The organism is Leifsonia sp. Leaf264, from assembly GCF_001422325.1.
In the GTDB taxonomy this organism is placed as follows: domain Bacteria; phylum Actinomycetota; class Actinomycetes; order Actinomycetales; family Microbacteriaceae; genus Orlajensenia.
In genome coordinates this window covers 169,528-224,110 of record NZ_LMMR01000008.1, presented here as the reverse complement: position 1 = coordinate 224,110, position 54,583 = coordinate 169,528, and the positions used below count along the sequence as shown (strand labels likewise).

The 54,583-nt window shown below is 68.9% G+C and carries 56 protein-coding genes and 1 tRNA gene (2 of these 57 running past the window's edge); 24 read left to right on the top strand and 33 right to left on the bottom strand.

All coding sequences use genetic code 11. From position 1 onward, the window contains the following. The 3 genes from ASF30_RS20115 to ASF30_RS20105 all read left to right on the top strand — a co-directional run. A protein-coding gene (locus tag ASF30_RS20115; protein WP_157497546.1) for a hypothetical protein crosses the window boundary here: on the top strand, positions 1 to 286 show its final stretch. Its footprint begins 329 nt before the window's first position; the window shows 286 of its 615 coding nt (coding positions 330-615); its start codon lies beyond the left edge, outside the window; the stop codon is at positions 284 to 286. Between the two features lie 31 nt (positions 287 to 317). Continuing rightward, positions 318 to 905, top strand: a complete 588-nt coding sequence (locus ASF30_RS20110; RefSeq protein WP_055910921.1) for a hypothetical protein — start codon at positions 318 to 320, stop codon at positions 903 to 905. Positions 906 to 1,112: 207 nt separating this feature from the next. Next, positions 1,113 to 2,060 carry a serine protein kinase RIO gene (locus tag ASF30_RS20105; RefSeq protein WP_235480418.1) on the top strand — a complete coding sequence of 316 codons (948 nt, stop codon included), beginning with the start codon at positions 1,113 to 1,115 and terminating at the stop codon, positions 2,058 to 2,060. 3 nt (positions 2,061 to 2,063) lie between these two features. Here ASF30_RS20105 and ASF30_RS22915 read toward each other — a convergent pair whose 3' ends face one another. Then, a complete protein-coding gene (locus ASF30_RS22915) occupies positions 2,064 to 3,620 on the bottom strand; it encodes a YncE family protein (RefSeq protein ID WP_157497545.1) in 1,557 nt (518 codons plus the stop codon). Positions 3,621 to 3,742: 122 nt separating this feature from the next. Here ASF30_RS22915 and ASF30_RS20095 point away from each other — a divergent pair, with 122 nt between their 5' ends. Then, complete coding sequence (locus ASF30_RS20095; RefSeq protein WP_055910917.1) at positions 3,743 to 5,044, top strand: MFS transporter; 1,302 nt, start codon at positions 3,743 to 3,745, stop codon at positions 5,042 to 5,044. A 92-nt stretch (positions 5,045 to 5,136) separates the two neighbouring features. Then, positions 5,137 to 6,579, top strand: a complete 1,443-nt coding sequence (locus ASF30_RS20090; protein ID WP_082468172.1) for a glutamate decarboxylase — start codon at positions 5,137 to 5,139, stop codon at positions 6,577 to 6,579. On the opposite strand, the gene ASF30_RS20085 is transcribed toward ASF30_RS20090, so the two are convergent. The 7 genes from ASF30_RS20085 to ASF30_RS20055 all read right to left on the bottom strand — a co-directional run bounded on the left by ASF30_RS20085 (position 6,569) and on the right by ASF30_RS20055 (position 15,347). Then, a complete protein-coding gene (locus tag ASF30_RS20085; RefSeq protein ID WP_055911111.1) occupies positions 6,569 to 7,237 on the bottom strand; it encodes a hypothetical protein in 669 nt (222 codons plus the stop codon). The genes ASF30_RS20090 and ASF30_RS20085 overlap by 11 nt on opposite strands. A gap of 199 nt (positions 7,238 to 7,436) precedes the next feature. Beyond that, complete coding sequence (locus ASF30_RS20080; protein ID WP_055910915.1) at positions 7,437 to 9,710, bottom strand: glycoside hydrolase family 3 N-terminal domain-containing protein; 2,274 nt, start codon at positions 9,708 to 9,710, stop codon at positions 7,437 to 7,439. After that, positions 9,707 to 10,792, bottom strand: coding sequence for an ABC transporter permease (locus ASF30_RS20075; RefSeq protein ID WP_082468171.1), 1,086 nt, complete (start codon positions 10,790 to 10,792; stop codon positions 9,707 to 9,709). Before ASF30_RS20075 ends, ASF30_RS20080 begins: the two co-directional genes overlap by 4 nt. 2 nt (positions 10,793 to 10,794) lie before the next feature. Beyond that, positions 10,795 to 11,952 (bottom strand): ABC transporter permease, encoded by a 1,158-nt coding sequence (locus tag ASF30_RS20070; RefSeq protein WP_082468170.1) that lies wholly within the window; start codon positions 11,950 to 11,952, stop codon positions 10,795 to 10,797. Further along, positions 11,949 to 12,761 carry an ABC transporter ATP-binding protein gene (locus ASF30_RS20065; protein ID WP_055910913.1) on the bottom strand — a complete coding sequence of 271 codons (813 nt, stop codon included), beginning with the start codon at positions 12,759 to 12,761 and terminating at the stop codon, positions 11,949 to 11,951. The genes ASF30_RS20070 and ASF30_RS20065 overlap by 4 nt, the downstream gene beginning before the upstream one ends. After that, entirely contained in the window at positions 12,758 to 13,582 is an 825-nt protein-coding gene (locus tag ASF30_RS20060; protein ID WP_055910911.1) for an ABC transporter ATP-binding protein, read from the bottom strand. The genes ASF30_RS20065 and ASF30_RS20060 overlap by 4 nt, the downstream gene beginning before the upstream one ends. An 88-nt stretch (positions 13,583 to 13,670) precedes the next feature. Next, positions 13,671 to 15,347, bottom strand: a complete 1,677-nt coding sequence (locus tag ASF30_RS20055) for an ABC transporter substrate-binding protein (protein WP_055910909.1) — start codon at positions 15,345 to 15,347, stop codon at positions 13,671 to 13,673. Positions 15,348 to 15,495: 148 nt separating this feature from the next. On the opposite strand from ASF30_RS20055, the gene ASF30_RS20050 reads away from it, so the two are divergent. After that, positions 15,496 to 16,131: a TetR/AcrR family transcriptional regulator gene (locus ASF30_RS20050; RefSeq protein ID WP_055910907.1), complete on the top strand. Its 636-nt coding sequence runs from the start codon at positions 15,496 to 15,498 to the stop codon at positions 16,129 to 16,131. Between the two features lie 42 nt (positions 16,132 to 16,173). Here ASF30_RS20050 and ASF30_RS20045 read toward each other — a convergent pair whose 3' ends face one another. Beyond that, the gene (locus tag ASF30_RS20045) at positions 16,174 to 16,698 is read right to left on the bottom strand and encodes a hypothetical protein (RefSeq protein ID WP_055910905.1); all 525 of its coding nucleotides are present in this window, start codon (positions 16,696 to 16,698) and stop codon (positions 16,174 to 16,176) included. A 251-nt stretch (positions 16,699 to 16,949) separates the two neighbouring features. Here ASF30_RS20045 and ASF30_RS20040 point away from each other — a divergent pair, with 251 nt between their 5' ends. Next, positions 16,950 to 17,786 (top strand): class II glutamine amidotransferase, encoded by an 837-nt coding sequence (locus tag ASF30_RS20040; RefSeq protein WP_055910902.1) that lies wholly within the window; start codon positions 16,950 to 16,952, stop codon positions 17,784 to 17,786. A 43-nt stretch (positions 17,787 to 17,829) separates the two neighbouring features. On the opposite strand, the gene ASF30_RS23245 is transcribed toward ASF30_RS20040, so the two are convergent. From ASF30_RS23245 to dcd, 3 genes are all read right to left on the bottom strand, one after another. Next, positions 17,830 to 19,098: a hypothetical protein gene (locus tag ASF30_RS23245; RefSeq protein ID WP_055910899.1), complete on the bottom strand. Its 1,269-nt coding sequence runs from the start codon at positions 19,096 to 19,098 to the stop codon at positions 17,830 to 17,832. Continuing rightward, positions 19,088 to 19,636: a sigma-70 family RNA polymerase sigma factor gene (locus tag ASF30_RS20030; protein ID WP_055910898.1), complete on the bottom strand. Its 549-nt coding sequence runs from the start codon at positions 19,634 to 19,636 to the stop codon at positions 19,088 to 19,090. Before ASF30_RS20030 ends, ASF30_RS23245 begins: the two co-directional genes overlap by 11 nt. Before the next feature lie 90 nt (positions 19,637 to 19,726). Continuing rightward, entirely contained in the window at positions 19,727 to 20,332 is a 606-nt protein-coding gene (gene dcd, locus ASF30_RS20025; RefSeq protein ID WP_055910896.1) for a dCTP deaminase, read from the bottom strand. 57 nt (positions 20,333 to 20,389) lie between these two features. Between dcd and ASF30_RS20020 the strand changes: the two genes are divergently transcribed. Together ASF30_RS20020 and ASF30_RS20015 are read left to right on the top strand one after the other, a co-directional pair. Then, positions 20,390 to 20,463 (top strand) — tRNA-Gly (locus tag ASF30_RS20020). 266 nt (positions 20,464 to 20,729) lie between these two features. Continuing rightward, the gene (locus ASF30_RS20015) at positions 20,730 to 21,728 is read left to right on the top strand and encodes a TIGR00341 family protein (RefSeq protein WP_055910894.1); all 999 of its coding nucleotides are present in this window, start codon (positions 20,730 to 20,732) and stop codon (positions 21,726 to 21,728) included. A 79-nt stretch (positions 21,729 to 21,807) separates the two neighbouring features. Here the strand turns inward: ASF30_RS20015 and ASF30_RS20010 are convergent, their stop codons facing one another. Genes ASF30_RS20010 through paaA form a run of 6 tightly spaced genes read right to left on the bottom strand, consistent with a single transcriptional unit; the run spans position 21,808 to position 26,321 of the window. Next, entirely contained in the window at positions 21,808 to 22,581 is a 774-nt protein-coding gene (locus ASF30_RS20010; RefSeq protein WP_055910892.1) for an enoyl-CoA hydratase/isomerase family protein, read from the bottom strand. A 9-nt stretch (positions 22,582 to 22,590) separates the two neighbouring features. Continuing rightward, entirely contained in the window at positions 22,591 to 23,721 is a 1,131-nt protein-coding gene (gene paaE / locus ASF30_RS20005) for a 1,2-phenylacetyl-CoA epoxidase subunit PaaE (RefSeq protein ID WP_055910890.1), read from the bottom strand. Then, a complete protein-coding gene (paaD, locus tag ASF30_RS20000; RefSeq protein WP_055910888.1) occupies positions 23,721 to 24,203 on the bottom strand; it encodes a 1,2-phenylacetyl-CoA epoxidase subunit PaaD in 483 nt (160 codons plus the stop codon). The genes paaE and paaD overlap by 1 nt, the downstream gene beginning before the upstream one ends. Next, a complete protein-coding gene (gene paaC, locus ASF30_RS19995; protein ID WP_055910886.1) occupies positions 24,197 to 25,057 on the bottom strand; it encodes a 1,2-phenylacetyl-CoA epoxidase subunit PaaC in 861 nt (286 codons plus the stop codon). Before paaC ends, paaD begins: the two co-directional genes overlap by 7 nt. Then, complete coding sequence (gene paaB, locus ASF30_RS19990; RefSeq protein ID WP_055910885.1) at positions 25,054 to 25,359, bottom strand: 1,2-phenylacetyl-CoA epoxidase subunit PaaB; 306 nt, start codon at positions 25,357 to 25,359, stop codon at positions 25,054 to 25,056. The genes paaC and paaB overlap by 4 nt, the downstream gene beginning before the upstream one ends. After that, a complete protein-coding gene (gene paaA / locus ASF30_RS19985) occupies positions 25,359 to 26,321 on the bottom strand; it encodes a 1,2-phenylacetyl-CoA epoxidase subunit PaaA (protein ID WP_235480429.1) in 963 nt (320 codons plus the stop codon). The genes paaB and paaA overlap by 1 nt, the downstream gene beginning before the upstream one ends. Before the next feature lie 130 nt (positions 26,322 to 26,451). On the opposite strand from paaA, the gene paaI reads away from it, so the two are divergent. Genes paaI through ASF30_RS19970 form a run of 3 tightly spaced genes read left to right on the top strand, consistent with a single transcriptional unit; the run spans position 26,452 to position 28,916 of the window. Beyond that, the gene (paaI, locus tag ASF30_RS19980; RefSeq protein WP_082468169.1) at positions 26,452 to 26,868 is read left to right on the top strand and encodes a hydroxyphenylacetyl-CoA thioesterase PaaI; all 417 of its coding nucleotides are present in this window, start codon (positions 26,452 to 26,454) and stop codon (positions 26,866 to 26,868) included. A gap of 26 nt (positions 26,869 to 26,894) precedes the next feature. Then, positions 26,895 to 28,217, top strand: a complete 1,323-nt coding sequence (gene paaK, locus ASF30_RS19975; protein WP_055910883.1) for a phenylacetate--CoA ligase PaaK — start codon at positions 26,895 to 26,897, stop codon at positions 28,215 to 28,217. 54 nt (positions 28,218 to 28,271) lie between these two features. Further along, positions 28,272 to 28,916, top strand: a complete 645-nt coding sequence (locus ASF30_RS19970) for a TetR/AcrR family transcriptional regulator (RefSeq protein ID WP_055910881.1) — start codon at positions 28,272 to 28,274, stop codon at positions 28,914 to 28,916. On the opposite strand, the gene paaZ is transcribed toward ASF30_RS19970, so the two are convergent. From paaZ to ASF30_RS19945, 5 genes are all read right to left on the bottom strand, one after another. Continuing rightward, complete coding sequence (gene paaZ / locus ASF30_RS19965; RefSeq protein ID WP_082468168.1) at positions 28,913 to 30,964, bottom strand: phenylacetic acid degradation bifunctional protein PaaZ; 2,052 nt, start codon at positions 30,962 to 30,964, stop codon at positions 28,913 to 28,915. The genes ASF30_RS19970 and paaZ overlap by 4 nt on opposite strands. Then, complete coding sequence (locus ASF30_RS19960; RefSeq protein ID WP_235480417.1) at positions 30,961 to 31,851, bottom strand: 3-hydroxyacyl-CoA dehydrogenase family protein; 891 nt, start codon at positions 31,849 to 31,851, stop codon at positions 30,961 to 30,963. The genes paaZ and ASF30_RS19960 overlap by 4 nt, the downstream gene beginning before the upstream one ends. Further along, positions 31,848 to 32,579 (bottom strand): enoyl-CoA hydratase/isomerase family protein, encoded by a 732-nt coding sequence (locus tag ASF30_RS19955; protein ID WP_055910879.1) that lies wholly within the window; start codon positions 32,577 to 32,579, stop codon positions 31,848 to 31,850. Before ASF30_RS19955 ends, ASF30_RS19960 begins: the two co-directional genes overlap by 4 nt. Next, positions 32,576 to 33,763, bottom strand: coding sequence for a thiolase family protein (locus ASF30_RS19950; RefSeq protein WP_055910877.1), 1,188 nt, complete (start codon positions 33,761 to 33,763; stop codon positions 32,576 to 32,578). The genes ASF30_RS19955 and ASF30_RS19950 overlap by 4 nt, the downstream gene beginning before the upstream one ends. Positions 33,764 to 33,844: 81 nt before the next feature. Beyond that, positions 33,845 to 34,285 carry an Lrp/AsnC family transcriptional regulator gene (locus ASF30_RS19945; protein WP_200918499.1) on the bottom strand — a complete coding sequence of 147 codons (441 nt, stop codon included), beginning with the start codon at positions 34,283 to 34,285 and terminating at the stop codon, positions 33,845 to 33,847. A 154-nt stretch (positions 34,286 to 34,439) separates the two neighbouring features. Here ASF30_RS19945 and ASF30_RS19940 point away from each other — a divergent pair, with 154 nt between their 5' ends. The 4 genes from ASF30_RS19940 to ASF30_RS19925 all read left to right on the top strand — a co-directional run bounded on the left by ASF30_RS19940 (position 34,440) and on the right by ASF30_RS19925 (position 38,613). After that, the gene (locus ASF30_RS19940; RefSeq protein ID WP_055910876.1) at positions 34,440 to 35,528 is read left to right on the top strand and encodes a thiamine pyrophosphate-dependent enzyme; all 1,089 of its coding nucleotides are present in this window, start codon (positions 34,440 to 34,442) and stop codon (positions 35,526 to 35,528) included. After that, a complete protein-coding gene (locus ASF30_RS19935; RefSeq protein ID WP_055910872.1) occupies positions 35,525 to 36,541 on the top strand; it encodes an alpha-ketoacid dehydrogenase subunit beta in 1,017 nt (338 codons plus the stop codon). The genes ASF30_RS19940 and ASF30_RS19935 overlap by 4 nt, the downstream gene beginning before the upstream one ends. Continuing rightward, a complete protein-coding gene (locus ASF30_RS19930) occupies positions 36,541 to 37,869 on the top strand; it encodes a dihydrolipoamide acetyltransferase family protein (protein WP_055910870.1) in 1,329 nt (442 codons plus the stop codon). Before ASF30_RS19935 ends, ASF30_RS19930 begins: the two co-directional genes overlap by 1 nt. A gap of 96 nt (positions 37,870 to 37,965) precedes the next feature. After that, on the top strand, positions 37,966 to 38,613 hold the full coding sequence (locus ASF30_RS19925; protein WP_055910866.1) for a class I SAM-dependent methyltransferase: 648 nt from the start codon (positions 37,966 to 37,968) through the stop codon (positions 38,611 to 38,613). 165 nt (positions 38,614 to 38,778) lie between these two features. Here ASF30_RS19925 and ASF30_RS19920 read toward each other — a convergent pair whose 3' ends face one another. Next, positions 38,779 to 41,265, bottom strand: a complete 2,487-nt coding sequence (locus tag ASF30_RS19920; protein ID WP_055910861.1) for an MMPL family transporter — start codon at positions 41,263 to 41,265, stop codon at positions 38,779 to 38,781. Positions 41,266 to 41,344: 79 nt separating this feature from the next. On the opposite strand from ASF30_RS19920, the gene ASF30_RS19915 reads away from it, so the two are divergent. After that, positions 41,345 to 41,941: a TetR/AcrR family transcriptional regulator gene (locus ASF30_RS19915; RefSeq protein ID WP_082468166.1), complete on the top strand. Its 597-nt coding sequence runs from the start codon at positions 41,345 to 41,347 to the stop codon at positions 41,939 to 41,941. On the opposite strand, the gene ASF30_RS19910 is transcribed toward ASF30_RS19915, so the two are convergent. After that, positions 41,913 to 42,650, bottom strand: coding sequence for a ThuA domain-containing protein (locus ASF30_RS19910; RefSeq protein ID WP_235480416.1), 738 nt, complete (start codon positions 42,648 to 42,650; stop codon positions 41,913 to 41,915). The genes ASF30_RS19915 and ASF30_RS19910 overlap by 29 nt on opposite strands. Positions 42,651 to 42,875: 225 nt before the next feature. Here ASF30_RS19910 and ASF30_RS19905 point away from each other — a divergent pair, with 225 nt between their 5' ends. After that, positions 42,876 to 43,397, top strand: coding sequence for an FBP domain-containing protein (locus ASF30_RS19905; protein WP_055910857.1), 522 nt, complete (start codon positions 42,876 to 42,878; stop codon positions 43,395 to 43,397). Between the two features lie 44 nt (positions 43,398 to 43,441). On the opposite strand, the gene ASF30_RS19900 is transcribed toward ASF30_RS19905, so the two are convergent. Then, on the bottom strand, positions 43,442 to 44,413 hold the full coding sequence (locus ASF30_RS19900) for an EamA family transporter (RefSeq protein WP_082468212.1): 972 nt from the start codon (positions 44,411 to 44,413) through the stop codon (positions 43,442 to 43,444). 99 nt (positions 44,414 to 44,512) lie between these two features. Between ASF30_RS19900 and ASF30_RS19895 the strand changes: the two genes are divergently transcribed. Continuing rightward, a complete protein-coding gene (locus ASF30_RS19895; RefSeq protein WP_082468162.1) occupies positions 44,513 to 45,070 on the top strand; it encodes a CGNR zinc finger domain-containing protein in 558 nt (185 codons plus the stop codon). Between the two features lie 70 nt (positions 45,071 to 45,140). Then, positions 45,141 to 45,566: a hypothetical protein gene (locus ASF30_RS19890; protein ID WP_055910855.1), complete on the top strand. Its 426-nt coding sequence runs from the start codon at positions 45,141 to 45,143 to the stop codon at positions 45,564 to 45,566. A gap of 3 nt (positions 45,567 to 45,569) precedes the next feature. Here ASF30_RS19890 and ASF30_RS19885 read toward each other — a convergent pair whose 3' ends face one another. After that, a complete protein-coding gene (locus ASF30_RS19885; protein WP_055910854.1) occupies positions 45,570 to 46,640 on the bottom strand; it encodes an SDR family NAD(P)-dependent oxidoreductase in 1,071 nt (356 codons plus the stop codon). Continuing rightward, positions 46,637 to 48,382, bottom strand: coding sequence for an FAD-binding protein (locus ASF30_RS19880; RefSeq protein WP_082468160.1), 1,746 nt, complete (start codon positions 48,380 to 48,382; stop codon positions 46,637 to 46,639). The genes ASF30_RS19885 and ASF30_RS19880 overlap by 4 nt, the downstream gene beginning before the upstream one ends. Before the next feature lie 48 nt (positions 48,383 to 48,430). Between ASF30_RS19880 and ASF30_RS19875 the strand changes: the two genes are divergently transcribed. Next, on the top strand, positions 48,431 to 48,988 hold the full coding sequence (locus tag ASF30_RS19875; protein WP_055910852.1) for a TetR/AcrR family transcriptional regulator: 558 nt from the start codon (positions 48,431 to 48,433) through the stop codon (positions 48,986 to 48,988). Here the strand turns inward: ASF30_RS19875 and ASF30_RS19870 are convergent. Next, positions 48,985 to 49,443: an anthrone oxygenase family protein gene (locus ASF30_RS19870; RefSeq protein WP_055910850.1), complete on the bottom strand. Its 459-nt coding sequence runs from the start codon at positions 49,441 to 49,443 to the stop codon at positions 48,985 to 48,987. The genes ASF30_RS19875 and ASF30_RS19870 overlap by 4 nt on opposite strands. Positions 49,444 to 49,497: 54 nt before the next feature. Here ASF30_RS19870 and ASF30_RS19865 point away from each other — a divergent pair, with 54 nt between their 5' ends. After that, positions 49,498 to 50,466 carry an LLM class flavin-dependent oxidoreductase gene (locus tag ASF30_RS19865; RefSeq protein WP_235480415.1) on the top strand — a complete coding sequence of 323 codons (969 nt, stop codon included), beginning with the start codon at positions 49,498 to 49,500 and terminating at the stop codon, positions 50,464 to 50,466. A 27-nt stretch (positions 50,467 to 50,493) separates the two neighbouring features. Here the strand turns inward: ASF30_RS19865 and ASF30_RS19860 are convergent, their stop codons facing one another. Genes ASF30_RS19860 through ASF30_RS19850 form a run of 3 tightly spaced genes read right to left on the bottom strand, consistent with a single transcriptional unit; the run spans position 50,494 to position 52,276 of the window. After that, a complete protein-coding gene (locus ASF30_RS19860) occupies positions 50,494 to 50,835 on the bottom strand; it encodes a YciI family protein (RefSeq protein WP_055910847.1) in 342 nt (113 codons plus the stop codon). 31 nt (positions 50,836 to 50,866) lie between these two features. Next, positions 50,867 to 51,280, bottom strand: coding sequence for a TIGR03618 family F420-dependent PPOX class oxidoreductase (locus tag ASF30_RS19855; RefSeq protein WP_082468208.1), 414 nt, complete (start codon positions 51,278 to 51,280; stop codon positions 50,867 to 50,869). Between the two features lie 57 nt (positions 51,281 to 51,337). Further along, positions 51,338 to 52,276 (bottom strand): alpha/beta hydrolase, encoded by a 939-nt coding sequence (locus tag ASF30_RS19850; protein WP_055910845.1) that lies wholly within the window; start codon positions 52,274 to 52,276, stop codon positions 51,338 to 51,340. Between the two features lie 235 nt (positions 52,277 to 52,511). On the opposite strand from ASF30_RS19850, the gene ASF30_RS19845 reads away from it, so the two are divergent. Next, entirely contained in the window at positions 52,512 to 52,778 is a 267-nt protein-coding gene (locus tag ASF30_RS19845) for a DUF7218 family protein (RefSeq protein WP_055910843.1), read from the top strand. Between the two features lie 47 nt (positions 52,779 to 52,825). Continuing rightward, on the top strand, positions 52,826 to 53,671 hold the full coding sequence (locus ASF30_RS19840) for a hypothetical protein (protein ID WP_055910841.1): 846 nt from the start codon (positions 52,826 to 52,828) through the stop codon (positions 53,669 to 53,671). Positions 53,672 to 53,760: 89 nt separating this feature from the next. On the opposite strand, the gene ASF30_RS19835 is transcribed toward ASF30_RS19840, so the two are convergent. Then, on the bottom strand, positions 53,761 to 54,583 hold the 3' portion of the coding sequence (locus tag ASF30_RS19835; protein ID WP_055910840.1) for an aldo/keto reductase. Its footprint extends 131 nt past the window's final position; the window shows 823 of its 954 coding nt (coding positions 132-954); the start codon falls outside the window, past its right edge; its stop codon occupies positions 53,761 to 53,763.

Genomic DNA, 54,583 nt, shown 5'->3' with positions numbered 1-54,583 from the left:
GGCCGAGGCCGCTGCCAACGGTGGTACGTGGTGTGCCTGGAAGAGCGCTGACGGCAGCCCCGGCTTCCACGCCGGACAGGTCGCCATTCCGGATGCCGTCTGGCAGAAGAAGCGCGCGGACCTGGTCGCCCAGGGCGCGCTCGAGGACGATGCGAGCTACCCCGGATTCCTGGCACTGCCCGATGCGGGCGCCCCCGATATCGACGGGGGATTCGTCTACGCGAACGGCTGCCTCGTCTATGTGAGTTACCCGAAGCTGGCGGCATCCGTCACCGTCCTGCAATGAGGTCTGCATGCTGTTGACGAGAAGACATCGGATGGTCCGAGGCGCGCTGATCGCCGGAGGGGTCGCGCTCGCAACGCTGCTCGCCGGGTGCGCAGGGGCGGGGAGCCCGGCGCCGACCACCTCTCAGTCGTCCGGAACCGATGCCGACACCGACACCAGCCCCGACGCGAGCCCCGGCCCGACCTCGACAGCCGTTGCGCCCCGTGACGAGGCGACGCACACGCCGGAGACCCCCATCGTCGGATGCGAGTCGGTCTTCACCGAGGAGGAGAACGCCTCGCTCGCGGCCGATGGGCTCACCCTCGACGACACCTCGGCCCTCGGGCAGACCATGGCCGACATGCTGGAAGCCGGTGCCGCCGGATGCCGGTGGACGAAACCCTCGAGCGACATCGCCGTCTGGTATGCGAGGTTGCCCGTCGACGCCGCGGCGCAGGCCGCGTGGGAGTCCAAGCTCACGGCCGCAGGATTCACGGTGAGCAACGACCCCGTGGACGGCGCCATGCTCGCCCCGGCCGACTACGACGGCAACTACCGGCCCACCGTCGTCATCCACGACGGCGTGCTGCACTTCGCGAGCTACGCCGACATCCTCGCCTCGGTCGTGGAGTTGCAATAGCGTTGCCCCCTGCCCGCGCGCGGGCATAGGCTGGGCGCGCGCGCTCGCGCATCCGTTCCACCGGAGATCGAAGGGAGTGATACCGCATGGCCGTCTTCTCAGTGACACCTGCTCACTCCTCCTTCCTCGAGGTCATCCGCTAACACCCGCCCGCCCACACGCGGCGCAGGCATCCGATGGCCTCCCTCTCATCCGGAGAACATCACCTTGTCTTTCGACACCAGTTTCGGCACCACTTTCGACATCCCTCTCAACCCTCGGCTCGACGCTCCCGTCGAGGCGCCTCTCGACGAACCCGGCGCCGACGGCTCCGGCTCCGTCTCCATCGGCTCGGTCGATTCCGTCGGCACCTTCTCCCTGGCCGAACCGGGGGAGGACCAGCGCTGGTCGACCTGGCCCGCGGTCACCCCGACCGAGCGCGGCCCGCTCCCGCACCCGGCCTGGCTCGTCACCAGCGCCGCCGCCTTCGACACCGAACTCGGCATAGTGAAGACGGGCAAGGAGGGCGACGTCTTCCTCATCGAGCGCGGCATCCCCGACGACGGCAGCGGCCGACCCGGGCCGAGCTGCCTGCTGGCCGCCAAGCGCTACCGCGGCCTCGAGGTCAGCGACTTCCACCGCTCGGCCCAGTACCAGGAGGGCCGACGGATGCGGAACACCCGCGACACCCGCGCCATCGCCCGGGGATCGTCCTACGGCCGGGGCGTGGCGTCAGGGCGCTGGGCCTTCGCCGAGTTCGAGGCGCTCTGCCGGGCGTTCGATGCCGGCGTGCCGGTTCCGTATCCCGTGCAGGTGAACTCCACCGAGGTGCTCATGGAGTTCATCGGCGACGGGCGCACGGCCGCACCCCGGCTCGCGCAACTGCGGGCACCTCGCGCCCAGCTCGAGCCGTTGTTCGACCAGACCTTCGAGATCATGCGCTCGTTCGCCCGTGCGGGAGTCGCGCACGGCGACCTCTCGGCTTACAACCTGCTCGTGCACGACGAGCGGGTCGTGGTCATTGACCTGCCGCAGCTCGTGGACCTCGCCGCGAATCCCGGAGGGCTCGACTTCCTGCACCGCGACGTCGTCAACGTGTGCACCTGGTTCACCAGGCGCGGCCTCGAGCGCGACGCCGAGTCGTTCTTCGCCGCTCTCGTGGCCGAACTCTGGTGACGTTCAGCGGGAACGACGGTTCCGGGCGACGATCAGGACCACGGCTCCGGCGAGGAGGATCGCGAGCCCGCCGATGACCACCCAACCGATCTCGACGCCGGTCGCCGCCAACGCGGGATCAGAGGGGGGTGTCTGCGCACCGGTCGGCGCGGGGCTCGCGGTCGCGGTGGGCGAGGCCGTCGGCGTCGGAGTAGGCGTGGGTGTGATCGTCGGAGTGGGAGTCGGCGTCGGCGTCGGCGTCGGCGGGACCGTCACGGTCAGCGTCGTCGGAGCACCGACGACGTCATCGAAGAGATCGCTGATCGCGACGATCCGGTAGAGGGTTCCCGATGCGGACTCCACACCGTCGACTGTGAGGGACTCACTCGTGGCACCGTCGACGTCAGACCAGGTAGCGCCGCCGTCGCTGCTCTGCTGCCACTGCAGCGTCTGCCAGAAGTCGTTGATCGTCGCCGTGAAGGTCGCGGCCGTGCCGACGACCACGCTCTGGGCGGGGATCGGATCGATCGTGGGCTTGGTGAAGACCAGCACCTCGTCGGAACCGCCACTCGTCGCGTACACCTTGTCAGCGTCACCTCCGGGCTGGCCGTAGGTCTTCACGGACTCCACGTTGTCGCCGGCCTGCACCTGCGCGAGCGCGCCGGTCTGGTAGTCGTAGGTGACGATCCCGCCGGTCAGGCACGCCACGTACACGCGGTTGCCGGCCGGTGAGGTGTCGACGAGCCGGGGCCCGCATGGCACCTCCGCCGTGACGACGGATGCCGGATCGCCCGGGGTGAATCCGCTCACCGAGGTGGGTGTCCCGGAGTTGCTGCTCACCACCCGGTCCTGTGCCGCACTGTAGGAGAGGCCCCACGGAAGGTCGCCGGTCGGGATGACCGCCGCATCCGGGGCGAGGCTCCCATCCGACGCGACGGCGACACCGAACACTCCACCGGCCGGGGCTGGAGCGTTCGCGGTGAAGTACACCTGTGACCCGTCGCTCCGGGTTGCAACGCCCCGCGATCCCGATGACGGCAGGTTGACGGTGCGCGGTGATGCCGCGAGGTTCGCGGTGTCGAACTGGTACTGGGGATTGAACAGGGTCGCCGCGTAGACGAATCGACCTGTCGGATCAGCGGCGAGTCCGACGAAGCCGCCGCCGCCGGAGAGCACGGTCGGTGCCGTCGGCACCGCCCCAGTGAGCGCGGCGGTCGGATAGACCCACACCTCGCCCGGGCTGTAGAAGGACACCCACACCTGCGAGCCGTCACCGCTGACGGTGATGGCGGTGGGATTGAACGCGGAGGCATCTCCGAAGGGGATGACGTTGGTCTCTGCCATCGTCGCTGTGTCGTACACGCGCAGGTCGGCGATCCCGCCGTCGCCCCGCGAGATGACGAACAGGTCCTGTCCGTCTGCGCTGAGGGCGAGGTCGATGGGATAGCGGCCGGATGACACCGTCTGATAGGTGAAGGCCGGATCCGCCTGGGCAGCCGTCTGGCCGAGCACGCCGACGCCGGCGACGAGGAGGAGGGATCCGGCGACCGCAGCGATGCGACGCCACAGTCGTGCCTTCATGAGCATCCTTCGGGTGTTCGGTGTGGACAGTCTCACACGTCCCCCGATCGGGTGCCAAATCCCGCGGATGCCGCCGGGTGCCGCGCACCCGGATGTTCACGAGACGGCACTAGCCTGAGCGCATGACCAGCACCGTTGCCGATCCGACGACCACTCGAGGGCAGATCCTCGCCTGGGGCCTGTGGGACTGGGGATCGGCCGCGTTCAACGCCGTCGCCACCACCTTCGTCTTCACCGTGTACCTCACCGGGAAGTCGTTCGGCGAGGAGGCGGCGGTGTCGGCCCAATTGGGCTGGGCTCTCGGCCTGGCCGGTATCGTCGTGTTGCTCATCGCCCCGGTGACGGGTCAGCGATCCGACACCTCCGGCCGGCGCAAGCTCTGGCTGGCGGTGAACACGGCCGTCGTCGTCGCATGCCTCGCTCTCATGTTCCTCGTGCAGCCGAGCCCCGACTACCTCCTCCTCGGGCTCATCCTGCTGGCCGTCGGCACGGTGTTCTTCGAGATCGCCGGCGTCAACTACAACGCGATGCTCGCCCAGATCTCCACTCCGAAGACCGTCGGCCGGGTGAGCGGATTCGGTTGGGGCATGGGCTACATCGGCGGGATCGTGCTGCTGCTCATCGTCTACTTCGGCTTCATCAAGCCTGAGGTCGGGCTGTTCGGCGTGACGGGCGACGACGGCCTGGCCGTCCGCGTCTCGATGGTCATCGCAGCGCTCTGGTTCGCCGTCTTCGCCCTACCCGTGCTGTTCGCGGTTCCCGAGCTTCCGGTGACGGATGCCGCCAAGCATGAGCGCATCGGCTTCCTGAAGTCGTACGCCGTGCTCGGCAGGGACATCGCGCGGCTGTGGAAGACCAGCCGCCCGACAGTGCACTTCCTGCTCGCGAGCGCCGTCTTCCGTGATGGGCTCACCGGCGTCTTCACCTTCGGCGGCGTGCTCGCGGCCGGCACCTTCGGCTTCTCCCCCGGCGACGTCATCATCTTCGCGATCGCCGCGAACGTGGTCGCCGGCGTGTCGACCATCAGTGTCGGCTACCTCGACGACCGCCTCGGAGCGAAGCCCGTCATCGTCACGGCGCTCATCGGCCTGGTGATCTCAGGCTCGCTGGTGTTCCTGCTCCACGACGGCGGAACAGTCGTGTTCTGGGTCTTCGGCCTCATGCTGTGCCTGTTCGTCGGGCCGGCCCAGTCGGCCAGCCGCACGTTCCTCTCCCGCCTCATCCCCGCGGGCAGGGAAGGCGAGGTGTTCGGCCTCTACGCGACGACAGGACGTGCGGCGACGTTCCTCGCCCCCACCGCTTTCGCCCTGTTCGTGACGATCGGCGGTGCGCAGTACTGGGGCATCCTGGGAATCGTGCTGGTGCTCCTGGTCGGCCTGCTCCTGCTCATCCCGGTGAAGGCCAGGCAGGACCAGATCGGGTGATCCTCGCGCCGCGACCTTGACGGCGGCTCCGACGCGCGACCACACTGAAACCGACGTCGGTCGGGCATCGGCGCGATCGAAGGGCACTGCACATGACTAGAGCCGGAACGAAGACGTCGAAGGCCGCCAAGGTCACCACAGCCGAACCGCCCCATGCCTTCGTCGGCACCTCGGGCCAGAACCAGCTCAACCCGCTGTTCGCCCGTGTCGGCGAGGCGACGGACTTCCTGCTCGACGCCATCCCACCCGGTGAGTCACTCCCCGAGACCGCGTACCAGGTGGTGCACGACGAGGCCATGCTCGACGGCAACTCGCGCCTCAACCTCGCGACCTTCGTGGGCACGTGGATGGACCCCTACGCACAGAAGATCTACGCCGAGTCCGCCGACAAGAACATGGTCGACAAGGACGAGTATCCGCAGACCGCGGCGATCGAGACGCGCTGCTGGAAGATGATCGCCCGTCTGTGGAACGCGCCCGACGTCGACGGAGCCATCGGCACCTCGACCATCGGATCGTCGGAGGCCTGCATGCTCGGCGGCCTGGCACTCAAGCGCCGCTGGCAGATCGCTCGCCGCGCGGCCGGGAAGTCGACCGAGAAGCCCAACCTCATCCTCTCCAGCGCCGTGCAGGTGTGCTGGGAGAAGTTCTGCAACTACTGGGACGTCGAGGCACGCTACGTGCCCATCAGCGACGAGCACAAGGTTCTGGACGGCCACGACCTCGACAAGTACGTCGACGAGAACACCATCGGTGTCGTCGCGATCATGGGCGTCACCTACACCGGCATGTACGAGCCCGTGGCCGAGATCGCCGCCGCGCTCGACCGCATCCAGGAGGAGACCGGCCTCGACGTCCCGATCCACGTCGACGGGGCATCCGGCGGCATGATCGCGCCGTTCCTGCAGCCTGACCTGGTGTGGGACTTCCGCCTCGAGCGAGTGGCCTCCATCAGCACCTCGGCCCACAAGTACGGCCTGGTCTACCCCGGGCTCGGCTGGGTGGTGTGGCGCACGGTCGACGACCTGCCGAAGGAGCTCGTCTTCGACGTGACCTACCTCGGCGGCCACATGCCGAGCTTCGCCCTCAATTTCTCCCGGCCGGGTTCACAGGTGCTGCTGCAGTACTACCTGTTCCTGCGGCTCGGATGGGACGGCTACTACAAGGTGCAGAAGGCATCGCAGGACGTCGCCGTCTACCTGGCGCAGGCCATCGCCGAGATGCCCGCCTTCGTCCTCTGGAACGACGGAACCGACATCCCCGTCTTCGCGTGGCAGCTTCGAGCCGGCTACACCGACAAGTGGAACCTCTATCACCTGTCCGAGCGACTCAGGCTGAAGGGCTGGCTGATTCCCGCCTATCCGATGCCCGACGACCTCACCGACATGGTCGTTCAGCGCATCGTCGTGCGCAACGGCCTGAGCCGCAATCTCGCGGAGAGCCTGATGGTCGACATCCGCGAGGCTGTCGCCTACCTCGACGCGTTGGAGGCACCCATGCCGACGGAGGGTCTGGTCTCGAGCTTCACGCACTGAGCGGCTGAGCACGCACCGGGCGAGCGGATGCGGCTTCCCGACGACTCAGCAGCGCCGCCGCCAGGAAGCAGGCCGCGCCGAGGAAGGTGCCGACGTTCGCCCAGAACAGGCTGACCAAGGTGTCGGTCGTCGGGATCACGTAGGCCCCGATGGCCGAGAGTCCGAACAGCACCGACCCGGCCATGCCGAGCCAGGTGCAGCGCCAGGTGCGGGCATGCGGGTCCCAGAGCCTGTCGCGACCCGTCGTGGCCATCACGGCGAGCACGCTGGAGACCAGGAACAGGATCGAGCCGTAGGCGTCGGGCCGCCAGCCGCTCGAGACGCGGGTCTCGCTGTTGATCGCCGTGATGAGCGCCTCGGCCGTGCTGACGTTGAAGAACAGCGTGCCGAGGAACTGCACGGCTGCCGCCCACCAGTCGAACAGGTCGGGCGCAGCGGTCGTGCGCCGCGGCGGGCGCCGACCGCTCAGGCTCAGCTGGATGAAGCCGCCCGCTGTGAAGAACAGCGACCCCACGAAGAAGGTGAGCCCGTCGGCGACGGACCCGACGGCCTCGGCGTAGAACGGGACCGCCCCGACCATGAAGAAGAGCGAGCCGATGGCGAAGGCCCACGCCTCACGACGGAGACGCACGCTCGTGGGCACCCGCACCTCGCTCATGATCACGCCTCCAGGGCCGCGGCGCGCCGGTCACGTGGGTACGTGCCATCCGTCCTCCGGGCTCGGCCACAGTCTGGCCGCGCCCGGAGCATTCGGCAAGGCACGGCGACGCTCGGGGAACACGGGGCGGGAGGAGCCTGTGCCGCGAAGCTCCAGCCGAATCGCGAGTCGGTTCTCCTGGAGTTCCGACCCTCCTGCGTCAGTCCCCGGCTCGCACGGTGAACCGTGCAGCCAGCAGCGCCTCCTCGACGGAGGATGCGCCGACCAGCAGCTCGAAATCACCTGGCTCCACGAGGCGGCATCCGGCGGAGTCCACGATCGTGCACTCCGCAACCGGCAGCTCGATGCGCACCCGTGTCGAGGCACCCGGAGCGAGGTCCACCTGGCTGTAGCCCTTCAGCTCCTTGTCGGTCCAGCTGGCGCTCGTGACGCAGTCGCGCACGTACACCTGCACCGTCTCCAGGACCGGACGTTCGCCGGTGTTGGTCACCGTCACCTCCGCGACGATGGTGTCGCCCGTGCTGAGCTCCACGTCTGCCAGGAGCAGGTCGGTGTACTCCACCGTGGTGTACGAGAGGCCCTCACCGAACGCCCACGCGGGCGCCATGGTGAGATCAGCGTAGCGGTCGCCGTGCTGACCACGGATCTGGTTGTAGTACGTCGGCTGCTGACCGGCATGCCGTGCGAAGGAGATCGGCAACCGCCCTGACGGCTCGACCCGACCGGCGATGATCTCGGCGATCGCCTGACCGCCGAGCATGCCCGGATTCGCCGCCCAGATCACGGCCGCGGCCCTCGCCACCGAGGGCGGCAGCACGAGCGGCTTCGACGCGAGCAGCACCACGATGACGGGCCTGCCGGTCGCGATCATGGCGTCGAGGAGCGCGATCTGCGCGCCGATCAGCTCGAGCGTCGCCGTCGACCGACCCTCGCCCACGAGCTCGATGCGGTCGCCGACGACGGCGACCACGACATCCGAGTTCTCGGCGGCCGCGATGGCCTCGTCGATGAGCTCCTGATCGGGGGCACAGGGCACGACGATCTGCGGCCGCGGCTGCCCGTCCGGGAACACTGTGCCCTGCGGGTCGTTCTCGAGCGTGAGGATGTCGGCTCCGCGTGCGTGACGGATCTCCCAGCCGTCGATCTGACGGAATCCATCGAGCACGGTCGTGATCATCTCGCGAGGCTGGCCGTCCAGCCAGCCGGCCTGGCCGGATCCGCCGGCCCAGTCGCCGAGCTGGGTCTGCGCATCGTCGGCGAGCGGGCCGACCACGGCCACGCGCACGGGACCCTCGGCCGGGAGCGGCAGGGTTCCGTCGTTCTCGAGCAGGACGATCGAGCGACGTGCGACCTCGAGGTTCAGCTCCGCATGCTCGGTGCTGCCGACCACGTCGTCGAGGCCATCGACCGGAAGGCGCGGATCCTCGAAGAGTCCGAGGTCGAACTTGAGGGTCAGGATTCGTGCCGCGGCTTCGTCGAAGGCGTCCTCGGCGAGCAGGCCAAGCGCGACCGCTTCCAATGCGCCTTCGAAGAACTTCGGCGTGGCCATGACCATGTCGTTGCCCGCCCTGACGGCAGCGGCGGCGGCGTGGGCATAGTCCGCGTGGAGCTTCTGCTCCCAGACCATGCGGCCGACGTTGTCCCAGTCGGTGACCAGGGTTCCGGTGTATCCCCACTCGCCACGCAGCACGTCGTTCAACAGCCAATCGTTGACGGTGATCGGCACGCCGTCCATGCTCTGGTAGCCGAGCATGAAGCTGCGGCATCCCTCGCGTGCGACCCGCTCGAACGCCGGGAGGAACCAGCTGCGCAGCTTGCGCCGCGAGATGTCGGCTTCGCTCGCGTCGCGCCCGCCCTGCGTCTCCGAGTATCCGGCGAAGTGCTTGGCCGTCGCGAGGATCGCGGTCGGGTCCTGCAGTCCATCGCCCTGGTAGCCGCGCACCATGGCGCTCGCGAGTTCGCCGATGAGGAACGGATCCTCACCGAACGTCTCGTTGACGCGACCCCAGCGCAGGTCCCGGGCGATGCACAGCACCGGCGAGAACGTCCAGTGCACGCCGGTCGCAGCGACCTCCTCCGCGGTCGCTCTCGCGACCCGCTCCATGAGGTCCGCGTCCCACGCTGCGGCCATGCCGAGCTGCGTCGGATAGATCGTCGCGCCGGGCCAGAACGAGTGCCCGTGGATGCAGTCCTCGGCGACGAGCAGGGGGATGCGCAGGCGGGTTCCGGCGGAGAGCCGGTTCGCCTCGAGGATCCGCTCCGGAGAGGTGTGCAGGATCGAACCGGCGCGGCGACGCAGGACGATGTCATCCAGGTCGTCGCGCGCGTCGAGCTGGAGCATCTGCCCGACCTTCTCCTCGACGGTCATGCGCCCGAGGAGGTCGGAGACCCGCTCCGCGGTGGTGAGCGATGGGTCGAGGTAGGGGAGGACCTTCTGCGTGTGCTCGATGCTCACGGTCTGCGTCGAGGTCATGCGCTCGATCCCTTCACCGCGGATCGGCCGGAGTCCGTACCCGGAACGACGATGTCCGTGCGTACCTCGGTGACGGCGGCGTTCACGTCCATGCCCTTCTTCTTCATGGCGCGAGCGCGCTCGCCGGCCGAGCGGAGACGGGGGTTGACGTACTCATCGATGCCGAAGTTGATCAGCGAGAGGGCCACACCGAGAAGTGCGATGCACAGTCCGGCCGGCACGTACCACCACCAGTAGTCCGGGAACGCGTTGTTCTGCTGCGCCCAGAACAGGATGGTTCCCCAGTTCAGGTTCGACACCGGGATGACGCCGATGAACGCGAGGGTGGTGAGGCCGAGAACCGCGGCCGTCATCGTACCGACGAAGCTCGATGCGATGATCGCCAGCAGGTTCGGCAGCATCTCGACCAGGATGATGCGGTGGAGCGGTTCGCCGTTGGCGCGCGCGGCCTGGATGAAGTCGCGGTTGCGCAGCGACATCGTCTGTGCGCGCAGGACTCGTGCACCCCAGGCCCATCCGGTGAGTCCCAGCACGGCCGCGATGAGCACGAGGGGCGGGTCCTGGAACTGCGACGCGATGATGATCATCAGCGGCAGCGCGGGCAGGACGAGGAACACGTTCGACAGCGCCGAGAGGGATTCGCTCTTCCATCCGCGCAGGTAGCCAGCGGTCACGCCCACCACGATCGCCATGACCGTCGCCATGATCGTCGCGAGGAACCCGACGACGAGCACGCCCTGGGTTCCGTACACGAGCTGGCTGAAGATGTCCTCGCCGATGTGAGTCGTTCCGAGGAGATGATCGAGCGACGGCGGCTGGAGGGTCTCGTCCAGGTTCTGCGTCGTCGGGTCGTACGGCGCGATCCACGGCGCGAAGATCGCCACGAGCACGAAGACTCCGAGGATGATCAGTCCGGCGGTCGACTTCGGATTGCGGAACATCGCCAGGGATGTCTTCAGCTCACTTCGGAACGTCTTCTTCTTGACGGTCGACAGGTTGGCCGTGAGAACGCTCGCGGTTTCCGGTGCGCCGGCGCCGGCTGGGCGAACCAGCGTCGACGACTTCTCTTCAGGAGCATTCATGTTCAGGCCTCCGTCTCGCGTACGCGGGGATCGAGGATGGCGTACGCGATGTCCGCCAGGATGTTGGCGGCCAGTACAGCCAGGACCAGCACGAGGAAGATCCCCTGCATCAGGGCATAGTCCTTCGCGTTGGTCGCATTGAGCAGCAGCAGTCCGACGCCGGGGTAGGAGAACACCATCTCCATCACGAGCGTGCCGCCGACGATGAAGCCGAGGGCGAGGGCGAAGCTCTGGATCTGCGGCAGAACCGCGTTGCGCGCCGCGTAACGCCAGAGCACCCGCTTGTCCGGCATCCCCTTGGCCTGGGCCACTGTGACGTAGTCCTCATCGAGGACGGTGAGCATCATGTTGCGCATGCCGAGCACCCAACCGCCGACCGAGGCGATCACGATGGTCAGCGCCGGCAGTGCGGCGTGGGAGATCACGTCGCCGATGAATTCGATGTTCCACCCCGGTGTCACTCCGAGCTCATACGCGTGTCCGGCCGGGAACCAACCGAGCAGGGACGCGAAGACCGCGATGAAGATCAGCCCGAGCCAGAAGTAGGGCACCGTGCCCAGAAAGGTCGTGACCGGGACGAGCAGGTCGAGTCGCCCGCCGCGCCGCCAGCCGACGATGGCCCCGAGGATGGTGCCGACGACGAACGAGATGACGGTCGCGAACCCCACGAGACAGAGCGTCCAGGGCAGGGCCGCGGCGATGACGTCGGCCACCGGCGCCATGCCGCTCGAGATCGAGACGCCGAGGTCGCCGTGCAACAGCATGTTCCAGTAGTGCAGGTACTGGTCCCACAGCGACGTCGAGTTGTCGAGGCCGAACTGGATCCGCAGTGCCTTCTCAGCCTCAGGCTGCAGCAGACCTCGGCTCTGCGCCATATAGGCCTGCACCGCATCGCCCTTCATCATCCGCGGGATGAAGAAGTTGATGGTGATGGCCGCCCACGCGGTGAACGCATAGAACAGCACGCGGCCGCCGAGGAATCGCCACGGCAGGCGATGTCCGGTGCGCTCCGCCTTCGTGGCGGTCGTCCCGACGAGCGTGGGATCGACCGGCAGCGTTTCCGCTGGTGGCTGGTCGACTGGCAACGTGACGAGCGATTGGCCGTCCGTGGATGCGACCGTCTCGGGATCGTGGTGGCCGGTTGACAGGTCGGCGCTCATCGCGCACCTCCGAGAGTCGGTACCGACCGGTTGCGGAAGAAGTCCTCCGGGTCGGGTGAAGCCGCGCGCAGCTCCTGAGTGTAGGGGTCTTGCGGGCGAAGGATGACGTCGTCGGCCGTTCCGCGCTCGACGACCTTGCCCTGATTGAGCACCATGATCTCGTCGCTGAAGTGGCGGGCCGTGGCGAGGTCGTGGGTGATGTAGAGCACCCCGAGCCCCTCCTCGCGCTGGAGGTCGGCGAGCAGGTTCAGAACTCCGAGTCGAATCGACACGTCGAGCATCGATACAGGTTCGTCGGCCACCAGCAGTGCGGGACGGGATGCCAGTGCACGCGCGATCGCCACTCGCTGTCGCTGTCCGCCGGACAGTTCGTGCGGACGGCGCTCCATCACGGAATCCGGATCCAGACGGACGCGCAGCAGCAGGCGGCGCACTTCGTCGTCGAGCTCCTGACGGGGAACCACCTTGTCGAGCCGCAGCGGCCGCTCGATGTGATGGCGGATGGAGTGAGAGGGATTCAGGGACGCGAACGGGTCCTGGAACACCATCCGGAGCTGCTGGCGGTACGTGCGCAAGCCGGCGCCGCTCCGGGGAATGGGGGCGCCGTCGAGCAGCACCTCGCCGCGAGTGGGAGTCTCCAGCTGCGTGAGGATCTTCGCGATCGTGGACTTGCCGCTGCCCGACTGGCCGACGAGGCCGATCGTCTGGTGCGAGCGCAGAGTGAAGCTCACGTCGTCGAGAGCCTTGAGCTGGCCGGAACCGCGGACGTTGTAGATCTTCGTGACGTTCTTGAACTCGAGAGTGGTCATCGGACCACCACTCCCTTCTCGCCGGTGAGGCGTGGGAACGAGCGGAGCAGGCTCCGGGTGTACTCGTGCTCGGGGTCGGACCAGATCTGCTCGGAGGTGGCGATCTCGACGATCTCGCCCTCGCGCATGATCGCGATGCGATCGCTGATCTCGAGCAGCAGCGGCAGGTCGTGGGTGATGAAGATCACCGAGAACCCGAATTCATGGCGGAGCTGAGAGATCTGCTTGAGGATCTCGCGCTGCACGAGCACGTCGAGCGCGGTCGTCGGCTCGTCCATGACCATCAGCTGAGGGCGCAGCGCGAGAGCCATGGCGATCATCACGCGCTGGCGCATGCCACCGGAGAGCTCGTGAGGATAGGAGCGGATGCGCTGTCCGCCGACCTTGACGATCTCGAGCAGCTCGATGACGGCCGCACGCCGCTCCGAGCGATTCATCTCAGGGCGGTGCACGAGGAACACGTCGGCCAGCTGCGAGCCGATCGTCATGACCGGATTGAGGGCGTTCATCGCCCCTTGGAAGACCATCGAGATCTTGTCCCAGCGGAACCGACGCATCGCCTCGGCGTCGAGGGTGTTGATGTCGATGTCGTCTCCGTCGGCGTCGTGGAAGACGACGCTGCCGCTCGTGATCACCGCCGGCGGCTTGAGCAGGCGCTGCACGCCGTACGCGAGTGTGGTCTTCCCACTCCCGCTCTCTCCGGCGAGTCCGACGATCTCGCCGCGCTTGATGTCGATGGTGACGTTCTTGACCGCCGCGACCGGCGGATCCACGTCATACACGACTGAGAAGTCGCGTATGGAAAGGAGGGATTCTGTCATGGGAGGAACACTTTCTTCACTCACAGCACGCGCGGTCTGGGGTGGGAGGGGGAAGGTATCCCCCACCCACCCCAGATGCGCTGGATGGTTACTTGACGGGCTTCAGGCTCATCAGAACCTGGACGGCCGACGGCTGCGTCGGGTCGGCTGTCGCGTACTGGTCGTCCTCGCTGGGCCAACCGGTGAACGAGCGGGTGTTGTACTCGCCCAACGTCGGGTGGGTACCGATCGGGATGGCGGGCACGTCGTCGACGAAGATCTTCTGGATCTTGTTGAGCGCATCCGTGCGAGTCGCATCATCCGATGCACTGGCGTACTGCTGGAGCAGCTTCGTCGCCTCCGGGTTGTCGTAACGCCCGAAGTTGTCGGCGACCTGGCCACCCGATTCCTGATCGAGGTAAGCACCGTTCATCGTGTCGTCGTAGATGTGCCACGGGTTCGAGCCCGAGCCAGTCCAGTGCAGCGCGGCGTCGAAGTTGCCGGAGGCGATGTTTCCGAACCACGTGTTGGCGTCCGGAGTCGCGACCTTGGCGTCGGCACCGAGAGCGGTCTTGATCTGCGACGCGACCAGCTGGATGCCGGTGACGTAGTCGTTCCAGCCCTGCGGATCCTGCAGCGTGAAGGACACCTTCGCGCCGGACGGATCGACCAGTGCGTCGCCGTCCCACGTGTAGCCGGCGTCGGTGAGGATCTTCTTCGCACCGTCGACGTCGATCGAGAAGGTCTCGTCCTGGTATTCGGGAGCGATGTACTGGTCACCCGTCGGCTGGGGGATGCCCGTGACGCTCGTCAGTTCGGGGCCGGCGTTGCTGCGGGCCTTCTCGGCGTGGGCCTTGCGGTCGATGACCATGTTCACGGCCTTGCGGAATGCCACGTCGTCGAACGGAGCCTTCGTCGTGTTGACCAGGATCATGTCCGGGCTGAGGATGTTGGCGCCCCAGAAGACGTTGTGCTCGGGGTCCTTGTCGACGTAGTTCGTCTGGTAGTCCGTGATGAAGATCTGTGCCCAGTCGGTCTCGCCGCTCTGCAGCGCGCGAAGCAGGCCGGTGTTGTCGTTGTACTCGAGGTACTTGAGCGTTGCGACAGGAACGGCGCCGCCCCAGTAGTCGGTGCGAGCCTTGAGCACGACGCCCTGCGACGAGAAGCTGTCGACCGTGTACGGGCCTGTACCAACGGCGTCCTTGACCGGGTCCTTGGCGGGGTCCTTGATGTCCTTCCACAGGTGCTCGGGCACGATGGTGGTCTGCAGGACATCGCCCTGCTTGACGAACTTCGACTCGCTGAAGGTCATGACGACGTTGTCGCCGTCCTTCTTGATGTCGGCGAGCTTCAGACCGGCGAGGTCCAGAGCGGGGGTGTTCTTGATCATGGTGAAGGTGAACACGATGTCGTCAGCGGTGAACGGCTTTCCGTCGTTCCACTTGACGTCCTCACGCGGAGTGACGGTCAGCTGGGTGTAGTCGCTGTTCCACTCCACCTTCGATGCCAACCAGGGGGTCGTCTCGTTCTTGCCGACGGGGTTCACCATGGCGAGCGGTTCGTAGATCATCCGGTCGTAGCCGAGGGACATGCCCGAGCCGGTGGTGATGAACGGGTTGTTGATCTGCGTGGCGAGGACGGCAGAGCCGTCCGGCTTCGCGATCGTGAGCGAGCCGGAGGCGGCCGCCGTGTTGCTGCTGGATGACGGTGCGGAGCATCCGGTCAGTGCGAGCGCGCTGAGCGCGATGACCGCGCCCCCCACGATCAGGTGATTCTTGAGCCTCATTGCTTCTCCTTCGTAGGACACATCAGTGTGCCCCTCTGTGCGGGATGGACCGGCTGACCCGGTCAGACTACTTACTTGCTAGTAAGTAAGTGGAACAGAGATTACTGGATAGTATTTCATTTCCACAAGCAGAGCCCGACGGAGAGTCATGAGCACCAGCAACGCGCGCCCTGAGACGGAGCGCAGACGCACCGAGATCCTCCGCGCCGCGCTCGACATCTTCGGCGCCAAGGGATCGACGAACGGAACCCTCGGTGACATCGCCGACGAGGTCGGGATGACTCACGCAGGCGTGCTGCACCACTTCGGATCCAAGCAGCGCCTACTGCTTGAGGTGCTCGAATTCCGCGATCGGGACGACGTCGCCGCTCTGGCAGAGCGCCACATCCCGGGGGGCCCAGCGCTGTTCCTCCACCTCGTCGGGACGGCATTGCGGAACTCGCTGCGACCCGGCATCGTCCAGGCCTACACGGTCCTCTCAGCCGAGTCCGTCACCGACGGCCACGCCGCCCGCGAGTACTTCGAGAAGCGCTATCGCGTGCTCCGCGACGACGTCGACGGGGCATTCCGCGAGTTGTGCGCACAGGAGAACGTGCGCGACTCCGTCAGGATCGATCAGGCGTCGGCATCGATCCTCGCCGTGATGGACGGGCTGCAGCTGCAGTGGCTCCTCGATCCCACCGCCGTCGATCTCGCCGACGTGAGCGAGTTCGCCATCGAGGCGATCGTCAACGCCGTCGTGCATCCGGGTCCGCGACTGTCCTCGTACGTCCACGACGCCTGATCGAGCTGGCGCGCGGACCGCACTCGCCCTCGCGAGCGGCGTCTAGCTCAGGCGCACGGCCTCGTTGTGCTCCGTGAGCTCCCAGGTGCGTCCGTCGTCGTTCGACACCCACGCGTCCCAGACGTAGCTGGTCTCGGTGATGGCGCTGAAGTTCCAGCGGATCGGCCGCTCATCGGTCTGTGATCCGTCCTGGCGGATGCCGTCGCGATGCGTGCTCGCGACCAGGTGGCAGAAGTCGCCGGTCTGCGGCGCGAAGAAGCTCACCCGCCACACTCCGGCATCCGGATCGTAGACACGCACTCCCGTGGCGAGGGTCTCCATCACCTCGGGATCGGCGTCGCTGGGCACGACCTCGACGTCCTGGATGGCGTGGCCACCGAGGATGAACGAGACGATCCAGGTGAACTCGCGTTGCGTCCACTCGCCGGATGCCTCATCGAGGCGTCGCCCCGTCACGGCCCACGAGCCCACCAGCGAACCGAACCCGCGCGCGTACACGCTGCTCTCGGGCGCCGGACCATCGGCGACGAGTGCCGCCGTGAACGCTGACGTGGTGGCGAAATTCATACTCCGACGATACCGGGGCCCGGTTACAGACAGGTGTCCGTTGCGCACGGCGTCAGCGCCGGTTTCGGGCGCCTCGGTCGCCACCTGTAGCCGCCCGCCGGGCGCCGGGCGACCACATGTGGTGAGCGAGCGCTCCGGACCCGACCACAACTGGCGAGCCGACGACGAACTGTCTCGTTCTGTCGGGTGACGCACTGGCGCTGCGCGAGTAGCATCACGAGCATCGATGACGATGCTACGGAGGTGGCTCAATGTGCCGTTGGCTGGCCTATTCTGGCGAACCGATCCAACCGTCCACCTTGATCCTCGACGCGCAGCACTCGCTGGTGGCGCAGTCGCTCAACTCCCCACTCGGAGCCGAGACAGTGAACGGAGACGGCTTCGGATTCGGCTGGTATCCGAGAGACGACCGCACGCGCGGCATCCCGGCCCTGTTCCACAGCATCGAACCGGCGTGGCACGACGAGAACCTGCGCGAGATCACCCAGGCCGTCGAGAGCCCCCTGTTCTTCGCGCACGTGCGGGCCGCGGGCGGGCCGCCCATCCAGCAGACCAACTGCCATCCGTTCCGTCACGAGAACTGGATGTTCATGCACAACGGTTTCCTCTCCGACTTCATCAAGTACAAGCGCGACCTGACGTTCGCCGTCGATCCGTCGCTCTACCCGGCCATCCACGGGACGACCGACTCGGAGGTGCTCTTCCACCTCGCGCTGACCCTGGGGCTCCAGGACGACCCGATCGGTGCGATGGCGAAGGCCGTGCGCATGGTGGAGTCGGTGGGCCGCGAGAAGGGTGTCACGTTCCCGATGCAGGGCACGCTCGCCGTGTCGGACGGGAGGACGCTCTGGACCTTCCGATACTCGAGCCAGGGGCAGACCCGCTCGCTGTTCCACTCCGCCGAGATCTCGGCCCTGCGCGAGTTGTACCCGGATGCGGAGCGCCTGAACCTGTTCGGAGACCGCGCGCGCGTGGTCGTCTCAGAGCCGCTCAACAACCTTCCCGGGGCGTTCATAGAAGTGCCGGAGGCCACGGTGGCGATCCTCGACGAGTCGGGCTACGAGTACCAGCCGTTCATGGCGGCGTGAGGGCGGGCGTCGATTCGCGTCACCTCGCCGATGGGTCAGACGCTCACTCGCCGAAGAGCGCCTTCTCGATGTCGGCGGTGTAGCCGTCGGGGGAGATGCTGTACCACGCGGTCGCGGACCAGATTCCGTCGCGGAGGAAATGCGACTCCCCGTACGGTCCCTCGGTACTCTGCTGCTCCATCACGCAACGCGTGCCGAGATGCTCGGCGTAACACGAGAAACCGAGTTCGTTCATGCGCGCGAGGACGTCGGCAGACTGTTCCTCCGTGAGCGCAGCGATGTCGGTCGTCACATGTCCGTTGTCACTCGGTCCCCGCGCATTCACCCAGTAGCAGGACAGCACGGTGGTATCCGTGAGCACGGCCATGAGCTCGTCGTCGTTCGAACCAGAGATGCCCGGGCCGTCCGGGCCGTCCACCCACGCGGGATTGAGGGCGTGGCCGCGCATCTCGGGCGTCCAGTCCTTGGTGTAGATGCCCGAGCAATCACTCGGGATGGTCACGTCGGATGCCGGCGGCCCGGTCTCGCTCGACGCGCCGAAGAGAGCCGCCACGATGTCTTCCGTGTAGCCATCCGGCAGCTGAACGCCCCAGCTCGTGGCGATCCAGACCCCATCTCGGATGAACTGCGATTCCCCGTAGGCACCCTCGGTGGTCTCCTGCTGAATGACACAGCTCGTTCCACCCAGCTCTGCAGAACAGGAGTAGCCCGCCTCCGCCATGCGCGCGAGCGCGGCGTCCGATTGCTGTGCTGAGACTGAAGCGACATTGGTGTGGACCTCGCCCAGGTCACCGTGCTGGATCTCGGGCGGAACCATCCAGTAGCACGCGAGTTTCACCGAGTCGGAGAGAATCGGCCGCAGTTCCTCGTCAGTCGTGCCCAGCACGTCGTTCGGGCCCACGTTCGTGCCGTCCGGATTGAGCACGAGGTTCTTCATCTCCGGCGTCCAGTCCTTCGTGTAGATGGCCGAGCAATCGGCCGGGATCGCGACGGTGAACGTGGTCGGCGACGGCGTGGCGGTCGGCTCAGGTGTCGGCTCGGGCGTCGGGTCGGGCGTCGGCGTGGCCGTCTCCGCGTAGGGCGGGGGCGTCGTGTACACATCGGCGAGCGCGGGCAGTCCGAAGACGGCGGTCACGGCGAGTCCGAGCACGGCGAGGGTCGCGCCTCCGCCGGCGAGCAGCATCCGGGGCCTGCGGCGTCCTCGTGATCGGCTGATCACCTGGGCGACGTCGATGGAGTGCGCGGCGTCGGTGTAGGTCGACCGGGCCGCATCGTCGTGCAGTCGGGCGCGCAGTTCGTCTTCACTCGACATGATCGGATCCCTTCAGGGCGAGCGCCGCCTCGAGCGCAACGTCATCGTCGGCGAGCGCGATCGCCATCTTGGCCAGGCCGTCGCTGAGGTAGCGCTTGACGGTTCCGGATGCGATTCCGAGGGCCTTCGCGACACCCTCGATCGTGAGGTCGTCGTAGTAGCGCAGAACGATGCACGCTCGCTCGCGAGGCGTGAGCTTCGCGAGCTCGGCGTGCAGGTCGAGGCGGGCATCCGTCGCCCCGGACGACGACTCGCGTCCCTCCGGAGTGACATGCAGGTGCGCGGTCGACAGCCAGCGCGACCGGCGCCGTCCGGTGTCGAGGTAGGAGTTGAGGATGGCGCGGCGCACGTAGGCCTCGGCGCTCTCGACGGTGAAGCCGTTGCGCAGGCGCCCGAAGGTGCGCACCAGGGCGTCCTGCACGAGATCGGCGGCGTCGTCACGGCTGCCTGACAGCAGGTAGGCATAGCGGGTGAGGCTGACGCCGCGTTCAGCAACCAGGTCGGTGACGACCTGCTCCCAACCAGACCTCTCGGCCATGCCTCCCCCTCACGACAAGTTCCCTCTACCTGTCTAGACGACGACCTCGCCGAAAAGGTTGGGGCGGGCGGGACAGTTCAGGAGCGAGGGCTAGGCGCCGGGGCGACCGGCATCCGTCGTCGAGACATCGGTCCGGTGGAAGTTCTGGAACGAGCGGGATGCCGTCGGGCCGCGCTGACCCTGGTAGCGCGACGAGTACTCGGCCGAGCCGTAGGGCTTCTCGGCCGGCGAGGTGAGCCGGAAGAAGCACATCTGGCCGATCTTCATGCCCGGCCAGAGCTTGATGGGCAGCGTCGCCACATTCGAGAGCTCGAGGGTGACGTGACCCGAGAATCCGGGGTCGATGAAGCCGGCTGTCGAGTGGGTGAGCAGGCCGAGCCGGCCGAGCGACGACTTGCCCTCGAGCCTGGCGGCGATGTCGTCGGGCAGGGTGACGGCCTCGTAGGTGCTCCCGAGCACGAACTCGCCGGGGTGCAGGATGAACGGCTCGTCGGGGGCGACCTCGATGAGGTGGGTGAGCTCGGGCTGGTCCTCCGCCGGATCGATGAAGGGGTACTTGTGGTTGTCGAACAGCCTGAAGAAGCGATCGAGCCGCACGTCGATCGACGAGGGCTGCACCATCGCCTCGTCGTAGGGCTCGAGACTGATGCGTTCGGCGGCGAGATCGGCCTTGATGTCACGGTCGGAGAGAAGCACGTCGTCAGCCTAACGGCGCGCTTGCTAGTATTTCTCGCACGGCTTCACGGCCGTTGCGCGGATGTAGTTCAATGGCAGAACTTCAGCTTCCCAAGCTGATAGCGCGGGTTCGATTCCCGTCATCCGCTCCATTGCGGTCGAGGTCCTCACTCTTCCTTCGCCGAGTCGCCCACGTTCGTCGCATCCGCAGGTCGAAACGGATGCGGTGACGACGAACGTGGGCGACCCGGTGAGTGCTTTCGGGGGTCAGGCGCCCGAGCTGAGGTGGGTGCCGCCGGCGCGAGGAATCCCACGCCGATCCCCATCGTCATGGGTCCGGGGCGTCTCTGGAGGAGAACCTCGGCGCCGACGGCCTGAGCGTGCCAGCATGAATGCATCGCCATTCGAAGGAGCTGCCATGTCTCGGCTGGTCGACGCACTCATCCCGCCCTCGAAGCGCCAGCCCGTCGAGTTCCTGAACGACGCCCTCGATCTCGACGTCGGCGACAGCGCGAGCAAGCGCAGCGGCTTCCTGATCATGCTGACCCTGGCCGGGACCATCGCCATCGCCGGTGTCCTGTCCGACTCGACGGCGACGGTCATCGGAGCGATGATCATCGCTCCGCTCGGCACGCCGATCCTCGGCATCGGCCTCGGCATCGTCACGGGACACCTCGGGCTCGTCATCCGATCGATCACCTGGGTCGTCGTCGGCCTCGTGATCGTGGTGGTACTCGGGCTCGCATTCGCCATCTTCGTCGCCACGCCGGAGAGCCTCGCCGCCAACTCCCAGGTCGTCGGGCGCACGTCTCCCAGCCTGATGGACCTGATCGCGGCTCTCGCCACCGGCCTGGCCGGCGGCTTCGCCATGTGCCGGAAAGACCTGAGCGCCGTCCTGCCGGGCGTCGCCATCGCGATCTCCCTGGTGCCGCCCCTCGGCGTCGTCGGCGTCTGCATCGGGCAGGGGCTCTGGGAGGACGCCGTCGGGGCGCTCCTCCTCTTCCTCTCGAATGTCGTCGCCCTCGTCATAGCGGGCAGCGTGGTCTTCACGCTGGCCGGCTATGCGCGCGAGCCCGGCTCGTCACCGAGCGCGAACCGTCGGCGTGCGTACACGGTCGTCACAGTGCTGGCGGCCATCATCACCATCCCGCTCGCACTGAACTCGATCGCCTCGATCGCCACGGCGCGCTGGTCCGTCGCGATCCAGGAGGCCACGCAGACGTGGCTGGAGACCGAGGAGGGCGCGCGCACCTATGGCATCGAGTGGAGCGGCTTCACGGCGACGCTCGACGTCACGACCGATGACGGATCCGTTCCCCCGATCGATGAACTGCAGGATGCCGTCGCCGACGTCGTGCCGTCGTTCGTGGGGGTGGTCATCGACGTCGGTCAGGGCGTCGAGCACGTCGTGCAGTGACCGCCGGTGGGAAACCCGAACCGACGGCCCGCTGATCGGGCCGGCGCCGGGCAGGGCCCCCGCGTCGGCACTCAGGCGCTCAGCCGCGGCCGGTGAAGACCGGGCGGCGCTTCTCGCGGAATGCGGCGAAGCCCTCACGGTAGTCGGCGGTGGCGCAGAGCGCGGCCTGCGCGCGGTTCTCGGCATCCATCGATCGCCAGAGGCCCAGGCGTTCGTCGCGCAGCGCTGCGATGAGGCTCTTGCTCTCGACGAAGGCAGCGGTGGCACCGGATGCCGCTCCTCGCGCGGCGGCCCGAGTCGCGTCGAGCACGTCGTCATCCGGCAGCACCTGCGAGAACAACCCCGACGTCACAGCCTCGGTGCCGCTCATCAGCCGGCCCGTGTAGATGAGGTCGAGCGTCTTGTGGGCGCCGAGGCGCTCGAAGAAGAGGGCGTGTCCTCCGGAGTCGAGGGTGGCGCCCAGGTTCGCGAACGGCGAGCCGATCTTCGCCGACTGGGCCACGTACACGACATCGGTCGCGATGAGCAGGCCCAGGCCCACTCCGAGGCAGGCGCCGTGCGCGCTGGCGAAGGTGGGCGCGGGGAAGCGGCTCATCCGTTCGAGCAACGGAGTGACCAGGTCGCCGAGGTAGGCGAGGACGTCATCGGTGGCCGGGTCGACGTTCGCGATGTCGCGACCGGCGCAGAACGCGCGCCCCTCACCGCGCAGCACGAGCGCTCGGACACCAGCGCGCTCGGCCTCGACGTAGGCCTCCAGGAGTTCGCCGAGCGCCGCCGGATCCAGGGCGTTCAGCCGCTCCGGCGCGTTCAGCGCCACCTCGGCGACACCGTCGACGATGCTCAACTCGATCATGGGTGGCTCCTAGACGTCGTAGTCGACGAGCACGCGCTCGGTCGTGGGGTGGGACTGGCAGGTGAGCACGTAGCCGCGCTCGAGCTCGTCGGGTTCGAGCGCGTAGTTCTCGGTCATCGACACCGTGCCCTCGATCAGGCGGGCGCGGCAGGTTCCGCAGACGCCACCGGCACAGGCGAAGGGCACATCAGGACGCACGCGCAGGGCGGCGTTCAGGATGGACTCGTGAGCGTCGACCGGGCTCTCGACCGAGGCCGACTGGCCGTCGAGCGTGAAGTCGATGCGCACTGTCGCCTCGCCGGCGCGAACCGCGACGGGGCGCCCCGTGTCTCCGGCCACCCGGTCGGGCTCGCCCGTGGTGAAGAGCTCGAACCTCACGTGGTCTCGGTCGACGCCGACGTCGGCGAGGGTGTCGCGGCAGAGTTGCACGAGCTCGAACGGGCCGCACAGGAACCACTCGTCCACCGTCGCCGGTGGGATGAGCACCTCGAGCATGCGGCGCAGCTTGGGCTCGTCGATCCGTCCCGACAGCAACGGCGACGTGCGCTGCTCCCGCGACAGCACGTGGTGCAGGGCGAGCCGCGCGGGGAAGCGGTCCTTCAGGTCGGCCAGCTCCTCGAGGAACATCACGTCGAGCGTCGACCGGTTCGTGTAGACGAGGGTGAAGCGGGCCGTGTCGGATGCCGCGAGCACTGTGTGCGCGAGCGACATCAGCGGGGTGATCCCCGATCCTGCGGCGATGCCGACGATGTGGGCGCCGTCGAGATCGGTCAGAACGCTCGTGAAGGTTCCCTGCGGACTCATGACGTCCATGCGGTCGCCTGTGTGGAGCTCGTCGTTCGCCCAGCTGGAGAAGCGACCGCCCAGGTCGCGCTTGATCGCGATGCTGATGCTGCCGCGCGCCGGCGGACGGCACAGCGAGTAGCTGCGCCGCACCTCGTGCCCGTCGATCTCCGCGCGGAGCGCGACGTGCTGGCCGGGAACGTAGTCGTAGTCCCCAGCGAGCGCGTCGGGCACGGCGAAGGTCACCTCGACGCTGTCGGCGGTCAGTGGACGCACCTCGGACACCTGGAGCTCGTGGAACCGTGCGCGGGTGCGGGCTCGGCGCAGTCCGGTCGAGCCGAGGTTGGTCGCCGGCATCAGAGCACCTTGAAGTAGTCGAAGGGCTCAAGGCACGCGCGGCACTCGTAGAGCGCCTTGCACGAGGTGGAGCCGAATCGGGCGAGTTCACGGGTGTCGAGCGAGTCGCAACGCGGGCACTTGACGGCGAGCGCGACCCGCACGGGTCCGGCCGGCCGAGCAGCCGCGAGTCCGCTCGGCGGAGTGATGCCGTAGTCGCGCAGCTTCGACTTGCCCTTCTCGCTCATCCAATCCGTGGTCCAGGCAGGCGACAGCACGAGCTCCACCCGCACGTCCTCATAGCCCGAGTCACGCAGCACGTCGGTGACGTCGTCGCGGATCGCGTCCATCGCGGGGCATCCGCTGTACGTCGGAGTGATACGCACGCGCACCTTCGTGCCGTCCTCCTCGACGGCGCGCAGGATGCCCAGGTCCTCGATCGTGAGCACGGGGATCTCGGGGTCGGCGACTGTCGCCGCGATCTCCCACGCCCGGCTCACCATGACGCTCCAGGGTGCTGGCGGGCGAGCACCTGCATCTCGGCGAGCAGGTAGCCGAGCGTGGAGAAGTGCTGTCCGCGGCGGCCGCCACCGGAGGAGACGAAGCCCGTCGGCACCGCGAGCTCGGCTTCGGCGAAGACGCCGGCGATGACGTCATCGAACGCCGGGCGCAGGGTGGAGGGCCGCACGGCGATGCCCTCGAGCCTGTCGATGACGGGTTCATCGACGAAGAGCTCGTCGACGTAGGGCCAGATGTCGGCGATGGCAACGAGCATCCGTCGGCGTGATTCCTCGGTGCCACCGGCCAGCCGGAGCACCCACTGGATGGCGTGGTCGCGGTGGTAGTCGACCTCCTTGACGCTCTTCTCCGCTATAGCGGCGAGGGTCGGGTCGGCCGAGGCCCGCAACCGCGAATACAGCTCGAAGAGATAGACGGATGCCACCAGCTGGCGGGCGATCGTGTGGGCGAAATCGCCATTCGGCTGCTGGAACAGCCAGGCGCAGCGGAACTCGGGCTCGGTGCGCCAGTAGGCGAGCTCGTCTTCCGTACGGCCATCCGCGGTGCCCGCGTAGCGCAGGAGCGACCGTGCGTGTCCGATGAGGTCGAGGGCGATGTTGCCGAGCGCGACGTCCTCCTCGAGCTCGGGTGCCCGCGAGATCCACCAGCCGAGCTGCTGGGAAAGGATGAGGGCGTCGTCGCCGAGCCACAGGGCGTACTCGGCGACATCGCGCGTCGCGACGGCGCCGAGCTCGCCCGTAAGCTCGGCCTGTAGCTTCAGGGCATCGACCGAGACGTCGCCGTGGTGGTCGAACTCGTCGACGGTGTCGGGGGCGACTGGGTCTGCAGAGGCGTTCACAGGTGCTTCACCCCTTCGCTCGCGGTGTAGTACACGGCGTGACGGTAGTTCTTGCCGGCGGGGCTCTCGAACCAGGCGCCCTTGGCATCCGGATCGCTCGTCGTGATCGCCGCGGCAGGCACGACCCAGATCGACACGCCCTCGTTGCGGCGCGTGTAGAGGTCACGGGCGTTGCGCACGGCCATCTCGGAGTCGGGCGCGTGCAGCGAGCCCACGTGCACGTGGCTCAGGCCGCGGTTGGCTCGCACGAACACCTCCCAGAGGGGCCAGGGTTCTGCGGCGGATTCACCGGGGGTGGGCATCAGGCGACCTCTCGTTCACTGCGGGCGGCCTGCTTGGCGGCGTAGGCGGCAGCAGCCTCGCGCACCCAGGCGCCCTCGTCATGGGCATCCCGGCGGCGCTTCAGCCGCTCGGCGTTCATGGGTCCTCGGCCCGCGAGCACCTCGTGGAACTCGGTCCAGTCGATCTCGCTCATCTCGTACTGCCCGGTCGTCTCGTCGAGGCGCAGGTTCGGGTCGGGCAGGGTGACGCCGAGCACCTCGGCCTGGGGAACGAGCATCCCGACGAAGCGCTGGCGCAGTTCGTCGTTGCTGAAGCGCTTGATGTTCCACGCCATCGACTGCACCGAGTTCGGCGACTGGTCGTCGGGCGGCCCGAACATCTGCAGCGCCGGCCAGTACCAGCGATTCACCGCATCCTGCGCCATCTCACGCTGGGCGTCGGTGCCCCGCATGAGCTCGAGCAGGATCTCGAAGCCTTGGCGCTGGTGGAAGGACTCCTCCTTGCAGATGCGCACCATCGCGCGTCCGTAGGGTCCGTACGATGCACGGCACAGCGGCACCTGGTTGCAGATCGCGGCGCCGTCGACGAGCCATCCGATGGCTCCCATGTCGGCCCACGTCGACGTCGGGTAGTTGAAGATCGACGAGTAGCGCGCCTTGCCGGCGATGAGCGCCTCGGTCATCGAATCACGGGTGGTGCCGAGCGTCTGCGCGGCGGAGTAGAGGTAGAGACCGTGGCCGGCCTCATCCTGCACCTTCGCCATCAGGATGGCCTTGCGCTTGAGGCTGGGCGCACGGGAGATCCAGTTGGCCTCCGGCTGCATGCCGATGATCTCCGAGTGCGCGTGCTGCGAGATCTGGCGCACGAGCGTCTTGCGGTAGGCGTCCGGCATCCAGTCGCGCGGCTCGATGCGGCCGTCGGCGGCGATGAGGTCGGCGAACTGCTGCTCCTCCGCGCGGGCGCTCGAAGGGTCGGCCGCCATGGCGGTGAGATCTGCGGGACTGGTCATCGTCGACTCCTCGTTCGCGACCGGCATTACCAACCGATCGTTCAGTTAGTATATAGTCGGTTCCGGTGGTCGGCAACACGGCCTGCTCGATGAGGAGTGACGAATGACGGATGCGACGACGCCGGCCCGGGCGATGATGGAGCGTGATCAGGCCTCCGCCGCCCTGGGAATGGTCGCCGAGCGCGACGAACCCGGCTTCGCCGTGGTCTCGATGCTCGTTCGGGATGACATGACCAACGGCTTCGCCATCACTCACGGCGGACTGGTCTTCGCCCTCGCCGACACGGCCTTCGCGATCGCGTGCAACGAGGACGACTCGGTCACGGTCGCAGCAGGCGCCGACATCACCTTCCTGGCGTCGACCCGCGCAGGACAGACGCTGACCGCGACCGCTCGCCGCGTGATCGTGAGCGGACGCACCGGCCTCTACGACGTCTCGGTCGTGGCGGATGACGGCACTCCCGTCGCCGAGTTCCGCGGCCGCTCCCTCGCCACCCGCCGCACTGCACCCACCGCCTGAGAACACAGATCCACCAGGAGACACCGATGTCACTGACGACAGCAGCCCCACTCGCCGCCCAGCGGAACCCCTCCCCGCTGGACGCCGCCGAGTTGTTGAGCCGACCGGAGCTCGAGGCCCTGCAACTCGAGCGCCTGCAGTGGACGGTGCGTCACGCCTACGAGAACGTTCCGCTCTATACGCGCAAGCTCGACGAGGCCGGCGTCGGACCGGATGACATCCGTTCCCTCGACGACATCCGCCTGCTGCCGTTCACGACCAAGGCCGACCTGCGCGAGACCTATCCGTTCGGCATGTTCGCCGTTCCGATGGAGCAGGTCGCCCGCATCCACGCCTCGTCGGGCACGACCGGGCGTCCGACGGTCGTCGGCTACACGGCACGCGACCTCGACACCTGGGCGGGCCTCGTCGCCCGCTCCCTACGGGCCTCCGGCATCCGTCCGGGAATGAAGGTGCACAACGCCTACGGCTACGGCCTCTTCACCGGCGGGCTGGGAGCTCACGCCGGCATCGAGAAGCTGGGTGCGACGGTCATCCCGATGTCGGGCGGGCAGACGGCCAGGCAGGTGCAGCTCATCACCGACTTCGAGCCCGACGCCATCCTGTGCACTCCCAGCTACCTGCTGACGATCGCGGATGCCATGGAGGCGGCCGGCATCGACCCGCGATCGACCTCGCTCAGGGTCGCCGTGCTCGGCGCGGAGCCCTGGACGAACGAGATGCGCCACGAGCTCGAGCAACGGATGGACATCGACGCCGTCGACATCTACGGCCTCAGCGAGGTCATGGGTCCTGGCGTCGGGAACGAGTGCGTCGAGACCAAGGACGGCCCGCACATCTGGGAGGACCACTTCCTGCCCGAGGTGATCGACGGAGAGACCGGCGAGTCGCTGCCCGACGGCGAGCGGGGCGAGCTCGTGTTCACCTCGCTCACCAAACAGGCCTTCCCCGTGCTGCGGTACCGCACGCGCGATCTCACCCGCCTTCTTCCGGGGACCGCGCGTCCGGCGATGCGCCGCATCGAGAAGATCACCGGGCGCAATGACGACATGATCATCCTGCGCGGCGTGAACCTGTTCCCGACGCAGATCGAGGAGATCGTGCTCGGCATCGAGACCCTGACTCCGCACTTCATCCTCGAGCTCTCCAAGCAGGGGCGGATGGATGCCCTCACGGTGCGCATCGAGCGTCACCCCGACCTGGCGCGCGAGACGTGCGAGGCTGCAGCGGTCGTGCTGGCGCAGAAGATCAAGGTGCACATCGGGTCGAGCGTCGCCGTGCAGCTCGAAGAGCCCGGCACGCTTCCGCGCAGCGAGGGCAAGTACAAGCGCGTCTACGACCTGCGCTGAGCGGCCGTCGCCGGGTGACCGACCGTTCGGTCGCCGCATGGCACACTGGGACCGATGACGACCGCAGCCGATACCACAGCACCTGACGCCGCCGGGTCGAGCCCGGCGGAGCCGACGGGCGCCCGCCGCGGCCGACCGGGCTACGACCAGGCCGGTATCCTCGCCGTCGCCGTGGCGGCCTTCATCGAGCACGGCTACGACGCCACCTCGATGGGCGTGCTCGCCGAGCGGCTCGGGGTGTCGAAGTCGGCCATCTACCACCACTTCGACTCCAAGGAGCAGATGCTCGACCGCGCGCTCTCCGAGGCCCTCGACGGGCTCGAAGGGGTTCTGGCGACGGATGCGGCTACGAGCGGTTCCGCATCGGATCGGCTCGCGGCCGTGCTGAGGGGCGCCGTGCTCGTGCTCGTCGACAAGCTCCCCTACGTCACCCTGCTGCTGCGCGTGCGCGGCAACACCGACATCGAGCGGCGTGCGCTGGCCCGGCGCCGCGCGTTCGACCGCGCCGTCACGCAGCTCGTCGTCGACGCCGGCGCCGAGGGGTCCCTGCGCAGCGACATCGATGCCAGGGTCGCCGAGCGCCTGCTGTTCGGCATGATCAACTCGATCGTCGAGTGGTACCGCCCCGAAGGCCCCGAAGACGCCGAGCGGCTCGCCGACGACGTTCTCGCGGTCGCCTTCGACGGCCTCCGCCGTTAGGCCGCCGCCGGCTCCTTCGCCACGAGCGTGAGCACGTCGTATGTCGCCACGACCTCGTCAGCTTGGTTGCGCAGCACGGCATCCCAGCGCACCTCGCCGTACTCGTCGGTCTCCCGCGGAGTGATCTGCTTGGCGGTGAGCTCCACGCGGATCGAGTCGCCCGGTGAGACCGGGGTGAGGAACCGCAGGTTCTCGAGGCCGTAGTTGGCCAGAACCGGCCCAGGCTCAGGGTCGACGAACAGGCCGGCGGCCCACGACACGAGCAGGTACCCGTGGGCGACCCTGCCGGGGAAGAACGGGTTGGCCGCTGCTGCCTCCTCGTTCATGTGCGCGTAGAAGGTGTCTCCCGTGAACCGGGCGAACGTCTCGATGTCGTCGAGGGTCACCTCACGCGAGCCCGAGACCACCTGGTCTCCGATCACGAGCTCGGCGAGGCTCTTGCGGAACGGATGCCGCCCGCCGGGCTGGGAGGCCGCTCCGGCGTGCCAGATGCCCGTGATCGCGGTCAGCATCTCGGGCGAGCCCTGCACCGCCGTGCGCTGCATGTGGTGCAGCACGGCACGGATGCCGCCGAGCTCCTCTCCGCCGCCGGCGCGACCGGGTCCGCCGTGCACGAGCTGCGGCAGCGGCGAGCCATGGCCCGTCGAGGAGCGCGCGTCGTCGCGGTCGAGGAACAGCACGCGGCCGTTGAACGCCGAGATGCGTGAGGCCAGCTCGGCCGCGACCGCGGTGTCGTGGGTGGCGATGCTCGTCACGAGCGAACCGCCGCCTCGGGCCACGAGGTCGGATGCCTCGTCGAGCGTCGAGTAGCCGATGATCGACGAGACCGGGCCGAACGCCTCGATCGAGTGCACGGCCTCGTCGGCCGACTCGGTGAAGCGCAGCAGCATCGGAGACACGAAGGCGCCGGGGCCAGGCTCGGCCTCCGCGCTGCCGATCATGAGCTCTCCCCCGCCCTCGATGAGCCGGCCGACCTGACGCAGCACCTCGTCGCGCTGCGCGAGCGAAGCGAGCGGTCCCATCGTCACGCCCTCGGTGCGCGGGTCGCCGACGACGGTGCGCTCGGCGATGCGGGCGCGCACGGCATCGATGACGGCATCCACCGACTCGACGGGAACGATGGCCCGACGGATGGCGGTGCATTTCTGCCCGGCCTTCGTCGTCATCTCCGCGACGAGCTGCTTGACGTAAGCGTCGAACTCCGGGGTGCCGGCGACGGCATCCGTTCCGAGGATGGAGGCGTTGATGGAATCGGTCTCGCTCGTGAAGCGCACCCCACCCGTCTGCACGGAGTCGTGCGCGCGCAGCTTCTCAGCCGTCGAGGCGCTGCCGGTGAAGGCGACGAGGTCGCCCAGGCGCAGGTTGTCGAGGAGCGTCGGAACGCCTCCGGACACGAGCTGCAGCGAACCCTCGGGCAGCAGCCCCGACTCCGTGAGGATGCGCACGAAGGCCTCGGCGAGGTAGCCCGTCGGCGTCGCCGGCTTCACGAGCGACGGCACGCCCGCGAGGAAGGCCGGCGCGAACTTCTCGAGCGAGCCCCACACCGGGAAGTTGAACGCGTTGATCTGCACGGCGACGCCGGGAAGACGTGTGTAGATGTGCCGGCCGAGGAACGAGCCGTCCTTGGAGAGCTGCTCGACGGGGCCGTCGACGTAGACCTGGGTGTTCGGCAGTTCGCGTCGGCCCTTCGAGGAGTAGGTGAACAGCACGCCGATGCCGCCGTCGATGTCGACCCAGGAGTCGGCCTTCGTCGCCCCGGTGCGGGCCGACAGCTCGTAGAGCTCGGCCTTCCGCTCGGTGAGCGCCAGCGCCATCTGCTTGAGCAGCACAGCCCGCTGGTGGAACGTCAGGTCGCCGAGGCTGCGCTGACCGACGGTGCGTGCGTACTCCATGGCGGAGCCCAAGTCGAGCCCGGCTGTCGACACCCGGGCGACGGTGTCCCCGGTGGAGGCGTCGACGACCTCCACGGCACCCTCGTCGGTCTCGGGCGCCCACCAGGCTCCGTTCACGTAGCTGTTCAGAACATTGCTCTGCAGCATGGTGGTCATCGGATCTCCTTCTCTCCATCGGTCCAGACGTAGAAGCCCTCGCCCGTCTTCCGGCCGAGCTTGCCCTCGGCCACGAGTCGGCGCAGGAGCGCCGGCGGTTCGAATCTCACCCCGAGCTGTTGGTGCAGGTACTCGGCGATGCCGAGACGCACGTCGAGGCCGACCAGGTCGGTGGTCTCGAGCGGCCCGACCGGATGCCTGTAGCCGAGCGTCATCGCGGCATCGATGTCGGCGGCCGAGGCCACGCCGTCCTCGAGCAGGCGGATGGCCTCGAGGCCGAGCGCCACTCCGAGCCGCGACGAGGCGAAGCCGGGGGCGTCGGAGACCGTCACCGGCGTCTTGCCGAGCGCCGCCACCCAACCGGTCGCCTCGGCGGCGAGCGCGGCATCCGTCGATGATCCGAGCACGATCTCGACGAGCTTCGAGGCCGGAACGGGGTTGAAGAAGTGCAGTCCGAGGAAGCGGGCGGGGCGGGCCAGTTCGTCGGCGAGAGCGTCGATCGACATCGAGGAGGTGTTGCTCGCGATCGCCGCCGACGGAGGCAGAACCGCCTCGACGCGCTTGAGCGCCGCCCGCTTGAGCGCGAAGTCCTCGGGAACCGCCTCGACGACGAGCCCGGCTGCGGCGAACTCGGCGACATCGGTCGAGGTCGAGAGGGCGTGGGCGAGCGACTCGGCCGAACGGGACGTCGCTCCGCGGGCGACGCTCGTAGCGATCGAGGAGCGGATGCGGTCGGCCGCGGCCGTCGCCGCTTCGTCATCGCGTTCGACGACGACGACGCGACTGCCGGCGAGCAGGAAGGAGTGCGCGATGCCCGCGCCCATCCGTCCGCCGCCGAGCACGCCGACGAGGGCGGGCGTCGCGGCGCTCATCTGGTCGGCGCTCATCGGGTTCGGCGCTCGAGGAATTCGGTCATGCGTCGCTCCTTCTCGGGGCTCTCGAAGAGCGCTGCCTGCAGTTCGAGATCGAGCCCCGGATGCTGCGCCCGGGGCGCCGACAGGGCGCGCTTCATCGCGATGGTCGCAGCGCGGTCGTTGCGCGCGATCCGGTCGGCGACGGCGTGCGCGGCGGCCAGGAGCGAGTCGGGCTCGTGCACCGCCGACACGAGGCCGATCGCGAGGGCCTCGTCGGCATCGATGATGCGGCCGGTCAGCAGCAGCTCTGCCGCACGAGCCTGTCCGACGATCTCGGGCAGGCGCCACGACGCCCCCGCTGCGGCGATGATGCCGAGACCCGTCTCGGGGTTGCCGAACTTGGCGGTCGTGGACGCCAGGCGGATGTCGGCGGCGTAGGCCAACTCGGCTCCTCCGCCCAGCGCATAGCCGTCGACCGCCGCGATGACGGGCAGGTCGAGGGCGGCGATGCGGATGAAGGCGTGGGCGTTGATGCCCACTTGTGCATCTGCCGCTCGACGCTCGCGCAGCTCGGCGATGTCGGCCCCCGACGCGAACACCCCACCGGCACCCGTGATGATGAGGATGCGCGGATGCGCCTCGAGCTCCTCGCACACCGCGTGCAGGGCGTCGATGGTCTCCTGCCCGATGGCATTGCGCCGATCGGGGCGATCGAGGGTGACGACCACGCGGTCGTCGAGGTAGTCCGCTACGACGCTCATGACATCCTCTCGATGATCATCGCCGTTCCCTGGCCGACTCCGACGCACATCGTGGCGAGGCCGTAGCGTGCGCCCTCGCGTTCGAGGCGGCCGAGAAGGGTGACGATGAGACGCGACCCGCTCGATCCGAGCGGATGCCCGAGGGCGATGGCGCCGCCGTCGGCGTTGACGATCGCGGGGTCGAGGCCGAGCCGCCGCATGCTCGCGAGCGACTGGGTCGCGAACGCCTCGTTGAGTTCGACCGCGCCGAGGTCATCGATGGACAGTCCGGAGCGCTCGAGGGCCTTGCGGGTGGCGGGCACGGGACCCAGCCCCATGATCTCGGGTTCGAGGGCCGCGGAGGTGCCGACCACGATCCGGGCCCGCGGTGTCAGCCGGTACCTCGCGACGGCCTCTCCGCTCGCCACGACGATCGCCGAGGCACCGTCGTTGAGCGAGCTCGAATTGCCCGCCGTCACGACGGATCCGCCCGCCACGACCGGCCGGAGGGCGGTGAGCGCCTCGAGCGAGGTGTCCCGGCGCGGGCCCTCGTCGACGAGCACCTCACCGCGGGCGGTCGGAACGCCGACGATCTCGGCAGCGAAGCGACCGGCGTCGATCGCCGCGACCGCTCGCTCCTGGCTGCGCAGGGCGAAGGCGTCGGCATCCGCGCGGCTGATGCCGTCGAGGCGGGCGACCTCCTCGGCCGTCTCCGGCATCGAGAATGTCGCCTTGTCGCGAGCCGCGAGGCGCGGATTGGTGAAGCGCCACCCGATCGAGGTGTCGAACTGGGCTCCGGGCTTGGCGAAGGCCTTCTCGGGCTTGGCCTGCACCCACGGCGCCCTGGTCATCGACTCGACGCCACCGGCGACGATGATGTCGGCATCCCCCGAGCGGATCGCCTGCGAGGCCAGCGTGATGGCCGACATCCCCGAGGCGCAGAGGCGATTGACGGTGAGGCCGGGAACGCTGTCGGGGAGGCCCGCGAGCAGCACTGCCATGCGCGCGACGTTGCGGTTGTCCTCGCCTGCCTGGTTGGCCGCCCCGAGGATGACCTCGTCTATGGGCGCTGGATCCACTCCCGCCCGCTCGACCGCTGCCCGAACGACGATCGCGGCCAGGTCGTCAGGCCGCACCCCGGCGAGCGCGCCCCCGTATCGTCCGACGGGGGTTCGTGCTCCTCCGATGAGGAAAGCCTCGGGCATGCTCAGTCCAATCGAGTCGGGGCGGCGCTGCACCCTGCGGTCATCGAGATAATTAGTGACCGATCGTTCAGACAGTATATGTCAGACGGTGTCGAAGTCCTCGAAGATGAGCGCCGTCTTCGTCGACCTCACTCCCGGAATCGCCTGCAGCTCCTCGAGCACCACCCGGCGCAGGTCGCCGTTGTCGCGGGCTCGTACGAGCAGGATCGCGTCGAAGTCGCCCCCGACGAGGGCGATGTGCTGCACTTCGGGGATCGCCGTGAGCCTGGCCCTCGTGTCCTGCCACACCTCCTGCTCGAGCGTGAGCGTCACGTAGGCCGACGAGTGCAGGCCCGCGAGTACGGGATCGATCCGGGCTCCGAAGCCGCGGATCACCTCGGACTCGACCAGGCGATTGACGCGCGAATAGGCGTTCGCCCGCGAGATGTGGGTGAGCGCGGCGATGGCGCTGACGGATGCCCGGCCATCCTTGCGCAGCTCGTGCAGGATGCGTCGGTCCAGATCGTCCAGTTCGATGGGCATGCGACTCCTCCGGTTCCGACATCCGTCAGACGAAGTGTAAGTGAAATCGCCATTCTGCTGCCCTGACGTCCACCGTTGATGGATGTGCTTGCTACATCTGGGACGAAAGCGCATCCTCGAGAAACAAAGCGTCCACTTCGTCAATGGAGACTGAATGAACGACTACCTCCCTCGGGAGACGCCCGTGCAGCTGATCGATCCCTCGGGTGCGCTCAGTACGGACGAGAGCTATCCGGCACCGACAGACGCCGCCCTTCTCGAGGGCTTCCGGTCGCTCGTGATCGGTCGTCGCGTCAACGATCAGTGCAACGCGCTCGTGCGCCAGGGCCGTCTCGCCGTGTACCCGTCCTCGCACGGTCAGGAGGCGTGCCAGGTCGCCGCGGTCTCGGCACTGGAGCCCGGGGACTGGCTGTTCCCGACCTACCGCGACTCGGTCGCGGTCATGCTCCGCGGGGTCGCGCCTGCCGACGCGATGGTGCTGCTCAAGGGCGACTGGCACAGCGGCTACGACCCCCACGACCACCACGTCGCGCCCCAGGCCACCCCGCTCGCCACCCAGTTGCTGCATGCCGTCGGCTTCGCACACGCGGCCGTGCTCAAGGGAGAGCCGACAGTGGTGCTGGCGATGTGCGGTGACGGAGCCACGAGCGAGGGCGACTTCCACGAGTCCCTGAACTTCGCGGCCGTCTACCACCTTCCTGTCGTCTTCTTCGTGCAGAACAACGAGTTCGCCATCTCGGTACCGCTCGCACGGCAGAGCGCGGCCGAGTCTCTCGCCCACAAGGCCATCGGGTACGGGATGCCCGGCGAGCGCGTCGACGGCAACGACCTCGCCGCGCTCGAATCCGTCGTGGGAGCCGCGGTGGCACGCGCCCGTGCCGGCGGAGGGCCGACCCTCGTCGAAGCCCACACCTACCGGATGCAGGCGCACACGAACGCCGACGACGACACCCGCTACCGAGCCGGTTCCGAGGTGCAGGCCTGGGTCGCCCGCGACCCCCTGACCCGCCTGCGCAACCACCTCACGGCCGCCGGCGTGCTCACCGCTGACATCGAGTCGGCATTCGCCGGAGAGGCGGATGCCATCGCCTCGACCCTGCGCGAGGCGCTCAACACCGACGCGCAACTCGACCCCCAGGATCTCTTCCGCTTCGTCTACGTGACGCCCTCCACCCAGCTCGATGAACAGGCGGCGCAGCTGCGCGACGAACTCGACCGCACGGCCGAGGAGGCACGGGCATGACCATGATCGACGACAGGCCGGCGACGGCATCCGCGACGACGACCACCATGACCATGGCGGCGGCCATCAACCTGGCCCTCGCCGACGCACTCACGGCCGACGAGCGCGTGCTCGTCTTCGGTGAGGATGTCGGAGCCCTCGGCGGCGTCTTCCGGGTGACCGACGGACTGACCGCGCGCTTCGGCGAGAACCGGTGCTTCGACACGCCGCTCGCCGAATCCGGCATCATCGGCACCGCGGTGGGCATGGCCATGAACGGGCTGCTCCCCGTCGTCGAGATGCAGTTCGACGCCTTCGCGTATCCCGCGTTCGAGCAGGTCGTCAGCCACGTCGCGAAGATGGGCAACCGCACCCGCGGGGCGATGCGCATGCCCATCGTCATCCGGATCCCCTACGCGGGCGGCATCGGCGGAGTCGAGCACCACTGCGATTCGTCCGAGTCGTACTACGTGCACACGCCCGGCCTGACGGTGCTCGCGCCAGCGACTCCGCAGGACGCCTACAGCCTTCTACGCGCCGCCATCCGTCACCCCGACCCCGTCATCTTCCTCGAGCCCAAGAAGCTCTACTGGACCAAGGGCACCGTCGACACCGCGCAGGAGGTCGCCATCGGCCGCGCCCGCGTGGCTCGAGAGGGAACCGACGCGACCCTCATCGCGTACGGCACGTCCGTTCCGATCGCCATCGCCGCGGCGGAAGCCGCCGAAGCCGAGGGTCGCAGCCTGCAGGTGGTCGACCTGCGCAGCCTGACCCCCTACGACGACGCGACGGTCGACGCCGCCGTACGGTCGACCGGACGCGCCGTCGTGATCGCGGAGGCCCCCGGATTCGCGAGCGTCGCCTCCGAGATCGCAGCCCGGGTGTCGGAGCGGTGCTTCTCGTGGCTCGAGGCGCCCGTGCGGCGCGTGACGGGCTTCGACGTGCCGTTCGCCCCGCCGAAGCTCGAGCGCTTCTACCTGCCCGACGTCGACCGGGTGCTCGACGCCGTCGACACGCTGAACTGGGACGCCTGATGAGCGCAGCCGTCTTCCGACTGCCCGACCTGGGCGAAGGCCTCACCGAGGCGGAGCTGGTTCGCTGGATCGTCGCCGTGGGCGATCACGTGGCCGTGGACCAACCCATCGCGGAGGTCGAGACGGCCAAGAGCATCGTCGAGCTGCCCTCTCCCTTCGCCGGTGTCATCACGGCGCTGCACGGGGAGGAGGGCCACACGATCGACGTCGGGGCTCCGCTCATGGAGGTCTCGACATCGGAGGGGGCGGGCGAACCCGCCGCCCCCGAGAGCGCCGGCAATCACAACGCCGTCGAGCACGACGTCAACCGCGAGGAGGAGCGGGCCGGCTCGGGCAACGTGCTCATCGGCTACGGCACGACAGAGAACCACGCCGTCGGCCGAACCCGCCGCCGTGCCCGCATCGGTGCGGTCGAGGCCCCCCGGGTTCCCCAGGCGCGAGCGACCGGTCCCGTCGCCGTGAGGTCGCCCATCGTGAGGTCACTCGCACGCAGCCGGGGTGTCGACCTGCGCACAGTGCATGCCGCGGCGGCCGATGGAATCATCCGCCGGTCCGACGTGCTCGGGGCTGTGGCTGCGGCTCCGTCATCGCTGTCGGCGGCGCCGGCCTCTTCGGCGACACCGCCCATCCACGACGACGATCTCGCGATCGCGAAGCGGGAGCCGCTCGGGATGCTGCGCCGAACCGTGAGCGCCAAGCTCTCGCGCTCGCGCGCCGAGATCCCCGAGGCCACGGTGTGGGTGGACGTCGACGCGACGGAGCTCTGGACCCTCCGTCAGGCGATGGGCGATGGCCGCCCGTCGCTCACCGCGATGGTCGCCCGGTTCGTGCTGCTCGCCCTCGCCGAGCACCCCGTGCTCGCCGGACGCCTCAGCGACGACGGAACGGAACTCATCCAGTTCGACGGCATCAACCTCGGCTTCGCCGCCGACACGCCACGAGGTCTGATGGTGCCGGTGATCCGGCACGCCGAGCGCCGCTCGATCGTCGAGCTGGATGCCGAGATCCGCCACCTCTCCGACCTCGCCCGCGCGGGGACGGCCTCGCCGGCGCAGCTGAGCGGTTCGACCTTCACTATGAACAACTACGGCAGCCTCGGCGTGGACGGATCCGCGGCCATCATCAACCACCCCGAGGTGGCCCTGCTCGGAATGGGCCGCATGATCGAACGGCCGTGGGTGGTCGGCGGCGCGATCGTGCCGCGACGCATCGTGCAGCTCTCGCTCGTGTTCGATCACAGGGTCTGCGACGGCGGTTACGCGTCGCGCTTCCTGGGGTCGATCGTGCGGGCGATCGAGAATCCGCTGGCTCTCTACGGCCGCCTCTGAGGTCGTCGCCAGCCCTGTCGTCTGCCCTGCCGGCGGAGTTGCCGTTCCGGCAACGGCGCTTGCGCGCTCGACGGGTCTCGGCGCACGATCGACGGCATGAGCCGCGATTTCGACAAGGACTACTGGGAACAGCACTGGCACGGCGGGCCCGGCTCCCCCGCTGATCCGATGACGGATGCCGCACCCTCCAGCGCCGCCAACCCGTACGTCCAGCACGAGACGGCGGGGCTCGCTCCGGGCACGGCGCTCGATGCCGGCTGCGGTGCCGGCGCCGAGGCCGTCTGGTTGGCGGAGCACGGCTGGACCGTGACCGGCGCCGACATCTCGGCGAGCGCCCTCGCGCAGGCGGCGGACCGTGCCGGGGCGGCATCCGTCACCGAGAATGTGACCTGGATCGAGGCCGACCTCACGACCTGGGAACCGGCGGAGCCGTTCGACCTCGTGACCACGAACTACGCCCACCCGACCATCCCGCAGCTCGACTTCTACCGGCGCATCTCGCGCTGGGTCGCTCCCGGCGGCACGCTGCTGATCGTGGGCCACCTGCACGGTTCGACCACGACCGCGAACGGGCACCACCCGCCGGAGGAGACGACGGTGACAGCTGGCGCGATCACGGCCGTGCTCGATGCAGCGCACTGGCGCGTCGAGACGGCGGAGGAGCCGGACCGCACCGTCGACGCACGGGGCCACGGGAGCGTCCACCTCCGCGACGTCGTGGTGCGGGCGACGCGACTCGCGTGAGGCGGCGCGCTCGGGTGAGGCGGCGCGCTCGGCGGGGTATCGGTGCTTCGGCGGGTGCAGGAACCCCCGCCGAGCCACTGAAACCCCGCCGGATCGTGGCGGAAAACGCCGACCGGCCCTGCTCCGATGTCGGAGAGGGCCGGTCGGGAACGCGAAGCCCGCGCGTCAGCTCGCGTGGTGCCGCCGCTCGAGGGCGGCGCCTTCCACGTCGACGTTCGGCAGGATCTTGTCGAGCCAGCGCGGCAGCCACCAGGCCGAACGGCCGAGCAGGTGCATGAGGGCCGGCATGAGCAGCATCCGTACGACGAAGGCGTCGACCAGCACGCCGAAGGCGAGGCCGAAGCCGATCGAGCGGATCATCGTCGACTCCGAGAAGATGAAGCCGCCGAAGACCGACACCATGATGAGGCCCGCGGCCGTGACGACGGATCGACCGGCCCGGAAGCCCCGTGCGACGGCCAGTCTCGCGGGAGCGCCGTGCACATAGGCCTCGCGCATGCCCGACGCCAGGAACAGCTGGTAGTCCATCGCGAGGCCGAACAGGATGCCGACCAGGATGACCGGCAGGAAGCTCAGGATCGGCCCGGTGTGGATGCCGAGCGCATCGGCTCCCCATCCCCACTGGAACACGGCGACGATGGCACCGAAGGTGGCGAACAGCGACAGGATGAAGCCACCCGTCGCGATGAGCGGCACGAGGATCGAGCGGAACACCAGCACCATGATGAGCAGCGACAGCCCGACGACGACGGCGAGGTAGGTCGGCAGCACCGAGGCGAGGTTCTCGGAGATGTCGATGTTGCTGGCGGCCTGGCCGGCGACCCCGAGCGTGATGTCGCCGTCGACGGGCTCCAGCCCGCGCAGCGCCACGACGAGCTCCTCGGTCGACACGCTGTTCGGCCCTTCGGCCGGCACGACCTGGAATGCTGCGACGCGCTTGTCGTCGGAGACCGCGATGGGCGCGACGGCAACGACGTCGTCCTGGTCGGCGAGGGTCTGGGCCACGTCGACCTGCGCCTGCAGCACCTCGTCGTCGTCCAGGCCGTCCGGCAGTTCGGCCGTGACGAGCAGCGGACCGTTCGCGCCGGCGCCGAACGCCTCATCCGTCGTCATGAAGGCGTTGTAGGAAGTCGAGTCCACGGGCTCGGATGAGCCGTCGGGCAGTCCGACGCGCATCGAGAGCGCCGGAATAGCGACGATGAGCAGGGCCGCGGATGCCGCGATGACAGTCACGATCGCGCGCCAGGTGGCCATGGGCTTGGCGTCGAGGTCTTCGTGGTGCACCTCGCCGATCTTCGCGCGGGCCTTGCGGGTCAGGATGCGGGTGCCGAGCAGGCCGAGCAGCGCTGGGGTCAGCGTGACGGCGATGAGCACGGCGATCGCGACGCTGATGGCACCGACGGTGCCCATGAGCCCGAGGAACGGCACGCCCGTCACGTTGAGGGCGACGAGGGCCACGATCACCGTCGTGCCCGCGAAGACGACGGCGTTGCCGGCGGTCCCGTTGGCGAGGCCGACGGATTCGCGCACGTCGGCACCCTGCAGCAGCTGCTTGCGGTGCCTGTTGATGATGAACAGCGAGTAGTCGATGCCCACGGCGAGGCCGAGCATGAGTCCGAGGAAGGGGGTGACCGAGGCCATCTGCACGACGCCGGAGAACGCCAGGGAGCCGAGGGCGCCGATGGCGACGCCGACGAGGGCCGTGACCAGGGGGAGTGCGGCGGCGATGACCGAGCCGAGCACGACCAGCAGCACGATGGCGGCGAAGACGACGCCGACGATCTCGCCGATGCCGACGATCTGCGGAACGCCCTGAGCCAGGTCGGTGGAGAACGAGACCTCGACGCCGTCGATCGACTCGGACTCGAAGTGCTCGATGACGGCGTCCTTCGAGGACTGGTCGAGTTCGAGCCGCGGCTCGGTGAAGGCGACGTTGACGACAGCCGTCGACCCGTCCTCGGAGATCACCCGGATGTCCTTCGACAGATCCATGAGAGTGGCGCCGTTGTCGAGCTTCGTGGTCTGCGCCGCGAGTTCGTCGCGGGAGTCGTCGAGCTTCGCCTGCTGTGCGGTGAGCTCGGTCTGCTGTGCGTCGATCGTGGCCTGCTGCGCGTCGAGGGCGGCGAGCTGCTCGGCCGGGGCGCCTGCGGCCTCGGCCTGCTGGCGTGCGGCGTCGAGCTGGGCCTGGCCGGCATCCAGTTGGGCCTGGCCGGCATCGAGCTGGTCCTGACCCGCATCGAGCTGTGCAGCGCCGTCGGCGATCTTCTGGCGGCCGTCGGCGAGCTGCGCCTCCTGGTCGGCGCGCTGCTGCTCGGTCTCGAAGGGGTCGACGACCTTGGCGACGTCGGGCAGGTCGGCGGCATCCGCCGCGAGGGCACTGATCTCGCTCTTCTGCTCGTCGGTGAAGGCCGAGCCGTCGGTGGTCTGGAAGACGATGGTTCCGGATGCCCCGGCGAAGTCGGGCAGCTTCTCCTGGAGCTCCTCCGTCACGGCGCCCGACGCGGTTCCCGGGATGTCGAAGCTCGTGGAGAGGCCCGCGAAGCCGACGGCGAAGCCGGCGATCGCGATGCCGAGGATGGCGGCCCAGGCCACGATGACCGTCCACGCGCGGCGTGCCGCGAACTTGCCCAACCGGTACAGGAGTTCAGCCATGTGTGATTCTTCGCCTCTCGAAAGCCTCCGTCGATAATACGCAACGGTTCGTCTCGTTGATTGGGAATACGATGTGAGCATGTCCGAGCAACGTCGCGGAGCGGTCCGCAGTGAAGCGGCCCGTCGCGCCATCCTCGAGGCGACGGCACGACTCTTCGCCGCGCGCGGCTACGACCACCTCACCATCGAGGGCGTGGCCCACGAAGCCGGCGTCGGTAAGCAGACGATCTACCGCTGGTGGCCATCGAAGAGCGCCCTGGTCGCCGACTGCCTGCTCGAGGGCCTGCTGCTGCCCAACCGTCTCGGCCCCCCGAACACCGGCGACATCCGCGCCGATCTCATCTCCTGGCTCGACGAGATCTTCGAATTGGTCGGCCAGCCCATCGGCGAGAGCCTCATCCTCTCCCTCATCGCCGCGGCAGCCGAGAACCCCGACGTCGGTCGCCGCCTCTACGAGAGCATGGGCGCGACCTCATCACTCGTCGATCGCTTCGAGACGGCCATCGCGGATTCCGAGATCCGAGCGGATGCCTCGGTGCAGGAGATCGGCGAGGCGCTCATGGGGCCGCTCATCGTGCGGATGCTCAGCCGAACGCCGCTGACGCCCGGTACGGCCGAACGGCTGGTCGACGTCGTGCTCGGGCCGATCAGTGTCGGGAGTCCGGCGAACCGCTGAGTTCGGCGGAGCCGCGCCGGCCGCGCCGGTCGCGCAGCAGCCAGGCCGCGGCAGCGCGCAGGAAGGCCGCGGAATCCGCAGCCTCATACGCCTCGGCATCGTGACCGAGCGCGCTGTAGACGATGTCGGAGTCGCCGAAGCGCTGGAACCAGACCAACGGATGCTCGGAGCCCTCGTGCTCGTGCGCAGCGAGTGCCCGCGCACCCGATTCGAGGACGAGCGCCGTGTAGCGCTCGTCGACGGTGTCGAACGGCCGCCCCTGATCGAAGAGCTCAGCGGCGAGCGCCGTCGGCATGATGCGAGCCGGTCCCTTCGCGGGGTGGAAGGTGAGCCCGTCCTCCCAGTGACCCCCGAGGATCGGCGACCACTCCGGCCAGGCGGCGAAGGCGCGGGCCGTCGAGTGCACGGCGAGGAGTGGGCGCCCGGCGGCGAGGTAGGCCAGCAGCCCGTCGCGCGACGGCGTCGGCGGTGCAGCACGCTCGACGCCCTCGTTGCGGCTGATGTTGAGCACGAGCAGGTCGGGACGGGCATCCGTCGTCATCAACCCGGCGAGCGCCGCCTCGACGTCATCGCGCACCGACACCTCGCCGAGGGGAGCGAGCAGCTCGGCTAGACGCTGCGACGTCAGGGTGAACCGATGCCACGGATCGGCGTAGTCCCCCCGGCCACTCAGCACCACGACGCTTCCCATGTGCCGATCATCTCGCATCGGGCATCCCTCTCTCGAGCGCTCAGGATGCGCCGGGCCGGCGGGCGTAGGCTGACACCATGAGTTCCTCCGGTTCGTTCGCACTGCCCTCGGGGCGTCGGGAGGTCGTCGGCGCTTCACCCGCCGGCGGCAGGTAGTCGCTACCCTTCCCGCTCGAACACACCCCGCCCGCCGCATCCGTCGCCCACCGACGTCGATGCCGGGCCCATCATCTGGAGAACGACCATGCTGCCCATCAACGAGAAGACCATCCGCGCGAGCTTCGTGAACGCCTCGCGCAAGGAGACCACCGACATCACCCTGCCCGCCGAGTTCGCCGAACTCGACTGGAACCGCCTCGACTTCCTCGGCTGGCGGGATCGCAGGATCGCCCGCCGCGCCTACATCGTGGTGCCGGCCTTCGACGAGCTCGGCGAGCTCGACGGCGAGCCCGGCGGGGAGCTCATCGGCGTCATGCTGCAGCAGGCCAAGGCCTCGCCGCAGAAGCGCGCGCAGTGCTCGTGGTGCCAGGACGTGACCCTGCCCAACGACGTGGTGTTCTTCGGCGCCCGTCTCGCGGGGCCGGCCGGACGCAACGGCGACACCGCGGGCACCCTCGTGTGCGCTGACTTCGAGTGCTCGGCGAACGTACGCAAGAAGCCGCCCGTCGCCTACATCGGCTTCGACGTGGAGGCTGCGCGGGCGGAACGGATGCTGGGCCTCCGCGTGCGCGCTGCAGCCTTCGCGGCGACGGTGGCCGGGGCGTGACCCCTCCCGTCTGCTGAGGCCCGGGTGGCCGCTGCGCTCGGCCCTCAGCGAGCGGGTGCGTGGGCCGCGCTCGTGGTGGCGTCAGCGAGCGGACGTTCGACCGGCTTCTCGTCAGGCTCCGACGCCTTCACCGCTGCGATGCCACCGAGGATGAGTGCGCCACCGACCAGCTGCAGCGGCTGGAGCTGTTCGCCGAGGAGGATCCACGCGAACAGGGCCGCGAACACCACCTCGAGCAGGCCGGCGAAGGAGGCGAGGCGCGAGCCCAGCGATTCCGCCGCTGTGATGCCGGCCACGTAGGCGAGGGCGGTGCTCACCACGGCGACGAACAGCAGCGGCACCCACCAGGGCAGTGCCGTGCCGAACAACGGAAGGTCGCCGAACGTCGCCGTGAACGGCAGCACGCCGACGAGAGCGAGCAGGCTCAGCGTGAGTGCGCCGATGACGAGGCCGACCCCGGCGAAGGCGACAGGCGGCAGGCCGTCGCTGGGCCGGGCGGCGATCACGAAGTAGACGGCGCAGGCCACCATCGCGAGCACCGAGAACAGCAGGCCGACGGGGTCAGGGGCGCCGAGCGAGCCCGGACCGATCACCAGCACGAGGCCGACGATGGCGAGCGCCGAGCCCGCGAGCACGAGGGGTCGCGGCATCCGGAGCGTCCTGAGCCAGACCACTCCGACGAGGAGCAGAGGGGCGAGCAGCTCGATCAGGATCGCCGTCGACACCGGAACCGTGCGGATCGCCGCGAAGTAGAAGAACTGCGTGGAGGCCACGCCGACCACGCCCATGATGAGAACGCGCCAGCGCGCCCGCCAGAGCGCGTCCCACTTCCCGCGTAGCGCGATCAGGGTGATCGGCAGCAGGATGATCGCCCCGCCGATGGCCCGGGCGGTGACGGCTGCGGCCGGAGACCACCCGGCCTCCAGGAGCGGCTTCATCAGCACGCCCGACGTGCCGAACGAGGCTGCGGCGATCACGGCGATCGCCAGACCGGATGCTGTGGACGATATTCTCACGATGCCTCCGGTGAACATCCGCTCGCCGGAATCGGCGACGCGTTAGGACTAAACTGCTCTTAGCCCATAACGCTACTGCGACGCTCGTTAGGAGTCAACATGCAGTTTGCCCATGACACGGTCGTCGCGCTCGAGTTCGCCGTCGAGCTGGGGAACACCGCCGCCGGCGCCTCCCGCAGCGACCTCGAGGAGCTCGGGACGGTCGAGGAGTTGGCGGCGCTTCTGCAGCAGTATCCGTTCACCGGACGCATCGACGGCGACGAGGCCGAGCGTCTCGACGTGCTCAGCACGCGCGACCAGATCCGGCACCTCTGGACCCTGAACCGCGACGACGCCGTCGTGGAGGTGAACCGGATGCTGCGCGAGGCGAACGCGCTGCCCTACCTCGCCAGGCACGACGACATCGACTGGCACCTGCACGCGACGTCGAACGACGCCCCGCTCGGGGAACGGATGCGGGTCGAGGCGGCCGTGGCGCTGATGGACGTCATCCGCATGGACGAGATGCAGCGGCTGCGCATCTGCGAGGCCGACAACTGCACCGGACTCATCCTCGACCTGTCGAGGAACGGCTCGAAGCGCTTCTGCACAGTGCGCTGCGGCAGCCGCATGAACATGATCGCGTTCCGCGAGCGCAAGGCGGCCGCGGCGGAGTAGCGGCGGCACCGGCTCCGCCACTGCGCGCGACCGGTCCTGATGCAGACGGCCGGATGCCTAGGCTGGAGCGATGGACGCCTGCGCTGCCCTCGCCGAGACCGCGGAGCACCTCGCGACGTCCGGGCACTCCTCGCGGCGCTTCCTCGTCGAGCTGGGTTCGGCTGCGGGCGGGGTGCGCACCGGACCGCTGTGGTTCATCGACGCCGGGCTCGGCGGGCGCAACGTGCTGCACGGTCGAGGCTTCCGCCGACGACTCGATGACGGCACCGACGGCCAGGCGCGGCACTTCGCCGGACTGGTCGCGGTCTGCGCACGCCTCGGGGCGCCGCTCACGCGCTGGCTCTCGGTGCATGTGGGGCGCGACGCTCCCGACTCGGCGGACGGTCGGCTCACCGAGTCCGCGGTGGCGTTCGCGACCGGCATCCGGAACGGAACGCTCGAGCAGAGTTCCGCGGCGGAGTGGATCCGCCGGGAACTCTGCGCGAGCTGCGGGTGACCGCTAGGCGACGGACCAGCCGCCGTCGGACGGGAGGATGACGCCGTTCACATTCACGCCGTCGTCGCTGAGCAGGAAGGTGATCGAGGCGGCGAGAGCCTCGGCCTCGGCGGCGTCGGGCAGGATCGTCATCGCCAGCTGAACGCGCTGAGCGCCGAGCGGCGAGGCGAACGATGCCTCGATGTTGGTGATCGTGGGGCCGGGGGCGACCGCGTTCACGCGGATGCCGCTAGGGCCGTACATGAACGCGCTCGACTTGGTGATGCCGGCCACGGCGTGCTTCGACGCGGTATAGGCGACACCGGCGGCGGATCCACGCAGGGCGGCCTCCGACGCGGTGTTCACGATGGAGCCCTTCGCCTGCGCCAGCATGGCGGGGATGACGGCGCGGGTGAGCTTCATGGTGCCGGTGACGTTGATGCGGAACACGCGGTCCCACACGGCGTCGCTGACCTCGCCGACCGGCGTCATGTCGTCCATGATTCCGGCGATGTTCGCCAGGCCGTCGATGCGGTCGCCCGCGGCTGCGACGATCGCGGCGATGGCGACGTCGTCGGTGATGTCGCCGGAGACGGCCACCACATCGGCGCCGACGTGGTCGGCCACGAACTCGTCGAGGCGCTCCTGCGAGATGTCGACGGCGATGACGCGGCCGCCCTCACGGGCCACGCGCGATGCCGTGGCGCGTCCGATACCGGAGCCGGCACCGGTGACGATCACGGTCTGGCCGGCGAAGCGTCCGCCGGTGACCTTCTCGACCCACTCGGGTGCCTCCACGACGGGTACGACCTCTTCGGTGTCGGTCGTGAGGGATGCGGCGTCGGCGGCATCCGTCGACCCTGCCGGCACGTCGCCGGCCGCGGCGCGGGCCACGAGGTCGTCGACCATCTGCTGCGAGAACTGGCCCTTGCTCAGCTTGATCAGTCGCTTGATGGCCAGTCTGCTGACGGGACGCAGCACGTCGGGGTCCTGACCGGATTGCGCGAGCATCTCGCGGATGATCGGGCCACCGACGGGGTGCTCGAGCCAGGTCTTGATGGAGGAGTCGCCGGTGAGGGGTGCTGAGGTGCTCATACTGATGTTTCCTTCTGTTCTTCTGGGGTGGTTTCGATGTCGGTGGGGTCGGGGGTGGAGGCATCGCCGGAGCCGACGGATGCAGCGGGGTCGACCCCGAACACCTCGGCCTCGGCAGCGTGGAGCGCTCCGAGGTAGCCGAAGATGACGGCGGGCGCGATGGTCGAGCCGGGGCCGGGGTAGGTGCGCCCCATGACCGATGCCGTGGTGTTGCCTGCCGCGTAGAGGCCCGGGATGACGGCGCCGGAGTCGTCGAGCACGCGGGCGTGCTCATCCGTGAGTAGTCCGCCCTTGGTTCCGAGGTCGCCGGGCACGAGCTTGACGGCCGTGAACGGCCCCTTCTCGATGGCGCCGAGGTTGGGGTTCGGCCTCACGCGCGGGTCGCCGTAGTAGTTGTCGTAGACCGTGCGGCCGCGGCCGAAGTCCTCGTCGACGCCGCTGCGGGCGAAGCCGTTGAACCTGTCGATGGTGGACTGCAGCGTCGCACCGTCGACGCCCATGCGCTTCGCGAGCTCGGCGATGGTGCCGGCCTTCACGAGAGTTCCCGACGAGCGCAGCTTCTTGCCGTCGGTCAGGGCCGCCGCGAACATGTAACGCTGGCGGTGCCGCTTGTCGACGACAAGCCACGACGGGTTCGCGGCAACAGTGCGGTTGCGTTCGAGGAGGTCGTGGCCGAAGTCGATGTAGCTCTCGGACTCGTTGAGGTAGCGCTGGCCGGACTGGTCGACGACGATGCTGTACGGGTCGCTGCGCTCGTTGAGGACGAAGAGCGCCTGCTTGCCGTCGATGGGAACGGATGCTCCCCACCAGGCGTCGTCCATGAGGGCGAGCGCGCCGCCGGCGTCACGCCCGATCGCAATGGCCGTGCCGAGGTCGCCGTCCGCGGCCGAGCTGTAGCCCGGGATGCCGTGGTACTTCTCCCGCCAGGCCGTGTTCATGGCGAAGCCGCCGGCCCCCAGCATCACGCCGCGACGGGTACGGATGCGCAGCTCACCGGTCGGAGTCGTCACCACGGCGCCGACGACCACGCCGTCCTCGAGCACGAGATCGGTCAGCGGGCTGCTCAACAGCACCTCGGTGCCCTGCGTGCGCACCATCTGCATGAGGCTCATGGCCAGCGCCGATCCCATGCCGTACAGCTTCTTGCCCGTCACGATGCCGCCCAGCATCCGGAACACGAAGCGGGCTCCGCGCACGAAGCCGCTCGGAGTGGACCAGGCCCTGGAGAGCAGCCAGACGTCGTCGTTCTTGAGCGGGACCGGCAGGCCGTCACCGGCGCGCGAGGTCGCGAAGGCGTTCCCCAGTCGCTTGGCGTCGAAGGGCTTCGGCTCGATCGAGCGCCCGACGCGGCCGCCCGGGCGGTCGGGGTAGTAGTCGGGGTACTGCTTGGCGGGCGACCACTGCATGCCGAGGCGCTCCAGCATGCGGAACACCGGGATGACGGCGTTGACGAACGCGAGGCGACGCTCCGGCGACGACGCCGGCCCCGCATCGCCGATGGCTGCCTCCAGGTAGGTGAGGGCGTCCTCGACCGAGTCCGGCGCGGCGAACGTGCTGATCAGCGGATTGGTGGGCATCCACAGCCCGCCTCCGCTGCGCATCGTGGTGCCGCCCCAGCGTTCAGTGCTCTCGACGATGAGCGTTGCGAGCCCGGCGTCGGCGGCTGTGATGGCAGCGGTCAGGCCCGCAGCTCCAGTCCCGACGACGAGCAGATCGACCTCGCGGTCCCAATGATTCGACATGACACTCTCCCAAACCGGACTCCGTTGTCCGGTTGTACGCTAACACCTGTGCCTGAGAACCCGAAAGCGAATCGCGGACCCAGCGCCGGGCCCGCGAATCGTGCCGCTCTGATCGCCGCGGCCCGCGAGGTCTTCGCGGAATCCGGGCTCGACGCGCCGCTCAGCGCCGTGGCCCGCCGGGCCGAGGTGGGCCAGGGCAGCCTGTACCGGCACTTCCCCGACCGCATCGCCCTCGCCGTGGCCGTGTTCGACGACAACATCGCCGAGCTCGAGGCCCTGGCTGCGGCATCCGACTCCAGCCTCGTCGAGCTCTTCGACGGCATCGCCGAGCAGGCCATGAGTTCGACGGCGCTCATCGAGCTCACCGCCGCCGCCCGTCACGACGAGCGCGCCGAGCACCTCGCCAGCCGCATGACCGCCCTGGTCGATTCCCTCGTCATCCGCGACAGGGCCGCCGGACGCATCCATGAGCAGGTCACCACCGAAGACGTGATGCTGGCCATCGGCATGCTCGCCTTCCTGCTGGCGAAGACCGACGCCGAGGAGCGCCCCCACGTGGCCGAGCGCGCGCGGGGCATCTTCCGCGCCGCGTTCACCGAGGGCTAGACCTGCACGGCGAGCGCCACCACGAAGCAGGCGAACGCGATGACAGCGGCCGAGGAGCGGAACACGTCGATGACCTCCCAGCGCTTGATGACGGCCGCCCAGTCGTCGGGAGGATTGTCGGCGTCCCAGTCGATGACCTTGATGTTGATGGGCACCGTGCCGAGGAACGAGAACAGCACGAAGGCCACGAGGGCCACCACCCCCGCGATCCGCCATCCGAAGCCGTCTCCGGTGCCGCCGACGATGAGCACGGCGATGCCGACCAGCACCGTCGGCACCATGATGACGGGCACGACCACGCGCAACCTCCGCACCAGCGCCACCCGCGCGAGGATGGTCGCGTTGTCGTCGAGGGCCGCCAGAGCGGGTTGCACGCCCCAGCGCACGATGAACTCCTCGCCCGCGAGCAGGCCGACGAGAACGAGGCCGATCACCTCCAGCAGCGGGAACTCCATGACGCGACCCTAGCGGTCGGGCACCCGTTCCGAGCCCGCTGCTAGCGTGGCGAGGTGACCGAATCTCACGGCGCCGCAGTCGGCGTCATGCTCCCCAGAGACCTGCCGCCCGCCGATGTCGTCCCGTTCGCGAGGCGGGCCGAAGAACTCGGATTCGCCGAACTCTGGGTCGTCGAAGACCTGGGCTTCCGTGGCGGCATCGCCCAGGCGGCTTCGGTTCTCGCCTCGACGTCGCGCATCGCGGTCGGCATCGGCATCCTGCCGGCAGGCGCCCGCAACGCCGTCTTCGCCGCCATGGAGCTCGCCACCCTCGAGCAGCTGTTCCCCGGACGCCTCATCGCCGGCGTCGGACACGGGATGCCGCACTGGATGCGCTCGATCGGCGCCTGGCCGGCGAGCCCGCTGACCTTGCTCGAGGAGTACCTCACGACGGTGCGCGCCCTGCTGCGTGGCGACAGGGTGTCCACCGCCGACACTGCGCGCTACGTCAAGCTGACGGATGCCGCCCTCGAACCCTCCTCGATTCCGGATGCCTCCCCACCCGTGCTCGCGGGCGTGCGCGGCCCCAAGTCGCTCGCGGTCTCGGGCCGCTCGGCCGACGGCACGATCCTCGCCGAGCCCGCCGGCCCGGAGTACGCGCGCGCTTCCCTCGGCCACATCGCCGCAGCGGGGGCGCATCGGCTGGTGACCTTCAACATCGGCTCGGTGCATCCGGAGGCGTCCGTCGCCATCGATGCCGCCCGCCCTGGCCTCGCAGCGATCGGCGAGCCCGACTGGGTGCCCCACATCGAGCCGCTGCCGTTCGCCGCCGAGTTCGCGGCGCTGCGGGCCGACTCGGCCTCGGGAGCGGAGTTCGTCGAGCGGATGCCGGCCGACTGGGTGCCTCAGCTCGCGCTGGCGGGCACGGCAGCCCAGGTGCGCGAGCGCCTCGCCGAGTTGGCCGAGGCCGGCGTCACCAGCAGCGTGTTCATCCCTGTGGGCGACCCGTACGAGGCGTTGGAGTCGCTCGCCACGGTGCTGTGAGCGCGCGCCGTCGACACCGTCGCGGCGTCAGCTGGCGGGGTCGTCCTGGAAGACCCGCACTTCCTGGGCGCAGCGGCAGGCGACCGCGATCTTCGCCGCCCAGTCCAGTGCCGCTTCCCGGGATGACAGCTCCAGCACCGTGTATCCACCCTCGAGTTGCGCCGTCTGGGGGTACGTTCCGTCGGTGACTGTGCCGTCACCGTCGACCATGACGGGCGGGATGCTCTCGTCGATGCCGCCGCCGAACACCCACACCCCGGCATCCTTCGCCTCCTGCACGACGGCGTGCGCTGCGTCCGCGACGGACTGCAGTTCGCCCTCCGCCACGATCATGGCGGCACTCGGGAACGAGATCAGGTACTTCGTCATCGGGTCGGCTCCCTCGTCGTTGATGGAGCCACTAATTCTGGAGCAGGTCGGCGGAGCCCAGCAACTTCGTCACGGTGATCGCAATGACGACGCGTAACGGGTTGGGCTGCGGCTGGCGGTAGCGCGCGGCGTAGCGATCCACCGCATCCGCGACGCTCTCGGGATCCCGGAGGATCTCGGCGTTCCCGGCGAGCGAGAGCCACCGGCCACCGTCGACCTGGCCGATGGTGGCGAGGCGGCCGCGTTCGATGTTGCGCACCTTCTGCGACGGACCCGAGGTGATGATGCGCGCGACGAGCGCCTCCCCCGGTTGCCGCTGCTCGACCGTGAAGCCGACGGCGACGACGTGGATGCTGCCGTCCGGCGCGATGGTCGAGAGCGTGGCGAGGTGGCGGTCGGTGACGAAGGCGAGTCCGTCGGGGCTGAGGCGGGTGGATTTCGGCATCGGGTCAATCATCTCCCACTCGCCCTCGTGCATCGGGAGACGGGAGTCACGGATGCCTCAGCGGGCGGGAACCTCGAACAGGGCCAGCCGCAGCACCTCCGCCTGGGTTCGCCAGAACTCGCGTGACACCGCCGCCTTCCGGAACACGGCATCGAATCCGTGCGGCGCTCCAGGCACGACGACGACGTCGCAGGGCACCCCGCTCGCCTCGAGCCGTGCAGCGTAGGCCAGGTCCTCGTCGTGGAACAGGTCGAGCGAGCCGACCCCGATCCACGCCGGCGGCAGCCCGCTGAGGTCGCCGCGCCGGGCCGGCGCCGCATACGGCGAGACGCCATCCGACCCGGGTTCGACTCCGAGGTAGGAGGTCCAGCCGAACCTGTTGCTTCCCGGCGACCAGATCCGCACGTTGCGGGTGTCCATGTCAGTGCGCGTGACGGTGCGGTCGTCGAGCATCGGGTAGACCAGCAACTGGAACGCCGGCCGCACCTCTCCGCGATCGTGCGCGTACAGGACGAGGCCGGCCGCGAGCCCGCCTCCAGCGCTCGCGCCACCGATGGCGATCCGCTCAGGGTCGATCCCCCGCGCTTCGGCCTGGTCGAACACCCCGAGCAGTCCGGCATACGCGTCCTCGACGGCTGCCGGCGACGGATGCGTCGGGGCCAGCCTGTACCGGAGGGCCACGACCGTGATGCCGAGCGAGCGAGCGAATCCGATGCTCGACGCCTCGTCCTGTTCGGGCGAGCCGCTGATGAAGCCACCACCGTGGATCCAGAACAGGGCCGGCGCCGCATCGCGCAGTGACCGAGGCCTGTACACCCGCAGCGACACCTCGCCGACGCCATCCGGACCCGTCGCCGTGACGTCCTCGATCAGCACGTCGTCGGGGGCGGCAGGAACCCGAGGCTTCGCCTTCTGCATCAGGCGCGTCAGCCGTGGTCCGAACGAGAACTTCGGAACGTAGCGGGCCAGAGCCAGATCCGGGTGGAAAGCCGACATGCATCCTCCTCGATGTCACGGTCGGCCCATCCTGCCACGGACCGGACACCGGCGTCCGGATGCCGCGCGCCGGTGACGGCGTTCCCACCCGGCGTCGCCTTCGCCGCAACCGAATCCGGACCACCAGACAAGGCCAGCGGACAGGTCGGCTGACTCCTGTCAAGCACTGCCCGGGCCGCAGCTCCGGTTCGCACAATGGAGACGGATGAGCCGAGACTCACGTGAGGAGCATGCCATGCCGGGACCGAGCAATCCCAGCCTGAAGGATCCGGAGCTGTACGAGAAGCTGCGCGATGAGGGCAACTCGAAGGAGAAGTCCGCTCGCATCTCGAACGCCGCAGCGCGCGACGGACGCAAGGCCGTGGGGAAGCGTGGCGGGAAATCGGGCGACTACGACGACTGGACCGTGCCCGAACTCAGGAAGCGCGCGAAGGAGATCGGCTTGACCGGCTACTCCGGCAAGCGCAAGAGCGAGCTCATCGAGGCCCTCCGCGATCGCTGACGCGATCCGCCCTGCACTCAACGCCCCCGACGCGGGAGGATGGGCGCATGCCTGATGACGCGCTGATCGCCGCGGCCGACGAGCTCTATGCTCTCGCCCCGAGCGACTTCACCGCGGCGCGCAATGCTCGTGCGCTGGCGGCGCGTGGCGACGATCGTGCGCTGTCGGAGAGCATCAAGGCGCTGAAGAAGCCGACGCCGGCAGCGTGGCTGGTCAATCAGCTGGTGCGCCACCGCGCCGACGAACTGCGCGAGGTGCTCGACCTCGGCGACGAGCTGCGCGACGCCCAGGAGCGCCGCGACGGACCCGAGCTCTCGCGCCTCACCCGCACGCGCCGCACCGCCGTGGCTGCGCTCGGCCGCGAGGCCGCGGCGCTGGCCGAGGAACTCGGCGCCGCACCGGGTCGGCCGACCCTCGACGAGGTGGAGCAGACCGTGACGGCGGGCATCGCGGATGCCGCGGCGACGGATGCCGTTCTCTCAGGCAGGCTCCTGCGCGCGCTGGTGACAGTGGGCTTCGACCCCGTCGACCTCGACGGAGCCGTGGCCGGAGGGCCCGCAGCCGTGCAGCAGCCGATGCGACCCGTCGAGGACATCGCCGTGCGCCGCGAGCAGAAACGGCGCGAACAGGCCGCCAACGAGGCCGATAAGGCCGCTGCATCCGCCCGCCGTGCGCTCGACGATGCCGAGGGCAAGATCGCGAAGGCGGAGCGGCGCCGCGACGAGGCCGAACACGACCGCGACGACCTCGAGGAACGACTGAGGCTTGCGAAGAAGAAGTTCACGGCCGCCGAGAAGGACGTCGCTGCGTGCGAAGACGAGCGCGACAAGGCCGCCGCTGCCCTCAAACGTGCGGAATCGGTCGCGACGGCGGCCCGAGACGCGCTGCGTTGATTCGCCGCCGCTGACGGTCAGCGGCCGGGGAGCGGGCGGGCCGAATCGGCTCGTTCGCTCCGCTGCCTGCCTGACCGGCTTGTCTCCGGCTAGGCGGCCTCGGCCAGCGGTGCCGATGCGGCGTCGAGCGCGGCGATCTCGTCGTCGGTGAGGCTCAGCTCGGCGACGGCGAGCAGCTCGGGCAGCTGCTCGACCGTGCGGGCGCTCGCGAGCGGGGCGACGACAGTGGGCTTGGCGAGCAACCACGCCAGCGCCGTCGTGGCGAGAGCGGCATCGTGGGCCGCAGCGACCTCGTCGAGCGCGCTGATGACGGCGAGTCCGTTCTCGTTGAGGTAGCCGCCGGCACCCCCGGCACGTGCCGCACCCTCGAGGTCTGCGGCGGTGCGGTACTTGCCGGTGAGGAAGCCGCTCGCGAGCGAGAAGTAGGGCACGACAGCCAGGTCGGAGGCGGCCGCGATGGGAGCGAGCTCGCTCTCGAACGGCTCGCGGTGCACCAGGTTGTAGTGCGGCTGCAGGGCCACGGGCAGTGCGTAGCCCTCGCGGGTGGCGATGTCGATCCACTCCTGCAGGCGCGCGGCCGAGTAGTTGGAGACGCCCACGTAGCGGATCTTGCCCGCGGTGACGAGGGCGTCGAAGGCGGCCACCGTCTCCTCGAGGGGCGTGTCCGCGTCGTCGAAGTGCGCGTAGTAGAGGTCGATGTGGTCGGCGCCGAGGCGCGCGAGGGAGGCCTCGGATGCGGCGGTCACGTTGAACGACGACAGGCCCGTGAAGTCGGGGTGCTGGCTCACCTTGGTGCCGATGACGACGTCGTCGCGGTTGCCGCGCGAGCGCAGCCAGTCGCCGATGATCGTCTCGGACTCGCCACCCGAGTTGCCGGGCACCCACGACGAGTAGCCGTCGGCGGTGTCGATG

Coding starts and splice junctions, on each gene's coding strand:
- ASF30_RS20110 (WP_055910921.1), top strand. CDS start 318: ATGGTCCGAGGCGCGCTGATCGCCGGAGGGGTCGCGCTCGCAACGCTG.
- ASF30_RS19895 (WP_082468162.1), top strand. CDS start 44,513: ATGCAGTTTGCCCATGACACGGTCGTCGCGCTCGAGTTCGCCGTCGAG.
- ASF30_RS20050 (WP_055910907.1), top strand. CDS start 15,496: ATGAGCACCAGCAACGCGCGCCCTGAGACGGAGCGCAGACGCACCGAG.
- ASF30_RS20060 (WP_055910911.1), bottom strand. CDS start 13,582: ATGACAGAATCCCTCCTTTCCATACGCGACTTCTCAGTCGTGTATGAC.
- ASF30_RS20015 (WP_055910894.1), top strand. CDS start 20,730: ATGTCTCGGCTGGTCGACGCACTCATCCCGCCCTCGAAGCGCCAGCCC.
- ASF30_RS19890 (WP_055910855.1), top strand. CDS start 45,141: ATGGACGCCTGCGCTGCCCTCGCCGAGACCGCGGAGCACCTCGCGACG.
- paaA (WP_235480429.1), bottom strand. CDS start 26,321: ATGGCGGCCGACCCTTCGAGCGCCCGCGCGGAGGAGCAGCAGTTCGCC.
- ASF30_RS20030 (WP_055910898.1), bottom strand. CDS start 19,636: ATGGCCGAGAGGTCTGGTTGGGAGCAGGTCGTCACCGACCTGGTTGCT.
- ASF30_RS19970 (WP_055910881.1), top strand. CDS start 28,272: ATGACGACCGCAGCCGATACCACAGCACCTGACGCCGCCGGGTCGAGC.
- ASF30_RS20090 (WP_082468172.1), top strand. CDS start 5,137: ATGACTAGAGCCGGAACGAAGACGTCGAAGGCCGCCAAGGTCACCACA.
- ASF30_RS19885 (WP_055910854.1), bottom strand. CDS start 46,640: ATGAGCACCTCAGCACCCCTCACCGGCGACTCCTCCATCAAGACCTGG.
- ASF30_RS19840 (WP_055910841.1), top strand. CDS start 52,826: ATGCCTGATGACGCGCTGATCGCCGCGGCCGACGAGCTCTATGCTCTC.
- paaI (WP_082468169.1), top strand. CDS start 26,452: ATGACGGATGCGACGACGCCGGCCCGGGCGATGATGGAGCGTGATCAG.
- ASF30_RS19870 (WP_055910850.1), bottom strand. CDS start 49,443: ATGGAGTTCCCGCTGCTGGAGGTGATCGGCCTCGTTCTCGTCGGCCTG.
- ASF30_RS20095 (WP_055910917.1), top strand. CDS start 3,743: ATGACCAGCACCGTTGCCGATCCGACGACCACTCGAGGGCAGATCCTC.
- ASF30_RS19945 (WP_200918499.1), bottom strand. CDS start 34,285: ATGCCCATCGAACTGGACGATCTGGACCGACGCATCCTGCACGAGCTG.
- ASF30_RS19940 (WP_055910876.1), top strand. CDS start 34,440: ATGAACGACTACCTCCCTCGGGAGACGCCCGTGCAGCTGATCGATCCC.
- ASF30_RS20085 (WP_055911111.1), bottom strand. CDS start 7,237: ATGAGCGAGGTGCGGGTGCCCACGAGCGTGCGTCTCCGTCGTGAGGCG.
- paaE (WP_055910890.1), bottom strand. CDS start 23,721: ATGCCGGCGACCAACCTCGGCTCGACCGGACTGCGCCGAGCCCGCACC.
- ASF30_RS19925 (WP_055910866.1), top strand. CDS start 37,966: ATGAGCCGCGATTTCGACAAGGACTACTGGGAACAGCACTGGCACGGC.
- paaZ (WP_082468168.1), bottom strand. CDS start 30,964: ATGACCACCATGCTGCAGAGCAATGTTCTGAACAGCTACGTGAACGGA.
- ASF30_RS20055 (WP_055910909.1), bottom strand. CDS start 15,347: ATGAGGCTCAAGAATCACCTGATCGTGGGGGGCGCGGTCATCGCGCTC.
- ASF30_RS19950 (WP_055910877.1), bottom strand. CDS start 33,763: ATGCCCGAGGCTTTCCTCATCGGAGGAGCACGAACCCCCGTCGGACGA.
- ASF30_RS19880 (WP_082468160.1), bottom strand. CDS start 48,382: ATGTCGAATCATTGGGACCGCGAGGTCGATCTGCTCGTCGTCGGGACT.
- ASF30_RS20045 (WP_055910905.1), bottom strand. CDS start 16,698: ATGAATTTCGCCACCACGTCAGCGTTCACGGCGGCACTCGTCGCCGAT.
- ASF30_RS22915 (WP_157497545.1), bottom strand. CDS start 3,620: ATGAAGGCACGACTGTGGCGTCGCATCGCTGCGGTCGCCGGATCCCTC.
- ASF30_RS20070 (WP_082468170.1), bottom strand. CDS start 11,952: ATGAGCGCCGACCTGTCAACCGGCCACCACGATCCCGAGACGGTCGCA.
- ASF30_RS19915 (WP_082468166.1), top strand. CDS start 41,345: ATGTCCGAGCAACGTCGCGGAGCGGTCCGCAGTGAAGCGGCCCGTCGC.
- ASF30_RS20080 (WP_055910915.1), bottom strand. CDS start 9,710: ATGACCTCGACGCAGACCGTGAGCATCGAGCACACGCAGAAGGTCCTC.
- paaK (WP_055910883.1), top strand. CDS start 26,895: ATGTCACTGACGACAGCAGCCCCACTCGCCGCCCAGCGGAACCCCTCC.
- ASF30_RS19955 (WP_055910879.1), bottom strand. CDS start 32,579: ATGAGCGTCGTAGCGGACTACCTCGACGACCGCGTGGTCGTCACCCTC.
- ASF30_RS23245 (WP_055910899.1), bottom strand. CDS start 19,098: ATGTCGAGTGAAGACGAACTGCGCGCCCGACTGCACGACGATGCGGCC.
- paaB (WP_055910885.1), bottom strand. CDS start 25,359: ATGCCCACCCCCGGTGAATCCGCCGCAGAACCCTGGCCCCTCTGGGAG.
- paaD (WP_055910888.1), bottom strand. CDS start 24,203: ATGGTGAGCCGGGCGTGGGAGATCGCGGCGACAGTCGCCGACCCCGAG.
- ASF30_RS19845 (WP_055910843.1), top strand. CDS start 52,512: ATGCCGGGACCGAGCAATCCCAGCCTGAAGGATCCGGAGCTGTACGAG.
- ASF30_RS19855 (WP_082468208.1), bottom strand. CDS start 51,280: ATGCCGAAATCCACCCGCCTCAGCCCCGACGGACTCGCCTTCGTCACC.
- ASF30_RS19850 (WP_055910845.1), bottom strand. CDS start 52,276: ATGTCGGCTTTCCACCCGGATCTGGCTCTGGCCCGCTACGTTCCGAAG.
- ASF30_RS19905 (WP_055910857.1), top strand. CDS start 42,876: ATGCTGCCCATCAACGAGAAGACCATCCGCGCGAGCTTCGTGAACGCC.
- ASF30_RS19960 (WP_235480417.1), bottom strand. CDS start 31,851: ATGAGCGCCGACCAGATGAGCGCCGCGACGCCCGCCCTCGTCGGCGTG.
- ASF30_RS19910 (WP_235480416.1), bottom strand. CDS start 42,650: ATGCGAGATGATCGGCACATGGGAAGCGTCGTGGTGCTGAGTGGCCGG.
- ASF30_RS20040 (WP_055910902.1), top strand. CDS start 16,950: ATGTGCCGTTGGCTGGCCTATTCTGGCGAACCGATCCAACCGTCCACC.
- ASF30_RS20075 (WP_082468171.1), bottom strand. CDS start 10,792: ATGAATGCTCCTGAAGAGAAGTCGTCGACGCTGGTTCGCCCAGCCGGC.
- ASF30_RS19930 (WP_055910870.1), top strand. CDS start 36,541: ATGAGCGCAGCCGTCTTCCGACTGCCCGACCTGGGCGAAGGCCTCACC.
- ASF30_RS19935 (WP_055910872.1), top strand. CDS start 35,525: ATGACCATGATCGACGACAGGCCGGCGACGGCATCCGCGACGACGACC.
- ASF30_RS19860 (WP_055910847.1), bottom strand. CDS start 50,835: ATGACGAAGTACCTGATCTCGTTCCCGAGTGCCGCCATGATCGTGGCG.
- ASF30_RS19920 (WP_055910861.1), bottom strand. CDS start 41,265: ATGGCTGAACTCCTGTACCGGTTGGGCAAGTTCGCGGCACGCCGCGCG.
- ASF30_RS20010 (WP_055910892.1), bottom strand. CDS start 22,581: ATGATCGAGTTGAGCATCGTCGACGGTGTCGCCGAGGTGGCGCTGAAC.
- ASF30_RS20065 (WP_055910913.1), bottom strand. CDS start 12,761: ATGACCACTCTCGAGTTCAAGAACGTCACGAAGATCTACAACGTCCGC.